Here is a 52,333-nt window from a genome sequence, read left to right on the forward strand (position 1 = left end):
TTTATTTTTAGCTCTTTATTTTTTTATGGCTAATAGTACCTTGACTATTCTAAAAAAAATGTGTAGCTGCTTTCATTTAAAAATCTATTTAAAACTTGAGAATCGAACTAATATACTTCTCATCGACAAAACAAGTGTTATTTTGCGTTACAATGTGACATTATTCTGAAATTTAATGCGTATAATAGATTATATAAAGGGGGAGATAAAATGGATGCTTATTCTATCTACTGGATAAAAGAAGAGGTTGCAGCACATTATTTCCACAAAAGTAATTTATTATATCATTTTTTTAAAGATTATAGAAACGATCTATCAAACGATATTTTACAAAAACAGTTTAATTATATTACACGTTCCTTTCCTAAATCACATTTAATTTCACATATAAAAAACTACTATAATAAGACTTTTATGTTACAATTTAATGGCTCACAACTAATCATTCATCAAAAAAAGACTTATATTTCTTTACATATGGATGAAAAACAATTAAAATTTCGTTGTAATTCTTTGCAGGATGCAGAAGAAATATTATTTCCTATGCTAAGAAGTTTCCATAGCAATTTGTTTATCACAGGTAGAAATGTGAATAACTTTGGATGGATTTCTCCTGTAATTACTAGTAATCATGGAAATGAGAGTGAACAAGTATTGTATTCCTTTCTTTGATTTACTATACTGTATAAGAGACAACACGAAGGAGGAAAGCTTGACATGAGCACTATTTGGTCGTATTAATTGCTATTGCAGCATTAATTGTTGGTGTTGCTCTTGGATTTTTCATTGCCAGAAAATATATGATGAGCTATTTAAAAAAGAATCCACCTATTAATGAGCAAATGCTTCGTACGTTAATGATGCAGATGGGGCAGAAACCATCACAGAAGAAAATTAATCAGATGATGCGTGCTATGAATAATCAGACAGGAAAATAAAGCACTAATTCTCTTATCCATGGTCCAAGCCCCTTGCTATGAATAGCAAGGGGTGTTTGCATTCCATGCATTTCGTTGAGAATAACCAAAAATTTTCGTTTATTTGTCAAAAACGATATACACCTTGATTTTTTTATCTGATAGACTGTAAATAAGGATCTTTAGGAGGTATACTATGGCAGAGATAAATATATTTTTAGCGTTTGGTGCAGGCTTTTTATCTTTTATATCACCATGCGTGCTGCCCTTATATCCTGCATTTCTATCTTACATAACAGGAATGAGTGTTAGCGAAATAAAAGAGGAGAATAAAAAGCTAAATAAAAAAGCTATTTTTCATACTATTTTCTTTTTAATTGGTTTTTCCAGTGTATTTATTATGATGGGCTTCCTAAGCTCATACGTTTCTGATTTTTTACTTACGTACAGGAACATCATTCGGCAAGTGGGAGCTATACTAATCATTTTCTTTGGGTTAGTAATTGTCGGGATATTAAATTTTAAATTCCTAATGAAAGATAAAAAAATTACGTTTAAAAATAGACCAGCTGGTTTTGCTGGATCGTTTTTAATTGGAATGGCGTTTTCTCTTGGGTGGACTCCCTGTACAGGGCCTATTTTAGCAATTGTGCTATCACTGGCTGCAACTAATCCAGATACAGGTATGATTATGATGATCAGTTACATTCTCGGCTTTTCAATACCTTTTTTACTACTTGCTTTCTTTATCGGCAAACTAAACTGGTTCAAAAAACATAGCATGAAACTTGTGAAAATTGGTGGATATGTCATGATTTTTATGGGGGTAGCTTTGTTCTTTAACTGGATGGATAAATTAACTTCATTTTTGGCGGGTTGGTTTGGATTCTATGGTTTTTAATGGATTTTATTATAGTCGTATATTAATATAGGAAGAAGAAATAGGATAAAGGAGCACGCTTACATGTATAAACCGAATGATCTTGTATTACGTACAACAACATCTTTAATCGCATTTATCTTACTCGGATTTGCTATTTATTTATTGTTGGCGGGGCATAACTCTCCAGGGGGAGGGTTTGTAGGCGGTTTGCTGACATCAGGAGCAATCCTTCTCATGTATATGGCTTACGGAATGGAAGTTGTGAAAAAAATTATTCCAATCAATTTCACATTATTGATTCCTATTGGACTGTCTTTTGCAGTCGGAACAGGTTTAGGCTCATTTATTTTTAATGTGCCATTTTTATCTCAAACATTTGGGTACTTTCACTTGCCTATTTTTGGAGAAATTGAATTGGCAACCGCTATGATCTTTGATATTGGTGTATATTTCACTGTGGTCGGAGTGATGATGACAATTATTTTAACCATTGCCAATGATCAGTAGAAGGGAGCAAAATAACAATGGGGCAAGTATTATTAGTAGATGATACTGCATTCATAAGAATGAGTTTAACTTCTATATTAACGGAGGCAGGTCACGAGGTAGTAGGAGAAGCTAATGATGGGCTAGAGGCAATTCAACAGTATAAGAAGCTGATGCCCGATCTTGTTATCATGGACATCACTATGCCGGTTATGAACGGCATAGAATCCTTGAAAGAAATAATTACATTTGACTCTGACGCCCAGATTATTATGTGTTCAGCAATGAATCAACAAAAAGTGGTAGTAGAAGCAATTGAATCCGGCGCAAAAGACTTTTTAGTTAAACCCTTTAATGAAAATTGCGTTCTAGAGACATTGAACAGAGTTCTACATATTAATCATAACAGTTTTAAAAGTAATTAAGCCTCAAGAGAGAGTGATTTGATGTTTTGGTTAGTGGCAAGTACAATAGTAGCAGCATTTATGGCTGTCACAATGATTTTTGTAAGACTAAAAGCCGCAAAGCAACCGGCTAGTGTTAAAAAAATTATACTGCCACCTATTTTTATGAGTACAGGTGCACTAATGTTTGTAGTTCCAGAGTTTCGAGTTACTTTTTCAGAGTTTGCAGAAGCAATCATAGTTGGTATTATCTGCTCCATATTCTTAATAAAAACATCTAACTTTGAAATTCGTAAAAACGCCATATACTTAGTCCCATCAAAAGCATTTGTTTTTATATTAGTTGGACTGTTGTTATTTCGTATCATATTTAAGCTAGCAATAGGAAGTACAATTTCTCTTGGGCAGACGAGTGGCATGTTTTATCTGCTAGCATTTGGGATGATTGTCACTTGGAGGCTGGCTATGTTAATAAAATTTATGAAATTAGAAAAGAAAATGAACGCTTCAGCAAAAAAGAGCGTCTAACCAATGGTTAGACGCTCTAATTTTTTTTATATCGCTTATCCCAATCTGCTGAATAATCGTTTTGAGATTGGCTAAAGAATTGTTCGTATGGTTTAACATCTATATTTTTCTGTTCTAATTTATTGCGTAAAAACTTATGGTCACGCTTTGGAGTGGCTAGTATATATCCTTGAATTAATACATCTTGATTAATCTTATTCATATTTTTAGTGAGCGCAACTTCTCCAATTTTACTAGCTATTTTGTGTCTGGCTACATCTCTAAATAATTCGGGCACGGGTGAAACTAATTCTTCAAGCAACTTTTTTTCATTCTCTTCCCACATATGTTTAGACTTATCCATGTAGTATTCTTCCCAATCCATGATTGATTTGCCATCTTCTTTAGGTAGTCGCTTAAGAAACTTACGAAACATAAAAAAGCCGCCAATTCCCATTAGACCAATCATTATAAATCCCCAAGCTATAATTAAGTAATCAAAAATCACAGACATAATTTCACCCTTATTCTAATTATTATACGTTATTTTCACAAAATTCAATTGATTACCACAAAAAGTAAATTTTATTTTTTTTAGTACTTATAGTATATTACTAATAATTGACAAGTTATAATTAGTAATGGTCTATTTATATTATAATAGTAAAAAGTTTAACAGACAAGAGACATACATAAGTGAAAGATATCATATAGTTAAGAGCGTATAGGGTTAAAATGTTTAGAAGTGACACTATTGAAGGGGGTATATAGATGAGACCAGATAATGACGAGGCTGTGAATCAAGAGGATAGTTACCTTCATAATGAAATTTTTCCTGAATTATCATCATTAACGCCAGCTATGTTGTCCTGGGTGGATAAAAATAGTTATGATATTATCCTGGTTCTTAATAAGGATGGTAGATTCATTTTCTTATCAGAATCAATAGAGAGAATATTAGGATTTTCTGTTGAAAAGATGGTAGGGGAAAAATGGTATGAAAAAACGTCAGCTGCAGATGCCTTATTTATTAAAAAAATTTTAATCATGCTGATCCTGCCCAGGTTTTCTCAATTAATGTCTTAAATGACAAGGGAATCTATATTATGTTTGAGTGTACGATAGAAAAATTAGTAGATAAAGACGAAGTTTATTTTATATCTACTCTCAAAGATGTAACAGATAAGAAAGAATCAGAAGAAATGATGATTAGATCCGAAAAAATGTCAATTGCAGGACAATTGGCTGCTGGAATTGCTCATGAAATTAGAAATCCACTTACCTCCTTAAAAGGATTTTTGCAATTGTTACAAGCAGGACTAACTAGTAAAGAAGAATATTATCAAATTATGCTTGAAGAAATCGAAAAAATGGAATCTATAACCTCTGAACTATTATTTATTTCTAAGCCTTTAACGGATAATAAAAAAACAGAAGCTATTAATGAAATGATTGAAGATGTAGTAATGCTTATGAAGCCTCAAGCAAAATTGAAGGATATACAATTAGGTTTCGAAAGTGAAGAAACTGCATTTATATATTGTGATCGATCACAAATTAAACAAGTTATATTGAACTTAGTTAAAAACGGAATTGAGGCGATGGACCAACCCGGAACAATTGTTATCAGATTGGAAGCAAATCACGAATCCGTAATTATTCGTGTCATTGATGAAGGTGGAGGTATACCATCTGATCTTATAAATAAAATCGGAGAGCCGTTTTTTACAACGAAACAGTCAGGTACTGGTCTTGGCTTGATGATTTCAAAGCAAATATTGGCACAGCATAATGCAATTTTGGATATCACACAAAACAAAGATAGAGGAAGTACGTTTCATATTATATTTCCGGTAAAGTAATTGCAATTTTATTTATAACTATTTATTTTATAAGTCCTGTTTTCGTATAAGTATTTGTTATCACTTTACATAAGATTTTAATATATATTGACAGAGTCTATACCATTGTTTTATTTTAATGTTTCCTATAAGATAGAAAAAGAAGGCTTTATCTATACTAGAATAAAAGAATTGTAGAAAAAGCTCAATGTTTGAAATGTAGTTAGGTTATACACGATATATAACTTGCTACAAAAGAAAGAAAGGGGTTTGCATTATGGGAGCGAATAATACGTTTCATGCAAAAAAACAGTTTGAGTTAAATGGGAAAACGTATAACTATTATCACTTAAAAGCATTAGAAGAAGCTGGATTAGGTAAAGTTTCACGCTTACCTTTTTCCATTCGTGTACTTTTAGAGTCACTTGTACGCCAACATGATGGGCATCAAATTAAAGATGAACATGTACAAAGGCTGTCTAAATGGGGTACAGACGAAGGAAAAGGTGTTGATGTACCTTTTAAACCTTCAAGGGTAATTCTGCAGGACTTTACAGGAGTTCCAGCTGTAGTTGATTTGGCATCCTTAAGAAAAGCAATGGTCGATATGGGTGGCGAACCTGACAAAATAAATCCGGAAGTACCTGTAGATTTGGTAATTGACCATTCCGTGCAAGTTGATCAATATGGTACACCAAATGCTTTGAAAGCGAACATGGACTTAGAATTTGAGAGAAACGCAGAGCGTTATGAATTCTTAAACTGGGCCCAAAAAGCATTTGAAAACTATCGTGCGGTTCCACCAGCAACAGGTATTGTGCACCAGGTTAACCTGGAGTATATTGCTAACGTGGTACACGGATTAGAAAATGAAAATGGAGAATATGATGCTTTCCCTGACACACTAGTAGGTACTGATTCCCACACAACTATGATTAATGGACTAGGTGTTCTTGGTTGGGGTGTTGGCGGTATCGAAGCAGAAGCAGGCATGCTTGGTCAGCCATCATATTTCCCAGCTCCGGAAGTTATTGGAGTTAAATTTACTGGGAGCTTCCCAAATGGTACGACAGCAACTGACTTAGCATTGAAGGTTACTCAAGTCCTACGTGAGAAAAATGTTGTTGGTAAGTTTGTTGAATACTTTGGACCTGGATTAAAAGATATGCCACTTGCTGACCGTGCTACTATTTCCAACATGGCACCAGAGTATGGAGCTACTTGTGGTTTCTTCCCGGTGGATGAAGAGTCGTTAAACTATTTACGCCTAACCGGTCGTGACAAAGAGCAAATTGATTTAGTAGAACAATATTGTAAGGCAAATGACTTGTGGTATTCTGCAGATCAGGAAGATCCGGAATATACGGAGTTAGTTGAGATTAATCTATCTGAATTGGAACCTAATCTCTCCGGTCCAAAACGTCCGCAAGATTTGATTGCTTTATCTGATATGAAGAAAGAGTTCAACAAAGCAATTACTGCTCCAGAAGGTAACCAAGGGTTTGGTATGGATAAATCTGAATTTGATAAAGAGGTAACTGTGGAACATCCAAACGAAGTACTTCCGTAATGAAAACAGGAGCTCTAGCAATTGCAGCTATCACTTCTTGTACAAACACTTCCAACCCGTACGTTATGCTTGGAGCTGGATTGCTAGCTAAAAAAGCAGTAGAAAAAGGCTTACAGGTACCAGACTATGTAAAAACATCTTTAGCACCTGGTTCAAAGGTTGTTACACGTTACCTTGAGGATTCTGGACTAATGCCTTTCCTTGACCAACTTGGCTTTAACTTAGTAGGGTATGGGTGTACTACGTGTATTGGTAACTCTGGACCATTACGTGAAGAAATTGAACAGGCAATTATGAAAAGTGATCTTACTGTTTCTTCTGTTTTATCTGGTAACCGAAACTTTGAAGGGCGTATCCATCCACTTGTGAAAGCTAATTACCTTGCATCTCCACCACTAGTAGTTGCATACGCTTTAGCTGGGACAGTGGATGTCGACCTTTCTAAAGAGCCACTTGGCAAAGATAAAGATGGAAATGCAGTTTATATGAATGATATCTGGCCAACAATGGAAGAGATCAAGGATCAAGTAGAAAAGGTTGTAACACCTGAAATATTCCGAAAAGAATATGAGAATGTTTTCCAATCTAATGAAAAATGGAATGAGATCAATACAACTGATGAGCCTTTATTTGAGTGGGATGCGGATTCTACTTACATTCAGAACCCACCATTCTTTGAAGGTCTTGGCAAAAATGCAGGTACGGTTCAACCATTGACCAACTTAAGAGCTATTGGGAAGTTTGGTGACTCTGTAACAACTGACCATATTTCACCTGCTGGAGCAATTGCCAAAGATATGCCTGCAGGAAAATATCTTCAAGATAAAGGAGTTTCTCCAAGAAACTTTAACTCCTATGGGTCACGCCGAGGTAACCATGAAGTTATGATGCGTGGTACGTTCGCTAATATTCGAATCCGTAACCTTCTAGCTCCAGGTACAGAGGGCGGATATACAACATATTGGCCAACAGAAGATGTTATGCAATATACGATGCTGCCATGAAGTATCAACAGGATGGAACAGGCTTGATTGTAATTGGTGGAAAAGATTATGGCATGGGATCATCTCGTGACTGGGCAGCAAAAGGTACTAACTTGTTAGGTATTAAAACTGTTATTGCTGAGAGCTTTGAACGTATTCATCGTTCCAACCTTGTAATGATGGGAGTTCTGCCTTTACAGTTTGCAAAAGGCGACAGTGCTGATAAGTTAGGCTTAACTGGAAAAGAGAGCTTTACAGTTGAAGTTAATGAAGATGTAAAACCACATGACCTAGTAAAAGTTACTGCTGTGAGTGAAGATGGTAAAACAACTACATTTGATGCAGTTGCTCGATTTGATAGTGACGTAGAGATCGATTATTACCGCCATGGTGGCATCTTACAAATGGTTTTACGTAACAAACTTGAAGTTTAATTTATAACGATAAATCCCTTCTACCATACCTTATGGAAGAAGGGATTTATTTAATTGCGTTCTAAATATATATTAGATTATTCATTGAATCGTAAGAGAGATAAATCTTCCAGCATTTCCAAAAGATCTTTTTTATAAAGAAAGCAATTAACATACTGTCTAATGAACTTTTTTAGAACAATTGGTTTTATACTTTACAAAAAACTTTAATCGGTCTACCATTTACATTATATAATGTGTAAGGAGCTTATAACATGTTAAAAAAATGGTTAGGAACAGCATTGCTTTTTGTCTTAATTGGTATTGTAGTCTTTAATATACTTCAGGAAAATAAAGACGGATCGACAGGTGATATAAAAGAATCAAAGGGCGGAATGATTGCACCTCCTGAGAGCGCAGGACTTGAACCTGGTCAAATGGCCCCAAATTTCGAACTAGAAACTTTGGGAGGAAAAAAGCTTAAATTATCCGACTTACGTGGTGAAAAGGTTATTTTGAATTTTTGGGCAACCTGGTGTCCACCTTGTCGTGAAGAAATGCCAGAAATGCAAAAATTCCACGAAGACTTTGGAGATAAGATTAACATTATTGCAGTTAATTTAACTGGATCCGAAACCAAGGAATCAGATGTTAAGGAATTTATTGATAAGTACAATTATACATATCCCATTTTACTTGATAAAAATTCTCAGGTAGGCGAAACATATAAAGCCTTTACAGTCCCTACTACTTATTTTATTGGTACAGATGGTAAAATTCAGAAAGAGAGAAAAGTAGGGCCAATGTCTTATGAATTTATGCAAGAAACATTAGAGTCTTTAGAGTAAGATGTTATATATTTTCTAAGAAGTGGCAATACTTTTATTTAAAAGGAGTGAATTGCCATTTCTTTGAAACGAAAAGTAACTTTTGAAGAACTTTTAGCCGAGAATCGACAACATATTCTAAAGGACAAGATGCTCATGGAACAATTGGAGCGTAAATGGGAACAAAGAATGCATAAAACCGTATACAAAAAGTAAGAAAGAGAAAACTCTTCCGTTAGAAAATGGAAGGGTTTTTTATGTATAAGCATTTTTCATAAACAAATAATAACTTTAGTTAAATCGAAAGGAGAATATACATTGTCTAAAGATTACAAACCAAAACCAGATGACCGAAGTGATAACGTGGAAAAATTACAAAGCATGGTGCAAGACACAATTGAAAATATAGAGGAAGCGCATGAGACAATGAAATTTAGCTCTGGAGAAGAGAAACAAAAAATTCAGGAAAAAAATAAGCGTCGTGAACAATCGATTAAAGGAATGAGAGCAGAGATTAAGGACGAATACAACTATAATAATGATTAATGTATAAAGAGGCTGTGACAAAAAATTTTTATACATTGAATATCCGAACCGATTCGTACTATTAAGGAATCGTGGTTCGGATTTCTTTTTTTCGGAGTGGACTTCCACACTATAGAGCAACAATTTTTTTATTTTATCTTTCCTTCTTTCCTAGTTAAGTAAAAAGCGATTTAATAGAAAATATGTTACGATAAGCAATGTATTAATATGAGGGGGATCAGAATGCTAAAAGTAAGAACACCTGTTGAGGTAAGATACCAGGAAACAGACCAAATGGGCGTCGTTTATCATGCAAACTATTTAGTTTGGTTTGAGATTGGCAGGACAAAATATATTGAAGAGCTAGGTTTTAAATATGCTGATATGGAGAAGTTTAATGTAGTCTCACCGGTAACGGATGCAAAAATAAAGTGTATTAAACCCATTCGGTACGGAGAGCAAGCCATGGTAGAAACATGGCTTGAAAAATATACAGGAATACGAACTGTGTATGGTTATAGAATTTACGATGGTGATGGAGTAGTTTCAGTAGAAGGAACTACAGAGCACGTAATAGTTAATAAAGAGAATTTCCGTCCATTATCTTTAAAAAAAACCTTTCCCGATTGGCATGAAGCATATCAAAAACAGTTAAAGGGAGAATAAAAATGGCTTTCGGTGTGAAAAAAAACGAATTATTAGCATGGAAAAGAGAAGTTTCTAATGGAAAAATAGCTATTTTAACTCACTATTGGATGGATAAGCGTTTTCCAGGCTGCTTCACCGTTACAAAGGTTGGTTGCCGGGACGTCGAAAAACTGATTTTATGGGGGAGAGAATACGGTTTACTACCTGAATGGATACATATGGATAAAAACTATCCACATTATGATTTATTTGGTGAAAAACAGAAAGAAGTTTTAACAAAAGAAGGGCAAAGGGAGCAATTAAGTAGATTTCACCTTTGATAGGTATTCTAGCATCAGGTAAAAGAGCTAAACAAGGAGTATATTCCATTTGTTTAGCTCTTTTAAATGAAGTTTATTTATTTTTCTTTTTTTCTGGTACAAGGTCTACGCCACCTGAGTGAAATGGATGACATTTACTAATCCTCTTTATTGTTAAAAAAAGTCCTTTCCATGTGCCAAATCGCTGAAAAGCTTCTAAGCTGTATGCTGAGCAGGAAGGATAAAAGCGACATGATGCTGGTGTGAAAGGGCTGATGGCTGACCGATAAAATTTTACTAATCCTATAAATAAAAATTTCATTTCATTTAACCTCACGATGGAAAAGTCATGTTGTTTTTATCATAAGTTATTGATGCGATGGCATCATGCATATGAATAGATTCTTCATTACGACACTGGACTTTAAATTTAGTTACCAGATCCATTTCGTATAGATCAGCAGCTACTAAACGAACCATATCCTCTACAAAGCGAGGATTCTCATATGCTTGTTCTGTAACCATTTTTTCATCTGGACGCTTAAGAACAGGGTGCAGTCTGGAACTGGCATTACTTTCAGCGGCCTCAAGCAACATTTGCTTCCAATCATCGACATTAACAGCCTCCAACTCGTCCAGTTCAACGTCAATGGAAACCTCTCCACGCTGGTTATGTGCACTATATTCACTTATCTCTTTAGAACATGGGCAAAGTGTAGTCACAAATACGGATAGAGATGCACCTAACGAAAATCCAGTATGTTGATCATAGGTCACCCGCATGGCCACATTAGCATGATTCATTCCTGCAAGCTCAGTTTGGGGGCCTTTTCGTTCATAAAACCAAGGAAACTCCATTTCTATGGTGGCATCGGATTGCTCCAGGCGTTCTGTCAGTTCTTTCACAAACTGCTTTAGTGTAGAGAATTCTGCTGTAAAACCCTTCTCATGGTAATAAGCCAGCTGTTCAGTAAAGCGGCTCATATTAGTTCCTTTACTCGTGTTTTTTAGGCTGGAAGTGAATTGAATTTCCCCTACACTAGTTTGTACATGTGGTTCAAGCTTACTGTATATTGTAACAGGATGCTTCACATTGGCTACACCAACAGCATCCAGATCAAATAAAAAGTCTTTTTTTGTGTTCTGTAAATCTGCCATTTCACTTTTTTCGACTGGTTTTGTTTTTAGGACAGGAGTCACAGAACCAAATAATTTATGGCGTTCTTTTTTGTTTGGTAATTTTCTTGACGGGAATGTCTTTGTGTTGCCCATAACATGGTCCCCTTTCTCTGTGTAGATAGTCAAAGTATACTGTACGTAAAGGTTTTATTCAATTTTTTAGTTTGAATGCTTTCATTACATCCAAGTGATTCTTGGTTCTGTTTTATCTTTAATTCGTTTAATGTTCGCTTTATGACGGTAAAATACAAAAATAGTTAAGATAGAGGTTACAATAATAAGACCAATATCTTTAAATAATGAGGAAACAATAATTGTAACAATTCCTGTTATCATAGATGATAAAGAGACATATTTTGATATATATAGTGTTATCAAAAAGGTTGCAATCATAATAGCAAACAGTAAAGGATTAATTCCTAAAATAATCCCTGCTGACGTAGCAACGGCCTTTCCACCTTTAAACCGTGCGAAAATAGGATAGGTATGTCCCAAAACTGCGAATAAGCCAATGATTAAGCGATACACATCTGCGTCTGCTAACAGTGGCAGCAATGTGGCAGCAGTCCCTTTTAGAATATCGGACAAGGTAACTATTATACCGGCTTTCATTCCCAACACACGGAATGTATTCGTAGCTCCTAGATTTCCACTTCCATGTTGGCGGATATCAATATTATATCCTAATTTTCCTACCACTAGTGCGGAAGGGATAGAACCTAAAAGATATGCAATAATTGCAAATAATATGTATTCCATTGTAATTCCCACTTTCTTGAGTATTGTCCAAGGGTATAGTATATATTTTAGCATGAAGATGGGTTAGAAAGTACTATAAATTCCACGAAAATATTTGAAAGGTTTTACATCAAAGAAAAAGGGTATGTGAATAAATAGAAAAAGTAACCCTAAAGAAGGGAAGAAGATTATGATTGAGTTTAAAAAAGTGAATAAAACTTATTCAGATGGAACAGAAGCAGTAAAAGATTTTTCATTACATATTGAAGAAGGAGAAATAGTAACTCTTATCGGGCCAAGTGGTTGTGGCAAAACAACTACGATGAAAATGGTCAATCGTTTAATTGAACCTACTTTAGGAGACATATACATAAATAATAAAAATATTAAAAAGTATAACATCCACGAGTTACGATGGAATATAGGTTACGTTCTGCAACAGATTGCTTTGTTTCCCCACATGACGATAGGAGAAAATATCTCTGTAGTGCCTGAGATGAAAAAATGGAAACGCAAGGATGTTGATAAGAGAGCTGAGGAACTTTTACAAATGGTTGGTTTAGATCCTTCCACTTTCAAAAAGCGAATGCCTCAGGAACTTTCCGGAGGGCAGCAACAACGGATAGGTGTTATTAGGGCACTTGCAGCGGACCCAGATATTATTTTAATGGACGAACCATTTAGTGCGCTTGATCCGATAAGCAGGGAACAGTTACAAGATGATATTCGCAATTTACAAAAGGAAATTAAAAAAACAATTCTGTTTGTCACTCATGATATTGATGAAGCGATGGCTTTAGGAGATAAAGTTTGTTTAATGAAGGGCGGAGAAATTGTTCAAGTAGACACTCCTCAGAACCTCATTCTTCATCCGGCTACTGACTTTGTAAAAGATTTTATTGGGGAGCGCAAATCTCCTTGGCAAACAGCTGTTGATGTAATAGCTGTTCCGGAAGATGATATCGTACTCTCTCAGGAACTATATAAAAAAGGAGAATATGATGCACAGAAAATTTATTTTGTTATAGAGGAAAATGGTACTTATTTAGGTACCCTTCAGTACGGAAAACTAATCGACGGGGAAACTTTGGACAATAACATTCCTTTATACAAGGCCACAGAAGCTCTTCAATCAAAAGAAAAGCTTCCCGTGCTAAATGGCAATAAGTTGGTTGGTGTATTAAGCTATAAGTTGATTGTCAATTATTTAAAAAGTAAAACCAAAGTAGAAAACGGAGTGATTCACTCATGAATGAATTCATTTCCGTATTTCAAAGTAGACAAGATATGCTTATAGAAACAATTTGGGAGCATTTGCAAATTTCTCTGCTATCATTGGTTATCGCCATAATTATTGCAGTCCCCCTTGGAATTATTCTGACAAGGTATAGAAAAGTTGCCGAGCCTATTATTGGTGTATCGGCTATTATGCAAACAATACCGAGTCTCGCTGTACTGGCATTTCTGATTCCTTTTTTCGGAATAGGTACCACACCTGCAATTATAGCATTGACAGCATATGGCTATTGCCTATTCTAAGGAACACGTATACTGGTATTAATGAAGTAGATGCGGCTTTAACTGAAGCTGCCACGGGAATGGGTATGAATTCATTCAAACGGCTTACGAAAGTTGAACTCCCTATAGCTATGCCTGTAATTATGGCCGGTATTAGAACGTCTATGGTTCTGATTGTTGGAACTACAACAATCGCTGCTTTAATCGGGGCAGGTGGCCTGGGAGAACTTATTTTGTTGGGTATTGACCGAGGAGCAGATGTTAACTTAATATTGTTAGGCGCCATTCCTGCTGCATTGCTTGCAATTGCGCTCGATTTCATTTTAAGAGGGTTTGAACATGTTTCAAAAAAAGCAGGCTTTAAAGCATTTATTGCCATGCTCATAATAGCAGTTATTGTTGTAACCACTCCTTTCTTTTTAGATAGTACTAAAAAAGCAGATATTGTAATTGGTGGTAAATTAGGCTCTGAACCTGCTATATTAATTAATATGTACAAGCATTTGATTGAGGAAGAATCTGACTTATCTGTGAAGCTTGAGCCTGGTCTTGGTAAAACCGCATTTGTTTTTACAGCTTTAAAGAACGGGAGTATAGATATTTATCCTGAATTTACCGGGACGGCTATTGTTACACATATGGAATCAGAGGCAAATAGTAATGATCCCAAAGAAGTGTATCAACAAGCAAAAGAAGGAATGGGCCAACAATATGATATGGCTTTTCTGCAACCAATGAAATTTAATAACACATATGCTGTAGCTACGACTAAAGAATTAGCAGATAAATACAATTTGAAAGAAATAGGAGACCTAAAGCAAATTGAAGACCAAATCACAGCCGGATTTACACTTGAGTTTAAAGATAGATACGACGGTTATGTCGGAATGCAAGACGTGTACAATCTGGATATTGCACAAGTGAAAACGATGGAGCCTGGTATTAGACAAGATGCGCTTGCAAACGGTAATGTGGATATTATCGATGCTTATGCCACAGATAGTTATATGATAGAATTAGACTTAGTAACTCTAAAAGATCCTAAGAATCTCTTTCCTCCATATCAAGGTGCTCCATTAATGAGAAATGAGACACTTGATAAATATCCTGAATTAAAAGAAATATTAAATCAACTTGCTGGTAAGATCAGTGATGAAGAGATGAGAGAGATGAATTACAAAGTAGATTATGACGATCAATCTCCTAGTAAGGTAGCTAAAGACTTCTTAATAAACAAAAATCTGCTTGATAATTAGAAGGAGGCATATTATGAGTTGGGAGAATCCTTCCAGGGAAACGATAAAAGAAATTCTGGAAACAGCAAAAACAATTGCAGTTGTTGGTTTGTCAGATAATCCGGGTAGAACATCCTACCAGATTTCTAAGATCATGCAAGAAGAAGGTTATCGAGTTATTCCAGTAAATCCTACTGTAGACGAAGTATTGGGGGAAAAGGCATATTCTTCTTTAACAGATATTCCTGAAAAAGTGGATATCATTAATGTTTTTAGAAGACCAGAATTTTTACCTGGTATTGCGAAAGAAGCAGCTAATATAGATTGTCGTGTATTTTGGGCACAGCAGGGAATTGTAAACGAGGAAGCATATGATTATTTGACAGAAAGAGATTTTACGGTAATCATGGATATGTGTATAAAAGTATTACATGCTGTATTAGTAGGAAAATAAAAGTTTTTGGGGTGACATTAATGTCATCCCTTTATTATTCTTCCAAAACTAACCAGTAGAACTTATGGAGAATATGTATTTTTGGCTTAAACTCATCCTGTTCTAATTTGTTCTATTCACTTTTATAGAAAGCGGAATTTAATTTTATAAGAGAATTCATTGCTTTTTCCTTCTATACAAGCCATTTTCATGTATAGTATACTTAATAGCATGCCTGTAATGAAGCTTAGTGATAATCAATCATATTTACAAACGCAAACATTTGTTCTATTATGTTATAAACAAGAAAATTATTATTGAAATGATGGACCCCTGCTTAAATAAAAAGGAGTAGATGATATCTTGGCAAAGAAACCAGTTAGTTATAATGATGAGTCTATCCAAGTACTTGAGGGTTTAGAAGCAGTTCGAAAAAGACCCGGTATGTATATTGGAAGCACGGACATGCGCGGATTGCATCATTTAGTATTCGAGATCGTGGACAATGCGGTCGATGAGGCATTGGCAGGATATGGCAATGTTATAAAAGTTACTGTACATAAGGATAATAGTATCTCAGTAGAAGATAATGGCCGTGGAATTCCAACAGGTATGCATAGCACAGGAAAACCGACAACAGAGGTTATATTTACCATTTTGCATGCTGGTGGAAAGTTTGGACAAGGTGGTTACAAGACCAGTGGTGGGCTACATGGAGTTGGCGCTTCTGTAGTAAATGCATTATCCGAATGGTTAGAGGTAACTATTCATAGGGATGGTAATACTTATTTTCAGCGATTTGAAAATGGAGGAAAGCCAGTAAGTTCCTTAGAAAAAAAAGGAAGTACAAGAAAGAAAGGTACTACAATTCATTTTAAACCTGATCCAGCAATATTTTCTGCCACTGTGTATGACTTCGAAACCTTATCAGAGCGACTGCGTGAGGCTGCATTTTTACTTAAAGGCCTTCATATTGAATTAAATGATTTACGACATGAAATGCATGTATCATACGAATTCCCTGATGGATTAGAGTCCTTTGTAAATTACTTGAATGAAGAAAAAGATGATTTACATCCCGTTGTCTCTTTCGAGGGTGAAGCCCAAGGGATAGAAGTTGATTTTGCATTTCAGTTTAATGACGGATATGCAGAAAGTATGCTCTCTTTTGTGAATCATGTACGTACAAGAGATGGCGGAACTCATGAATCAGGTGCTCGTACAGCAATAACAAGGACATTTAACGATTACGCCAGGAGAGCAAATTTACTAAAAGAAAAAGAAAAAAACCTGGAAGGAACAGATATAAGGGAGGGGCTTACTGCTATTGTCTCTGTCCGTGTTCCCGAAGAAAGCCTGCAATTTGAAGGCCAAACAAAAGGAAAACTGGGGACGACCGAAGCACGCTCAGCAGTAGATGGAGTAGTGTCCGAAAAGCTATCCTATTTCCTGGAGGAAAATCCCGAGATAGCAGGACTTTTAATTAAAAAATCCATAAAAGCTAAAGAGGCACGTGAAGCGGCAAGAAAGGCACGTGAAGAAGCTAGAACCGGAAAAAAGAAGCGCAGAAAAGATACCATGCTAAGTGGAAAACTAACCCCTGCACAATCAAAAAACCCTAAGAAAAATGAACTTTACTTAGTTGAGGGTGATTCTGCTGGTGGTTCCGCAAAACAAGGGAGAGACAGGAAGTTTCAGGCTGTGTTACCTTTACGGGGAAAAGTTATCAATACAGAAAAGGCTAAGCTGCAGGATGTATTTAAAAATGAAGAGATTTCAACTATCATTCACACGATCGGCGCAGGTGTCGGTGGTGATTTTGATTTGGAAGATGCACAATATGATAAAATTATTATTATGACAGACGCAGATACGGATGGAGCACATATTCAAGTACTGTTATTAACATTCTTTTATCGATATATGCGTCCATTAGTTGAGAATGGTAAAATATATATTGCCTTGCCTCCGCTTTATAAAATCTCCAAGGGAAAAGGAAAGAAAGAACAAATTAAATATGCTTGGGAAGAAGAAGAAATGAAAAAAGCGCTTAAAGAATTTAAAAGCGGATATGTTATTCAACGATATAAAGGTCTTGGTGAGATGAATGCAGATCAATTGTGGGAAACGACAATGAACCCTGAAACACGTACGTTAATCCGTGTAACATTAGAAGACCTAGCTAGGGCCGAACGAAGGGTAACTACATTGATGGGCGATAAAGTAGAGCCGAGAAGAAAATGGATCGAAGGTAATGTTGCTTTTGGTTTGGAAGACGACGCAAATATTTTGGATAATGATAAAATTCATACAGAAATATAATACGTATAATAGTAAGGGGGGGTTGGTTTGTCACAACCAGAAACATTTTTAGACCTTCCACTAGAAGAAGTTATTGGTGACAGATTTGGAAGGTATAGTAAATATATAATTCAAGATCGTGCGCTGCCAGATGCTCGTGATGGGCTAAAACCGGTGCAACGCCGTATTTTGTATGCAATGCATGAAGAAAGAAATACACACGATAAAAATTTTCGTAAGTCTGCAAAAACAGTTGGAACAGTAATAGGTAATTACCATCCACATGGAGACTCCTCCGTGTATGAGGCAATGGTTCGTCTTAGTCAAGACTGGAAGATGAGGAATCTCTTAATTGAAATGCACGGAAATAACGGTAGTATTGACGGTGATCCGCCTGCAGCTATGCGTTATACGGAGGCCAGACTTTCAAGTATCGCTTCCGAACTTTTACGGGACATTGATAAAGAAACTGTTGATTTCATTCCAAACTTTGATGATACGGATGCAGAACCAGTAGTTCTCCCTGCTAAATTTCCTAATTTGCTTGTCAATGGTTCCACAGGTATTTCAGCAGGCTATGCAACAGATATTCCTCCACATAATCTTGGTGAGGTTATAGATGCTGTCATTATGAAGATCGATAAACCTGAAGCAACAGTAGACCAATTAATGAAAGTTATCAGTGGACCAGACTTTCCTACTGGTGGAATTATTCAAGGTGTTGAAGGCATCAAAAAAGCTTATGAAACAGGTAGAGGTAAGATAATAGTTCGAGGCAAAACAAAAGTTGAGGATGTTCGTGGAAATCGACAGCAAATCATTATAGATGAAATTCCATTTGAAGTGAACAAAGCAAATATGGTTAAGAAAATTGATGAATTGCGTATTGACCGAAAAGTGGAAGGGATTGCTGAAGTACGTGACGAAACGGACCGTACTGGTTTACGCATTGTGATTGAGTTGAAAAAAGATGCAAACAGTGCAGGTATACTGAATTATCTATTTAAAAATACAGATCTTCAGGTTACATACCATTTTAATATGGTAGCCATTCAGGACAAAACACCGAAGCTATTATCATTACCTAACATTTTGGATGCGTATATACTTCATCAGAAAGAAGTAGTCACAAGGCAAATTAACTTTGACTTGAGGAAAGCTAAAGACCGTGCCCACATTGTAGAAGGCTTAATTAAAGCTATTTCTATATTAGATGAATTGATTGCTACTATTCGCTCATCAAAGGATAAACAAGATGCAAAGAAACAAATTATAGCGAAATATGACTTTACAGAAGCGCAGGCTGAAGCTATAGTTATGCTTCAATTATATCGCTTAACGAATACAGATATAACCTCACTTGAGAAAGAAGCAGACGAGCTTAGAAAAAAGATAGCTGAATACGAATCCATGCTACAAAGTGAGAATAAACTATTTCAATCAATTAAGAAGGATCTAAGACAGCTAAAGAAACAGTATTCAGATAGAAGACGTACTGTAATAGAAGAGCAGATCGAGGAACTAAAAATAAATATTGAGGTCATGGTAGCAAGTGAGGACGTGCTAGTGTCAACTACCAGAGACGGCTATATTAAAAGGACAAGTCTTCGTTCATATGCTGCTTCCAATGGGGAAGATTTTGCCATGAAAGATGAAGATCATCTCGTAGGTTTGATAGAAATGAACACAACAGATAAAATCCTGCTCTTTACAAATAAAGGTAAATATCTTTCTATACCAGTTCATGAACTTCCAGACATTAGATGGAAAGATATAGGCCAACATGTTTCAAATATCGCTTCTATTGATCAAGATGAACGTATTATTCAGTGTCTTCCGGTGAGAGACTTTGAAAAGGATAATTATCTTGTTTTCTTTACTAGAAATGGAATGGTAAAACGTAGTGAATTACAACTGTATGATGCTCAAAGATATTCAAAAGCGTTAATTGCTCTAAACGTAAGAAAGAATGATGAAGTAGTGCAGGTTTGCAGAACGAATGGTCATGCAGATATATTTGTAGCATCCGATAAGGGCTATGGGCTTTGGTATCATGAGGAGGAAATATCTGTAGTCGGTCAGCGGGCTGCAGGAGTAAAAGCAATACAACTAAGAGACAATGAAAAAGTAATAAGTGGGCAGGTTTTTGATGATTTATCTGAACCATCGCTTGTATTAATAACTCAACGAGGGGCTTGCAAGCGAATGAATTTGAAAGATTTTGAGAAAACAAGTCGTGCTAAACGAGGCCTCGTAATGCTACGCGAATTAAAAAACAAACCACATTCCCTTGTAGGCCTATTAGTTGTAGATGATAATGACTCATTATGTTTCCAAACGGAAAACGGAGAAAAACATACTGTTTTTCCATTGGAGCTACCGTTAAGTGATCGATATAGTAATGGATCATTTGTTATAGATACTGACCAGCATGGAGAAGTAAAGGAAGTATGGAAAAAAGCTAACTATTACAAACCATTTGAAGAATTAAATAATTAAAGATTGTTGCTACCTACAACCATAAAACCGAACTGATTCGAATTCTAATTTAAATAGATTCGAACAAGTTCGGTTTTTATTTAAAGTAAGACTATTTTTGATTATAATATATTGGGGTTATTTAATGATTCGGAAAATTTATAAACTGCGAACTAACTTGATTAGGATTTTAAATTAGCTTTTTGTGCAGGAAAGCTCGCTGAAATAATGAATCTGGTTACACCACCGCTACGGAAAATACTGGGCTTAATTTTACTTTTTCAGCAATTATGGCTTTAGCATTAAGTGGAAAAAGCTTGCTTAACATCTTCAAGTACAAGTGAAAAGCCTACTCGGCATTTAAAATTTTAAAGCAGATATAAATTGATTGGAGTGAAAGGGGGCGATCTAAGAACGCCACGTCCTGGGACTGCGTTTCCTCGTCCCACCGAAAACATTTGTGGCAACGATTGCATGACCAACGTCCTGTTGGCCCGTGACTCCTACCGGAATAGCATGAGTTGAAGACCCTGGACGTAGCGTAGCGGAGGAAGCGGCTGAAGCCATGCCGGTGGAAAGCGTCCCCCTGCAGCGGAAATCAATGGGTCCTTCCGCTTCCTTAAAATAAGATATACTTTAGTTCGTAGTTTCCTCCTACTATGAATGTAAGAGATAACGTTTGTACCTTAACATTTGCAAAAGAACTTAAAAAACTATTGCATTATCAAGTTAGGTTCTTTGTTAGTGAACCCAAGTCCGGCTCCTCAGCCTAATCTAATGATTTGTATACGAAAGAGACTGTCTCCTAAGCTTTAAATTAAAAGGATAGCAAAGCAATTAACTTTTCTTGTTATAAAACTTTATGTATTCAGAAAAATATGGTAAACTTTTTATAATGCGTAAAAGGAGGGATTAGAACGGAATTACGTCAAAAAATTATCCAGTCTGCTTTACTTTTATTCGAAAAACAAGGCTACCATGGTGTCACCGTAAATCAAATTGTGGAAGATGTTGGCACATCAAAAGGTGGATTTTATCATCATTTTAAAACAAAAGATGAACTACTATATGTTATTCACGACACATTCATATCTTATGCTTTGGAGAAGGCAGCAAAAGCGAATGACATGCATGAATCACCAACCAAGAAGCTCCAAGCCATTATCCATGACTTTGTAAAAGTATTTGACATTTACAAACCACATATCTCTGTTTTTTATCAGGAAAATATTTATCTGAATGAAAAATATGAAGTATTAATAAAAAAGAAAAGAGATCAATTTAAAAACATTATTATGAAAGCGCTTTACGAAGGTAAGGAACAAGGAGAATTCAGATCAGATCTTCAGGTTGATATTACTGGAATGGCAATATTAGGAATGGTCAATTGGACATATAAATGGTATCACCAAGGTGGATTTAGAACCATTGATGACATAAGTAATATATTTGTTGATTTAATTCTACATGCCGTATTGGAATCTGAAACTATTACAAGTGGCAAATACAAGGAATTGTTAATGAAATAATCCGCATGAGTAAGCTAAATTTTTAACCAAAACAGACCAACTAGTCGGTCTAATAGGAGGCTTGACATGAATTTTGAGTTAACAAAAGAACAGGCAATGATTAAAAAGATGGTTCGTGACTTTGCTGAAGAAGTTATTCGTCCAAGAGCAATTGAGATTGATACGAAAGCAGAATTTCCAAAAGATATATTTGATCAATTAGGCGAGCTTGGGTTAATGGGAATACCTTTTCCGGGGGAATATGGTGGATCTGGTGGGGATACGTTATCGTATGCGCTTGCTGTAGAAGAAATAGGCAGGGTATGCGGAAGCACCGGTTTAAGCTATGCGGCTGCAGTATCGCTTGGTGCCAGTCCAATTTATTACTTTGGCACAGAAGAGCAAAAAAAAGAGTTTTTAACCCCTTTAGCAGAGGGCAAAGCGCTAGGAGCTTTTGGATTAACAGAGCCGAATGCCGGTTCAGATGCAGGGGGAACGAAGACTACTGCAGTGGAGGATGGAGATGACTATGTAATCAATGGCGAGAAATGTTTTATTACTAATGCCAGCTTTGCAAAGACTGTGATTGTTACAGCTGTAACAGGAAAAAACGAAAAAGGTAAAAATATTATATCGGCGATTATCGTTCCTACAGATTGTGAAGGGATAAAGATTACAAGTAATTACGATAAAATGGGCGTAAGGGGTTCAGACACAGCAGAAATTGTCTTAACAAATGTACGTGTGCCTAAAAAGAATTTATTAGGGGATCCTGAAAAAGGTTTTAAGCAATTTCTTCATACACTTGATGGAGGACGTATTTCTATTGCAGCTTTAGGCCTTGGTATCGCTCAAGGATCATTGGATAAAGCATTGACCTATGCAAAGGAACGTAAGCAATTCGGAAAACCAGTTTCCAGCTTTCAAGCTATACAATTTAAACTTGCAGATATGTCAATGGAGGTTGAACTGGCAAGGAATATGGTACATAAAGCAGCATGGCTGAAGGATAATCATAAACCCTTTAGCAAAGAGGCAGCATATGCAAAACTTTATGCTACAGAAACAGCCTTCAGATCAGCGAATCAAGCGATACAAATACATGGAGGCTATGGCTACATGAGAGAATATGAGGTTGAAAGGTATTTGCGGGATGCCAAACTATTGGAAATCGGGGAAGGTACTTCAGAAGTTCAAAGATTAGTTATTGCTAGACAGCTAGGGTGTTAGAATAACTATGGAAGGAGTAAATTCATGTCTCTAAGAAAAATAACCGTTGGTGAATTATTAGAAGAACAAGTGAATTTGTATCCAGACCAGGAAGCAGTGATCTATCCAGAACTAAATATGAGAAAAACATATAGTGAATTTAATGAGATGGTTGATAAAGCTGCAAAAGGATTGATGGCTCTCGGTATCAAAAAGGGTGAACATGTTGCTATATGGTCTGATAATAAACCTGAATGGCTTACTTCCCAATTTGCAACAGGTAAAATGGGTGCTGTACTTGTAACCGTTAACACAAACTATCAAGCAAAAGAGCTGGAATATCTCTTAAAACAATCTGATGCTACGACTTTAATTATGGCAGAGAGTTACAAGGGAACATCTTATATTGACATCTTAAAGAAGGTTTGCCCTGAATTCTCTACAGCAGAAAAAGGAAATTTACATTCCAAAAAGCTTCCGCGGCTAAAAAATATCATTATTATTGGTGAGACTACTTTTTCATTCGCTTATAACTGGGATGAAGTTTTACGGAATGCAGATAAAATTACCGACGAAGAACTCAACCTTAGACAATCTTCTTTGAATCATGACGAAGTAATCAATATGCAATATACATCTGGCACCACAGGATTTCCAAAAGGCGTAATGCTGAAACATTATAATATCGTTAATAATGGTAACCAGATTGCAGATTGTATGAAGCTAACAAATATAGACAGATTATGTATTCCCGTCCCATTTTTTCACTGCTTTGGCTGTGTACTTGGGGTACTGGCTGCAGTGTCGAAGGGTGCAACCATGGTAATTCTCGAGCAATTTGATGCTGAAAAGGTACTCCAAGCTGTAGATAATGAAAAATGTACTGCCCTTCATGGTGTACCGACAATGTTTATTGCAGAATTGAATCATCCAAGTTTCAACACTTACGATCTAACTCATTTACGTACAGGTATCATGGCTGGCTCAACTTGTCCAATGGAAGTGATGACAAAGGTTATGAATGAAATGGGTGCAAAAGAAATTACGATTGCTTATGGGCAAACGGAGTCATCACCGGTAATAACCCAAACCAGAGCAGATGATCCCATTGAGCTGAAGGTAGGCTCAGTAGGTAAACCACATCCTAATGTCGAGGTTAGAGTTGTTATACCTGGAACGAAGCAAGAGCAGGAAACGGGCGTACCAGGTGAATTGTTGACAAGAGGCTATCATGTTATGAAAGGTTATTATAATAATCTTTCTGCAACAAAAGAAGCAATTGATGATGAAGGGTGGCTTCATACGGGGGATCTCGCCGTATTGTATGATAATGGTTATTTGGAGATCACAGGGCGCATGAAGGATATGATTATTCGGGGAGGAGAAAATGTTTATCCCCGTGAGATCGAAGAATTTCTGTATCAGCATCCAGCTATTCTTGATGTTCAGGTAACCGGTATTCCTGATGAGAAATATGGGGAAGAAATAGTGGCCTGGGTCATTCTAAAGAAAGGCATAACTACCACCGTTCAAGATATTAAGTCATTTTGCAAAGGAAATATCTCTCATCATAAAATACCGAAGTATATTCAATTTGTGAATGAATATCCAATGACTGCTAGTGGGAAGATCCAAAAATTTAAATTAAAAGAACTAGCTGTTAAACAATTTCAGTAATAGGAGAGAGAGCGTATGATTAAAAAAGTTTTAATAGCAAATCGTGGTGAAATAGCTGCACGTATCATTCGTAGTTGTAAGAAATTAGATATTTTAACAGTAGCTGTATACTCTGAAGCTGATCAAAAAGCTCCATATGTCTCCATGGCTGATGAGAGCTATTTAATTGGACCCCCTAGGGTAAATGAGAGTTACTTAAATACGGAAAGAATATTTTCTATTGCCAAAGAAGCAAAAGTGGATGCAATACATCCAGGCTACGGCTTTTTAAGTGAAAATGGAGACTTTGCGGAAGCTTGTAATAAGGAAGGAATAATATTTATTGGTCCTTCTAGTCAAATTATAAAGCAAATGGGAGACAAAATTGCTGCACGTAAAGAAATGCAGAAGGCTGGTGTTCCGGTTGTCCCTGGCACCAGTGAGGCCGTGCCATCTGTTGAAGAAGCACTGGAAGTTGCAGGGCAAATTGGTTATCCGATTATGCTTAAGGCAACAGCCGGAGGTGGTGGGATTGGAATGCAGGTTGTGCGTTCTGATAAAGAGTTAACAAAAGCATTTGAAAGTAATTCCAAGCGAGCACTAACTTTCTTTGGTAACGGGGCAATGTTTATGGAAAAGAAAATCGAGAATGCCAGGCACATAGAAATTCAGGTTTTAGCAGATCATCATGGAAACGTTGTCCACCTTTTTGAGAGAGATTGTTCCATTCAACGAAGGAACCAAAAAGTGATTGAGGAAGCCCCTTCTACATTTATCTCTGAGAGAACGAGGGAAGAAATGGGAAGTGCTGCAGTAAAGGCAGCAAAAACATTAGGCTATACAAATGCGGGTACAATAGAATTTCTTGTGGATCAAAATGAAAATTTTTACTTTTTGGAGATGAACACCAGAATTCAAGTGGAACACCCGATAACGGAGGAAATTACAGGGACAGATATTGTGGAAGCACAGTTTGCCATTGCGAATAATGAAAGACTTAACATAGAACAACATGAGTTAGAAATAGATGGACACGCTATAGAGGTGCGTATCTATGCAGAAGACCCTGTTTCATTTTTTCCATCACCTGGCCATATATCAAAACTGGAGTTACCAAAAGGAGAATCAGTGCGAAACGAAATCGCAGTAACAAGCGAGTACGATGTAACTCCATTTTATGATCCAATGATTGGAAAGTTAATAGTAAAAGGGAATACTAGAGATGATGCTATTGATTTATTAAAACAAGCTTTGCTTGACTATAAAGTGGAAGGAATTAAGACAAATATACCAATGCTACTTAACATCGTAGATAGTGAACCTTTCAAAAAAGGCAAAACCACAACAGCGTTTGTTGAGGAACACTATTTACCATCATTGACCAAAAACTAAGGAGGAATTAATTATGGAATTAACTGCAAATATGGCTGGTAACGTATGGAAAATTGTTGTAGCGGAAGGGGATAAAGTAGAAGAGGATCAAGACGTTGTTATTCTTGAATCTATGAAGATGGAAATTCCTATAGCTACTGAAGAGGCAGGTACCATAAAAGAGCTGAAAGTTGCGGAAGGTGACTTTGTAAATGAAGGGGACGTACTGGCAATTATAGAATAATCTCTATGATTCTCTCTTCATATATAGATTCTGATAAGGAGGCAGTTATGAAGGAACTCATTTCATTAGAGGTGGTTGATCAACATATCGCCGTATTAACCCTTAACCGACCTCAAGCAGCAAACGCATTATCGAAAGATTTACTTGACCAGTTAAATCATGTTATAGACAAATTAAATAACAACCCGGATATTTACTGTACCATTATAACAGGTGCTGGTGAAAAAGCTTTTTGCGCTGGTGCTGATTTAAAGGAACGTAAGGGGATGACAGATTCGGAGGTTATTGAAGCTGTCAGTTATATAGGCTCAACGATCCAATCTGTTGAAAAAATGAAAAATCCAGTGATTGCAGCCATAAATGGTGTTGCATTTGGGGGTGGTCTGGAGCTTGCATTAGCATGTGACCTTCGGATATCAGCTTCTCATGCAAAGATGGGACTTACAGAAACATCGCTGGCAATCATACCAGGAGCTGGTGGTACCCAGCGATTACCTCGTCTAATTGGAGTCGGCCAGGCAAAGCGGTTAATCTATACTGCCAAGCCTGTAACCGGTGATGAAGCGCTTTCTATCGGGTTGGTAGAACAGCTTTCAGATAAAGAAAAATTATTGGAGGATGCATTGGAGATCGCTAAAAAAATTGCCCGAAATGGACCTGTTGCCCTGCGCCAGGCTAAAACAGCGATTAATCATGGAATGCAAACCGACATAAATACAGGGCTACTCATCGAGCATCTTGCTTATAAGGAAACAATTCCGACTAGAGATAGGTTAGAAGGGTTAGAAGCCTTTCAACAAAAGAGGAAACCATTGTATAAAGGGGTATAATTCAGGAGGTATTGTATGTCGTATATAGAAGTATTACAAAATAAAATCGAAAATATAGAGAAAGGCGGTCATGAAAAGTATCATCAGAAGAACGAAGAAAAAGGTAAATTATTTGTTCGAAAAAGATTAGAATTGTTATTTGACGAAGGCTTAAATGTTGAAGATGCTTTCTTCGCTAATTGTATGGATGGATCTTTACCAGCGGATGGAGTTGTAACCGGTATTGGGAAAATTCATGGTCAGGATGTCTGTGTTATGGCAAATGATTCTACAATAAAAGCCGGCTCCTGGGGGAAACGAACAGTAGAGAAAATCATCCGCATTCAAGAAACAGCCGAAAAAATGGAAATACCAATGCTTTACTTGGTGGACTCAGCCGGTGCGAGAATCACAGATCAAATAGAGATGTTCCCAGGCAGACGTGGAGCAGGGAAAATTTTCCACAACCAAATCAAATTATCTGGACGTATTCCACAAGTTTGTTTGTTGTTCGGTCCATCTGCTGCTGGCGGAGCTTACATTCCTGCATTTAGTGATATAGTTATTATGGTGGATGGTAATGCATCTATGTATTTGGGATCCCCACGAATGGCCGAGAAAGTAATCGGTGAAAAAGTTAGTTTGGAAGAAATGGGCGGAGCAAAAATGCATTGTTCTGTTTCTGGCGTTGGTGATGTATTAGTTAAAACGGAAGAAGATGCGATTGCATATGCAAAAAACTATTTAAGTTATTTTCCAAAGAATTTTAGACACAAGCCAGCCCAAATCGAACCTAAAAAAGAGCAAACGATAGAAAAGTCCATTAAAGATATCATTCCTGAGAATCAAAATGCCCCGTTTAATATGCATGATCTTATTAAAAAAATAATTGATGAGGGAAGCTTTTGTGAGATTAAGAAGAAATTCGCACCTGAATTAATCACTGGTTTAGCTAGAGTAGATGGGAAATCTGTAGGCATTATTGCAAACCAGCCACGGATGAAGGGCGGAGTTCTTTTCCCTGATTCGGCCGATAAATCTGCTAAATTTGTACAGTTATGTGACGCCTTTAATATCCCTCTACTCTTTCTCGTCGATGTACCTGGATTTATGATTGGAACAAAGGTGGAAAGAGCTGGATAATTCGACATGGAGCTAAAATGCTCGCAACTATGAGTGAGGCTACAGTACCCAAAATATCGGTAATTGTAAGAAAAGCTTATGGCGCTGGATTGTACGCAATGGCCGGACCAGCGTTTGAGCCAGATTGTTGTATTGCTCTACCGACCGCACAAATTGCAGTTATGGGGCCTGAAGCAGCTGTCAACGCAGTATATGCTAATAAAATTGCCGAACTGCCTGAAGATGAAAGACCAGCCTTTATTAAAGAGAAACAGGATGAATACAAAGAAAACATCGATATTTACAGGCTTGCATCTGAGATGGTTGTTGATGCAGTGATTGATCCGAATCGTTTAAGAGAGGAATTAATCCAACGTTTTTCTATTTATGATGCAAAAAATGTTAGCTTTACGGATCGAAAGCATGGTGTATATCCTGTTTAAAAATAAGATTTATTGAAATAATAAATTGCAAAAAAATAGCTGAAATTAAATAATCCAGCTTAGGCAGGTAACCGATCGTAGAAGTAATGCATAGAATAACTATTAAAGGAAACGTAACCGGAGAGTTATTTCTTCGTTCGTGAAAAGTCTTTTCGCATATTATAATAAATTATATTCTTTGACCAATCTAGCCGAACTAGTTCGAAATATTTCTATACAAATTTCGAATAATGTTCGGTTTTTACTGTGTGCGAACGTTTGTTTGGTCATGCATTATTTTAGTAGACCGTAATTATATTATGTAAACTGAAAGGCAGTTTTATTCAATTTTTGCTTAAATAATGATACGCTGAACTATAAGCAATAAAAGGAAAGTGGGGAATGATTATGGATAGTCGTACATTTCGTGATGTTATGGGAAAGTTTGCAACTGGGATTACAGTGGTGGCAACCGATTTTGAGAATGATATTAAGGCAATGACTGTTAATGCTTTCATGTCTGTCTCTTTAGATCCTAAACTAATTGCTATATCAATTGATGAAAAGGCAAGTATGTATACAATTTTACAAGAAACAGAACAGTTTGGTTTAAGTATACTATCAGAGGAACAAAAAGAATTATCCATGATATTTGCAAAGCAGATGGAGAAAGATAGAGAAATCAAATTTTCTCAACAAAATGGTGTACCGGTCATTAAAGATTCCATTGCAACGTTGTCTTGCCAAATAAAAGAAAAAGCTCTCGCGGGGGATCACATGATTTTTATTGCGGAGGTTACAGAAATAGATAAGAAAGATGGAAATCCAATTCTCTTTTATGGAGGACAGTATCGCAATCTTGATAATGATGCTTAAACTTCTTCTCCCTAAACCAGCTGTATTTTGGCTGGTTTTTTTAATACTTCAATTTACCTGCAGTTGCATATAATTTTGTTTAAGGCGATTAATTCGAGTAGCAGGAACTTAAACTATCTTCTCTGTAAGGGACTTTTCTTTCTGATATAAAAACCAAAATACGATCCAGTAGCCGTCCAAAGAACTATATGTACTTATTGGCTTTTCATAAACAAGGTAGCAAAACTGCTATTTATTCCGTATAATAGACGCTAGATGATACAGAGGAAGGGACATGAATGTTGTGTTTTTAAAAGAAAAAATAGATAGAGAGATAAAGCTTCATCATTTGGCAGCTCTATATAGATTAATGATAAATAATGAAGATGAACTTAATGCTAAAAAAATCTTAGATTTATATGAAAAACAACAAAAAGAAGAGATCATGATTAGTTTTGCTGGACATTTTTCTGCTGGAAAATCCTCTATGATTAACGCACTTCTTGATGACGATATACTACCTAAGAGTCCAATTCCAACAAGTGCTAACATCGTAAGAATAACATCAGGAGGCGGTTATGCGAGGGTTTATTTTCGTCATGAGCAACCGATACAGTATACAGAACCTTATGACATTGATCGTATCAAAGCTTACTCCAAGGATAAGAAAGCTATTAAACAGATTGATATTAGTACGTCTAAAAAAACCATTCCCCCGGGCTGTTATATAATCGATACACCAGGTATAGATGCTGCTGATGATGCGGATCGGATTATGACAGAGGGTTCTTTACATTTGGTTGATATTGTTTTCTATGTAATGGATTATAATCATGTGCAATCTGAAGTCAATTTGGAATTCTTAAAAGGACTCCAGGATAAGTCTATACCTTATTACGTTATCGTTAATCAGATCGACAAACACGATGAGCAAGAGTTAACATTTAAAGCTTTTCAACAAAGTATTGAACAAACATTTAAGCAATGGGGTGTTACACCAGAGAAAATCTTCTTTTCCTCTTTAACAGATTCAAATGCAGAACATAATCAATTTGAGGCTATAAAGAATAAACTATTTGCTTTTTTAAATGGAAAACGTAGAGATATTTATACTATTGGACCTTCAGTTAAGCAGATAATGGCAGGACATAAACGGTTTCTTGAAGAAAAATATGAAGAAATGGAAATCGAAATATCTGATGGCGAGGCTAACTCGGCACCAGACACTAACCATATAGAAGAACTCAATTACCAGCTTTCTGCCCTTTTGAAGGAACCCGCGGAGGTAGAAGAGCAGTTTATTGAAGAATTGAATCAAACATTAAAGAATGCTTATTTGATGCCAGCAGATCTTAGGGATATTGCAGAGGCGTTTTTGCATTCCAGGCAACCAGATTTTAAAGTCGGTTTTCTAAGTAGTAAACGAAAAACAGATGAAGCTAGAAAGAATAGAATGGAAAACTTTCTAACTGCCCTTCAGAAGAACACGGAAACAGCGATTGAATGGAAATTACGTGATAAATTCACCAATTTATTGAAGGTAAACAAGCTTTCCAACACTTCATTACAGCAAATGGTTCAAAAGCTAGGGATCTCTTTAACTGAAGATAGTATAATTGGAAAACTAAAACCTGGGGCAAAGGTAAATGGTGAATATGTGTTGAACTACACCAATGAAGTAGCAAACGAAATAAAAAGCAGATACAAGAAGAGAAGCACTCCATCTTATTGGGAGAATAAAAGAGCGGCAGGTATCTGCAAATGAACAAAAAATAGCGGAAATTGAAAAGAAGCTAAATGAGCTTAAAAAAGCACATTTACAACATTTAAGAGTAGAAAACCTGCGAAATAATTTGTATGAAAAGTTGGACCAATTAGAGAAACAACTTATGTTAAATGAGGTGGAAGAAGCAACGTGGGAGCAAATTAAGAAAGCTGTTGAAGATTCCAACGTTACAATTAAAATGGCAGAGGAGAATTCCCTCGGCTTTGAGTCAACTGGAGAGAATGACAAGGTTGGAGTTGTACCCACAGAGTTAAACAAACAACATAAAGCAATGACAACAGAAAAAATTATAGATAATGTGGAGAAGGTAATTCAAACAATTAAGGATTCTCCTGGTTTTCAAGGTATAGTAGAAGATTTACAACGAAAGAAGGAAAAGCTGGAAGATCAGTCTTACACGATAGCTTTATTTGGAGCCTTTAGTGCAGGGAAGTCTTCATTTGCTAATGCCCTTCTAGGCGAGGGAGTCTTACCTGTTTCACCTAATCCAACAACAGCTACGGTAAATCGGATAAATCCGGTTTGTGAAAAATATCCGCATGGATCTGTAGTCATTACAGTTAAGAATGAAGAAACGTTAAAAAATGATGTAAAACTGATCACCAAAAATGTGTCCTCTAAAGAAGGGGATTTTCAGGAATTACTGGAGTGGATTAAACAGGATAATATCCAACACCATGAAAAACTCGGTAATTTATATCAATCCTATTTGCGCGCTATGTTAGCGGGATATGAAGATATTAAAGAATATATTGGATCCACTTTAACAGTTCCAATCAATGAGTTTGCCACCTATGTGGCGGATGAAGCAAAAGCTAGCTTTATAGAGTCGATTGATCTTTATTATGATTGCTCTTTGACACAACAAGGGATCACACTTGTAGATACTCCTGGTGCAGATTCGGTAAACGCTCGGCATACGAATGTAGCTTTTGATTATATCAAATATGCCGATGCAATTTTATACGTAACTTATTATAATCACGCATTGGCTAGAGCGGATAAAGACTTCTTAACACAACTAGGGAGAGTTAAAGACACTTTTCAATTAGATAAGATGTTCTTCATTGTAAATGCAGCAGACCTTGCAGAAAACCAAACAGAAATCAATATGGTAACGAACTATGTTAAAGAACAATTAGTTCAACTTGGAATTAGAATTCCAAGACTTTATCCTGTGTCCAGTAAATTGGCTTTAAGGGAAAAACAAAATAAATCCCAACTCAATGAAGACATGCAATTCTTTGAGAATGAATTTTATCAGTTTATTCATCAAGACTTATCAGCATTAACAGCTCAATCAGCTATCTGGGATATGAAACGGGCTTATACGAATATGGCGCATTACAAAGAGTCTGTTAATATGGATCAACAATCAAAAGAATCATTTAGATTGCAATTGCAAGATAAACAGAAAACAGTTACGAAAATAATAGACAAAACAGATACAACTATTCAGGAAGATCAACTTATCCAAAAAATTGAAAAACAACTCCATTACGTATTGGAAAGGACTTCGATTCAATTCCATGATCTATTCAAGGAAACATTTAACCCAACGACAATTACTGAATCTGGTAAGGATGCCAAAGTCCAGCTATGGAAAAGTTTAGAGCAGTTAATTGGTTATGTTGGCCATGAATTACTTCAAGAATTGCGGGCGGTTTCTTTGCGTGTGGAAGCGATGGAAAATAATTTGGCTAAAGAAATGTATGATGATTTAATAAAAACCAGTAATTCAATAGATGATACATTAACCTTTCCTAAATACGAAGCTGCAGATTTAGCTACTCCGGTATTTTCTATTGCTTTCGAGTCAGTTGATTTGCAGCAATTTGATAAAGCTTTATCAATGTTCAAAAACACGAAGACATTCTTTGCACAGAATGAAAAAGAAAAGATGAAAGATAAAATTTATGAACAATTAGAGCCACTGATCAGTAGTTATTTAAGCGAGAATAAGTCATTGATGACCCGGGATTATTTAAGCCAATGGAAGGAATTAGTTACTATAATAAAGCGTGAGATGAAGGAACAGCTTCAGCAGCATACAAATAGTTACTTGGAAATGATGTCTTCTCATGTAAATATCGAAGTCATCAATCAAAAACTATCAACTTTAACTGTAATCTTAACCAATCATGATATAAGGATGGATGAAAATGAACAAAAATAATATATTATTAGTTGATGGGATGGCTCTTCTGTTCCGCGGTTTTTTTGCGACTGCATTTAGGGGGAACTTTATGATGACAAGTAAAGGCATTCCTACAAATGGAGTATATCAGTTCTTGAGATATTTTCTGGATGCGGTCCAAACATTTGAACCAACACATGTTATTTGTTGTTGGGATATGGGAAGCAAAACCTTTAGAAGTGAACTTTACAATGAATATAAAGCAAACAGGGGAGAACCACCTGTAGAATTAATTCCTCAATTTGAGCTTGTAAAAGAAGTAACAGAGGCATTTAACATGCCTAATATCGGTATCACTAATTATGAAGCAGATGATTGCATTGGTACTTTGGCAAAAGCTTATTCAGAAGAAAATCAGGTAATAATTCTTACAGGAGACCAAGATATTCTTCAACTTGTTGATGAGGGAATAAGTGTTGCTATTATGAGGAAAGGCCAGGGTAATTATGAAATTTTTGACGTGAATAATTTTTACGATAAAAAGGGCATCCATCCTAATCAAATTGTTGACCTTAAGGGTTTAATGGGCGATTCCTCTGATAATTACCCTGGAGTGAAAGGAATTGGCGAAAAGACTGCCTTAAAATTAATTAAAGAACATGGTACTATTGATGCAATATTGGCTAATATAGAACAATTGCCTAAAGGTATACGAGCTAAAATAAGTGATAACCTGGATATGCTCCATCTATCTAGAGAACTGGCAGAAATCAAATGCGATGTGCCAGTTCGTTGTGAAATAGAAGATGCACTTTGGAAATATGATAGGAATATAATTGAAAAGAAATTCAGTGAATTAGAATTTAAAAATCTGGCAAAATTAATATGAGATACGTTAATCTGACATATCTCTTTATATTAGTTTAAGATTATATTTTGTAGTTTAATGAAACCTCTTGTGAACTTAGTTCATAAGAGGTTTTTTATATACCCCTATTAAAAGGTTAAATTTCACAACGATTCCCTTTGTATTAACAGTAACTTCAATCAGAACACCAGGTATGTACATATACCCCTATGTGTATGCAGATATAATTGAGGGGTATCCTTGAGTGGGTGAGGGGTATCGAAGTCCGGGCTGAAAATGAAGGAAATTTATTCGGTTGAATGACTGTACAGATCTAAAGTTTTCATATTTTCGTTTAGGCAGGTTGGTTTTAGGTTATTAAATTAACAGGAAGATTTTAGACTTAGGGAGGCTATTAAAGTGAGTACAAAATTACAAAAAGAAGTAGTATCTTACTGGCGTGAAACAGGAAAAGCTAAAAGCTATGAAAAATTACAAGAAAATATAAAGGTTGATATTGCAATCGTCGGTGGAGGGATTGCTGGTACACTTACGGCCTATAATTTGGCAAAGGAAGGGAAAAAAGTAGCTCTATTGGAAGCTCGCGACTTATTTAGTGGAACGACGGGTTATACAACGGCTAAACTTACAGCACAACACAATTTAATTTATGATGAATTAATTAATCGATATGGTCAGGAAGCAGCTAAATTGTATTATCAAGCAAATATGGAAGGGATTGCTACAATAAAAGAATTAGCAAAGGAAAATAATATCGATTGTGAGTTGGAAGAAAAGGATGCTTTTGTATTTACAGAAAAAGCAAAGCATCGTGATGCAATACAAAAAGAAGCAAAGGCTTATGAAAAGTTAGGTATAGAGGGCGAGTTTATTGAGAGTCTCCCATTAAACTTAGATATAGAAGTTGCTATTATGATGCGAAATCAAGCTCAATTTCATCCGGTTAAATTTTTACAGTCAATGGTTGAACTTATCAAGCAATATGAAGGGGAAGTATTTGAAAACACACGGGTGATGGATATAAAAGAAGAAAAAAAAGGAGTTATTTGTAAAACAGATTCAAGTTATACTGTAACTGCGAAAGAAGTTGTTGTTGCAACACATTTCCCTGTATACGAAACAGATGAGAAATTTTATTCAAATAACTTATCTACGGAAAGTTCATACGCACTAGCTATAAAATCTAATCAAGAATTTCCGGATGGGATGTATATTAACACTGATCTACCTAAGAGAACAATGAGAGGGATATTCAACGAGAAAGAAAATTATATCCTTGTAGGAGGAGAAAGCCACCCAACTGGAGATGGTAAATCATCTGAAGAACGCTACAATGAATTAGTAAGATTCGCAGAAAAACATTTTGGTGACATAGAAGTTGTGAATCATTGGTCTTCTCATGATTACATTTCCTCCGATCGGATTCCTTTTGTAGGTAAATTACATGAAGATTTAACCCATATGTATACCTTGACTGGGTTTTCAAAGTGGGGATTAGCAGCATCAGTAACCGGCGCAAAGGTTATAGCTGATTTGATTCTAGATAGAGAAAATCCTTATCAAGAGTTATTCTCCCCTCAAAGGAATATGGCAGCCATTAAGGAAGAAGGAGCAGAGGAAAAGAATCCAATTGATCAATATAAGGATGCTAGCCAAGCAAAGACCTATGAGGAACTTGGAAAAGGGGAAGGTTCCATCGTAGAAATGGATGGGAAAAATGTTGGAGCATATAGAGATAATGAAGGGAAAATTCATTTGCTTGATACATCTTGTACCCACTTAGGTTGTGACGTAGCTTGGAACGATGGCGATCATACATGGGACTGTCCTTGTCATGGATCTAGATTTTCTGCTACAGGAGAAGTTGTAGAAGGTCCCGCTGTGGAAGATTTGAAAAAAATTAATAAATAAGAAAAGCGCAAGCGTCTTGCGTAATTATTAAAAGGAACCTGGGGTAATCAGGTTTCTTTTAATATACAATACTATTTATTGTTCTCATTCTTAGTATGACGGCGGATATTACGGTTGTTATTATAAGTGTTTTCTAAATTATACTTATCAAAGAACTCGTTTGCGAACTCTACATTATCTATATTATGATTGTTAGCATTGTTATTTCCTCTATGGTTTCGCTGATTCTTTCCCATTGTAAGTTCTCCTTTATAAACATTTTTATTAATAAAAATATAGTTTGCATTCATTTACAAATATTTTAAACGCTTAGATTAAAAACATACATTTTTTAATTTTTTTGTTATATTACGTACCCTAAACGTAAGCAATAAAAATTGAACTCCAGAAAACAAGATGATAAAATTAAGTTTAGTAAATAACTCGGATTTATTAGTGGAAGTTTAAAGGGAAAAGAAGGTGGTTATCATGAAGGTCGTAGACAATATATCTGAACTTATTGGAGAAACACCGCTCGTAAAATTAAATAAAATTATACCTGAAGATGCAGCAGAGGTTTATGTGAAATTAGAAATGTTTAATCCTAGCAAGAGCGTAAAAGACAGGGCTGCCTATAACATGATAAAAGTAGCTGAGGAAAAAGGGTTACTTAAACCAGGTGCGACAATTATTGAGCCAACAAGTGGAAATACAGGTATTGGTCTTGCTATGAATGCAGCAGCAAAAGGATATAATGCCATAATGATCATGCCCGATAATAGTACAGAAGAGAGAAGGAATATCTTACGTGCATATGGAGCAGAAGTAGTGCTTACTCCAAGCAAAGAAAAGATGCCGGGAGCGATTAAAAAGGCGTTGGAATTACAAAAGGCAATTCCAGGCAGCTTTATCCCGCAACAATTTGAAAATACAGCAAACCCGGATATCCATCGAACGACTACTGCAGTTGAAATATATGAACAAACCGAAGGAAACTTGGATGCATTTGTTTGTACAGCTGGTACGGGAGGCACAGTAACAGGTACTGGGGAAGCTTTAAAAGAGAAGTTACCGGACTTGCACATTGCTGTGGTTGAGCCAAAGGGATCACCTGTTCTGTCTGGTGGTAAACCTGGCAGTCATAAGTTAGTTGGAACAAGTCCTGGTTTTATTCCGGAAATATTAAACACATCAGTATACGATGAAATTATTCAAATTAGTGATGAAGAAGCCATTACCATGTTTAGAAAAGTAGTACAAACCGAAGGGATTTTTGTAGGGCCATCAGCGGCGGCTGCTATATATGCTGCAATTAATATTGCCAAAAAATTAGGCAAAGGAAAACGCGTTGTTTGTATAGCTCCAGATACCGGAGAACGATATTTAAGCATGGATTTGTTTAGTTAGAAGTATTAAATAAAACCCAATCTTACCGTTAGATTGGGTTTTATTATTGGCAGGATAAGATTTTTACGCTCACCAAGTAAGAAGCGGAAGAGAACTTAAGCTTAATTTAAAAATGATAGTAATACTTTAAATGTTAATAAGCTAATGACTAGTACAATTGCATTTAGTAAATGATTTCTTGAAATTTTTTCGCTTTCTGTTCTGGAAGCTATTATATTGGCTAGTAATATAGTACTGCAAGAAAATAATAATATCAACATCACAGGCTTAATAATAATAGCTAAAAAAGGGATCATCATATTATTTGAGTCCAAATAAAAATAGGTTGAAATTAAAATTACGCTTATGGCTGCTAAAATAAGAGTTAGCCACCTTGCAGTGGAATATTTCATATATTTTCACCTTCTTTACGATAATTTACTATTAGTACGAATCATAAATGAAAGTGTTTCAAAATGTTGGAGAAGGTGGAAGTTTTTATAGCGTATTCTCGGGGGAGTTAGAGACATTGTTCAAGAAGGGAAGGAATCAAGAAATAATTATTACTTCTTCTAGTTTACATAATATATATTATCGGAAGTTAGTGCAAAACTTATAAATGTTGTCTCATAATAAAAGTATACTTAAGATAGTGAGATGAAACTAAAATTTACTATCTTAAGTATTATATTATTTACTAGTTTATTGTTGATCGTTGTTATTAGCTATGGTCTTCAATTTTCTTTAACGGTTTTTTTGCTGGACCTTCAATGACATCTCCTGTATATGAAAATCTCGAACCATGACAAGGACAATCCCAAGTGCGGTCTCCTGAGTTCCATTCAACCTCACAGCCTAAATGTGTACAAGTTGTATCAACCATATGGAGCTCATTTTCTTTATCTTTATATACACCTGTACGATTTCCTTTTATTCTTGCTACCATAGCATTATCCGGCTCTAACTTGCTTACATCCGACTTTGTATATTCCAATTTGCCTTTTACTAAATGTTTTGCAACGTCTGTATTCATTTTAATGAATTTTCTCACAGATGGATCAGCTTGAAATCTTGACGGTGAAAACAATTCACTATACACGTTTTCTTTGTTCAATATTTGATCGCATATAATTTTCCCTGAGATGGTACCATTAGTCATTCCCCATTTTCTGAAACCGGTTGCTATAAAGACTGCATCTTCATTTTTGGTTATCCTTCCTATATATGGAACTTTATCCAAAGTGGTTAAGTCTTGAGCTGACCATCTGTAAAGATAATCTTTAACAGTAAAATGATTTTCAGCAAAGTTGTACAGAGCTTTGTAGTGTTCCATTGTAGGGATCCCCTGCCCTGTTTTGTGATTTTCTCCACCTATCAACCATAATTTCTTGCCATTATGTTCAGTCGCACGAATTGATCTTGTTGGGGATTCTGCATTGATATACATTCCACCAGGAAAATTATGATCTGCTTTTATAGCAATCAAATACGATCTTTCGGGGTACATTCTGCTAAAATAGAAACTCTCCTTATCATAAAATGGGAAATGCGATGCTGCTATCACATATCTGCATGTTACCCGATTGCCATCACGCATAACAATAGAAGGATGTTTATTATATTCAATGTCTACAGCAGTTGTGTTTTCGTAAAATTTAACCCCATTTTTGACACATTCTTTTACTAAAGCTTTTAAATATTTGATAGGATGGAATTGTGCCTGCTCTTTCATAATCAGAGCAGCTTTGACTGGAAGATCTAAAGGAATACTATTTGTAAGTTCTCCGGAAATGCTTAGTTGGTCATACGCTTTCTTTTCTAGTTCCAATTGTTTTATAAAATTATCCTCATTTGTATATATATAGGCATCTTCTTTTTGGAAATCACAATTTATGCCTAATTCTTTAACTGTCGTTTCAATGAATTGCTTGGCCTCTTCAGCAGCTTGATAATATAGAGTAGCCTTCTCTACACCAAAATGATTAATTAATTCATCATAAACTAGCCCATGTTGAGCTGTGATTTTTGCTGTAGTATGGCCTGTAGTTCCATTAACTAATACACCAGCATCTACTAAAGTTACCTGCAACCCCTGTCTAGAGAGTAAGTAAGCAGAAGTTATTCCTGTGATCCCCCCTCCCACGATGCCGACGTCTGTTTTTACGGATTCATTTAATTTATCAAAAGAGGGAATTTTACTATTTTCTCTCCAATAAGGTTCTGGGAATTGAGGAATCGATGAATTTTCCATTATGTAACATCTCCTTCGTATATTATTACCTTTAATTTCTCCCTGTAAATTACAAATATACGTATTCCTTCTTGGTTAAAATGATTTTAGTCAAAGAAAAAGTTCGGGAAATCAACTCCCGAACTAAAAATACTATACTTATTTATTTTTTTTATATTGTGCTCGCGACCTGTATTGTTGAGGTGAACGGACCGGATATGCTACAGGAATTGTATAAAAGTGGATTAATCGCGTAAATGGTATAGAAGCAAATAATCCGAAGGCCAATAAAGTATGAACCTTAAACAATACAGGTATCTCGCTCATTAACTGATAACTCGGATTAAGGGTAAACAAACTTCGAAACCATGGACCAATCGTTGAACGATAATCAAATTCTTCAGGTGTTACGTTCTGAAATAGTGTCATATATAACCCAATACCTGAGATAATTAATAAAGCAATTACTGAATAAAAGTCAGCAAAGGTTGCATGTATACGAACAGGATCTATTACAATCTTACGAATAAGCAGGATAATAAGCCCAACAACTACCATTATTCCTGCTAACGCTCCACCATAAACAGCCCCTATATGGTAAAGATGGTTTGTAACACCTATAGCATTGTAAAAGCTTAAAGGCAATACAATCCCCATAATATGCCCAATGAATGCAAAGATGATCCCGTAGTGAAATAAGGGAGAACCTAAGCGTAACCATTTTTTTTTCAAAAAATTCGGTTGATGGAGCAGCCCATGTTAGCTGACGAAAAGCAAACCGATATAATGTTCCGAATACCATTATAACCAAACAGATATACGGAAAAACGACCCACCAAAAAATGTCGCTCATTTTAATCCTCCTATCATTTATACATTATGGGATAAGGTAATTCTTCAAGGTCAGCCTCTTCACGCTCAAATTCCAATTTCTTAATATCTTCTCTTGTCGGTTGTGGAAAAACAAAATCCATTAAGACACTGAAAATACCGTAATATGGATTATTCTCTGGTAAATGCTCTTTTATTCTTTGTAAAGCAACCGAAAGTCTCTTGACTAGCCGAGCACTATTTTCTGTTTCTGGAGAAACGGCTAAAAACTCTAATAGCATAGGTATATAATCAGCCAATTCGTTATCTGTCCGATCATAACCCGCTACATTAATCAACTTCTGTAATTTAATTAATGCTGCACCTCTTTTCGGACTATCCCCAAGTTCATGTGCAGAGAGATACAAGCCAAATTTTGCCTTTAGATCAAAAATGGACACATATAGTTGTTGTAATTCTTCTGGTTTAAAATCGAAAAGCGGGTTTATTGCTACTTGCAATCTATTGCGAGCAGCTACTGATGGAATTTCTTCAGACATACATGCATTTATATCTTCCTTAGCTTCAAAAAGATCCGCATCAGGATAAGATAATACCCTTGAAGCTATGATTAGTATAGCTCTCTCTTGTGGTCCCATATTATCATCTCCTTCTCTGCATGTTTGTTACAATCCCTTCAGGTGGTGCCAGATCTTCTAAACTGCATATTCCTTGCTTAGCATATAAATCATCATCCATTTCTCTTCTGCCAGTGGGAATAACAAACCTTTCATTATATTTTGCTACTCCTAGTAATCTCGCCATATCTTCAATTTCTTCCGGTGTCGTGTTAGCTTCCTTTAATAATTCACTTTGTCTAAATTCATCAATTCCACCAACTGTTTTCCCTCGCATATGCACACGCATGGCGGTTAACTTCAGAAGCACATTACGAATTACTTCTGTATCGTCAGCTGCTAGAATAGAGGCTAAGTATTGAATAGGTATACGCATTTGATCGACAGCTGGAATATAGCCATCTGTACTAAGCTCTTCTTCATTGGTGATGTGATTCATAATTGGGCTTAGTGGTGGTACATACCAGACCATCGGCAAAGTTCGATATTCCGGATGTAGTGGCAATGCTATTTTCCATTTCATCGCCATTTTATAAACAGGTGAATTTTGGGCACCTTCTATCCATTCATTATTTATTCCCGCTTTTTTTGCTTCTTTTATAACCTCCGGATCAAAAGGATCCAGAAATACAGATAATTGAGATTCGTACAAGTCTTTTGGATCTTCTACAGACGCGGCTGCTTTTACTTTATCTGCATCATAGAGCACTACTCCTATATAGCGAATTCTACCGACACATGTTTCAGAACAAATCGTTGGCAGACCTGCTTCTGTTCGTGGGTAGCAAAAATTACACTTTTCGGCCTTATGTGTATTCCAGTTATAATAAACCTTATGATAAGGGCAACCACTCATACAAAAACGCCACCCTCTACAAGCCTCCTGGTCTACAAGAACTACACCATCTTCGTCTCGTTTATAAAGTGCGCCAGATGGACAGGAAGCAACACATGATGGATTAAGGCAATGTTCACATATTCTCGGCAAATACATCATAAATGTTTTTTCATACTCCATAGAGATATGTTCTTGTAGCTTCTCAACGGTCGGATCCATGGAAGTTGTCTCACTACCACCAGCAAGGTCATCATCCCAGTTAGGTCCCCACTCCGGTTTATCGATATATTTACCGGTTATCTGGGATTGAGGCCTTCCTACAGGCAAATTTTCACGCTTCGGACTATGAATTAAATTATCATAATCATATGTCCAAGGCTCATAATAATTATCCATTGATGCCATGTCCGGATTATAAAAAATATTCATCAGTTTGGAAATGGGACCTCCAGCTTTAAGCTGTAATTTGCCATTTTTTAATACCCAGCCTCCCTTGTAGTGGCCCGTATCCTCCCATCTTTTTGGGTAACCAGGCCCCGGTCTGGTTTCGACATTATTAAACCACATATATTCAGTTCCAGGACGGTTTGTCCACGTGTTTTTACATGTTACTGAACAAGTGTGACATCCGATACATTTGTCCAAGTGCATCACCATAGCGACCTGTGCCTTAATTCTCAAGCCAATCAACCTCCTTTAATGCTCTTATGACTGCAACTGTATCTCTTTGGTGACCAGTAGGACCATAATAATTAAATCCATAACTTAACTGAGAGTATCCACCAATCATATGTGTCGGTTTCAAAGTAATTCTTGTTACACTGTTGTGCGTGCCACCACGTTGCTTATTAATAGATGTTGCTGGAACACCTAAAGTTCTATCTTGCGCGTGATACATATAAACCATGCCTTTTGGAATTCGGTATGTTAATACAACTCTTGCAGCAATTGCTCCATTTCGGTTATATACCTCAACGAAATCATTATCTTTTAGGTCGATCGATGCCCCATCTTCTTCATTCATCCATATTGTTTGCCATCCTCTGAACAGTGTCGACATATTTGTTGTGTCGGTAAACATCGTATGAATACCCCATTTTTGGTGTGGTGTCAGATATCTGACTGTAAGAGATTTACCGCTTTCCTCAACACCTTTTTCTTTCTTTAGGAAAGGATCATAACTTAATGGAGGCAGATATAGTGGTAACCCTTCTCCAAAGTCAAGCATCATTTCATGATCCATATAAAAACTTTGTCGGCCTGTCAATGTTCTCCATGGTATATTGTATTCAGTATTGACTGTAAATGGAGAATATCGCCGATGGTCTTTTTCCAAGCCGCTCCATACAGGAGTTGAAATAGCGGTTCTAGGTTGAATTGTTAAGTCATCTAACGTGTAGTCCTCTTCCTCCCTTGCTTTTGCAATTTCCTCCAATTTCTGACCGGTTTTTGCCTCCAGTGATTTCCAACCTGCAACAGCTCGTTTTCCATTCGTAGCACCTGACATTAAAAGAATGGCGTTGATTGCTTGTTTATCTGTATACAGATCAGGCTTACCTTTTCCAATGCCTTCTCTGGAAGATGCTCCTAATCTTGCGCTTAGTTCGTCATGTACGGGTTCACCAGGTATAGTTACTCCCTTGCCACCATACCCTTTCTTAACCAGGTCTCCAATCGTAGTCATCTTTTGGTATACATTAGGATAATCTCTTGGCACTATCTTAAAGGATGGCATCGTTTTACCAGGGATGGGCTCAACTTCACCTTTGCGCCAATCTTTAATCTTTCCTAATGATTGAGCAATTTCACCTTCCGTATCGTGTGCAAGAGGTGACATTACCAGATCTTCTGTAGCAGGCAAATGTTTTTCTGCTAACTCAGAAAATACCCTGCTTATTTCCCGAAACGTATTCCAATCACTTTTAGCTTCCCATGGTGGTGAAACAGCTGCATTAAAGGGGTGTACAAATGGGTGCATATCTGTACTGCTAATATCATACTTCTCATACCAAGTCGCAGCAGGCAAAACGATATCTGAAAATAATCCAGAACTAGTCATCCGAAAATCAACACTAACGAGAAGGTCTGCTTTTCCGGTTGGGCCTTCACCTTCCGCTTTCACAGTTTCCGGCTTCCAGGAATTTTCTGGTTCTGCCATTACTTGATTATCCCCACCAACTAAATGTTTAACAAAAAACTCGTGTCCCTTACCACTATCACCTAACAAGTTTGATCTCCAGTTGAAAAATACCCGCGGAAAATTTCTAGGATCGTCTGGGTTCTCAATTGCCCATTCTATATGTTCATTCTTAATCTGCTTAACTACATCTTCTATAATTTCTTGCTCCGTTTTAGCTCCTCTCTCTCTACTTTCTTTAACTAAATTTATGGAGTTCTGAGAGAATTGAGGGAAAGAAGGCAGCCATCCAAGTCTAACTGCAAGTGCATTTAGATCGGCCGGATGCGTTTGATCGTACTTGCTAGCCCAATCCGTTTTCACTTCTTGATCTGGCTTGGTCTCATAACGGAATTGGTCTGTTACAAAGTAAAAGTAAGAAGTGCCATTCTGTAGGCGTGGTGGTTTTTGCCAGTCATTCGCAAAAGCAACTTGTTGCCAGCCTTCCTGTGGCCGAACTTTTTCCTGACCAACATAATGAGCCCAACCACCTCCATTTACACCTTGAGAGCCAGTTAATAATACAAGATTAAGGATTGCTCGGTATATATGATCACTATGATACCAATGGTTTGTACCGCCTCCCATTGCAATCATGGATTTTCCCTTTGTACGTTCCGCATTATCCGCAAATTCTCTTGCCACTTGGGTAACATGGTTTTTACTTACTCCTGTGATACTCTCCTGCCATGCCGGTGTATATGGCTTAGGGTCATTGTAATCTTTTGGATAATCGCCCGCTAATCCACGGTCGACTCCCGTATGTGCCATCATTAAATCATAAACAGTAGCTACTTTTAATGTTTTTCCATTAATATCTTTAATGTTTTTAACCGGTACTCCACGAGTCAATGTATTCCCACTTTTTTCTGCAAAATAGGGGAATTCTACCATTGCTATTTCATCGGAATGATCAATGAAGCTTAATCTTGGATCAATTGAACTTCCATCCTCTTTATTTAATTCTAAGTTCCATTGATTGCTTCCATCCCAACGAAAGCCCATGCTGCCATTTGGTGTTTCAAGCAAATTTGTAAGCTCATTCCAAACCAGCGTCTTCCATTCACCTAACGAAAGGTCTTTTTGTATATCTGAAGAACGGAGAAAACGATCAGAACGCATCTTACCATCCTCATTTTCTTCAATCGTTACTAAAAACGGCAAATCCGTAAACTTTTTTGCATATGATGTAAAATAAGGAGTTTCCTTTTCTACATAAAATTCCTTTAAAATAACATGTGTCATTGCCATTGCTAAAGCAGCATCCGTTCCTGCACGGGCCGGAAGCCAAATGTCTGCAAATTTTTCGTATTCCGCATAGTCCGGACTCACGCCAACCACTTTTGTCCCATTATATCTTGCCTCTACCATGAAATGAGCGTCAGGCGTACGTGTTTGAGGAAGGTTTGTCCCCCAAATTATAAAATATTTGGAATTGTACCAGTCAGCGCTTTCAGGTACATCCGTTTGCTCTCCCCATACTTGAGGAGATGCTGGTGGTAAATCTGCGTACCAGTCATAAAAACTTAATATTGTACCTCCGATTAGAGATAAGAATCTTGTGCCAGCAGCATAACTAATCATTGACATAGCAGGAATAGGGCTAAAACCGGCAATACGATCTGGTCCATACTTTTTAATTGTATGTATGGAAGCGCTCGCAATAATTTCACACATGTCTTCCCATGTCGCACGGACGAAGCCACCTTTTCCTCTTGCTTTCACATATTTTTCACGTTTTTGAGGATCGCTGACAATTGTTTCCCAAGCTTGGACCGCATCGCTTGCCTTGCTGCGCTCTTGCTTCCAAAGCTCATATAAATCACTACGAATATAAGGATACTTTACGCGAATAGGGCTGTAAGAATACCATGAGAAACTTGCTCCTCTTGGACAGCCCCTTGGTTCATATTCTGGAAAATCATCCCCCGTACTAGGGTAATCTGTTTGTTGAGTTTCAGAAGTTATGATTCCATCTTTCACATATATTTTCCAACTACATGAGCCAGTACAATTTACTCCATGTGTAGAGCGAACAATCTTGTCATGTTGCCAACGCCGCCGATAAATATCTTCTGAGTCTCTCGGCCTCTTGCTCTCTTCTGTCCAATTATCGTTAATCTTTTCACCAGGTTTAATATGCTTTAACGCTTCGAATAGTTTATTCTTACTTCTCAATTTTACTACCCCCTTCTAACTGGCCTTTTATTGGATCAAATCGATCACCAAGTATTTTAAAACTATCTTGCCCTTCCTCTAGTTCTTCCAGGAATACAGATAAACTAGAGACATTAGATGCAACTAGTATTAATCTTTCTAAGCTATCATACGACTTAATCTCATAAATACGTTCTGTCACTTGAGGCGGCACTTCTTCAAAGCGCATTTTTAGTATTGCAATTAAATCTTCCCGATCTTGGACAATATTGGCTTCATCTTCAAACATGAACATCTATCTCCACCCCTTTACATTTTCATCATTTTGTAGTAATCAGCTATCATTGTTTCCTTGCACTTTTCACCAAATTCCATAATAAATGGTTTTATATTGTCTTCTTTATTTTGAATTTGCTTTAAAGAAAGAGTTATTTTTTCTTGGTGACTGTAGTCCTCTCCAAAAGCGAAAGAGAGCTGATAACCGTCATGTTGATTCATTACAAATACTTGAATGTCATATGAGTGGATATTATGTTGCTCTTCAAGATATTCAATAATATATTGATAGAGTTCGGGCAGTAGGATGCGTAAGGGCTGCTGAGTGGATCTTTCCATATTTTTAAGCCTCCTTTTTTAATGTTCAGGGAGCACTTCCATTTCTTTTTGATTGTGTAGTTCATCTATAATAATTAGAGATTGAAAAAGTTGTACAATGTTATCAGAAATAGTTTTCTCTTTATTAAATTTCTCTTTTATATCCTTAATTATGATACGTAACAAATTATGATCTCTCGTTAATGCAGTAATTTCACTTTGTAGATCAGGATTATCTTTTACAATTTCCTTATATAAACCGGCTTCCTCTTCTTCTGCGTGTCGAAGCGTACGAGTTTCCCATTGTTCTACAAGAATATAACCAACTTCCAATGCTTTTTTATGTTGTTCTTTAATTACTAGCTGATCAAGCAGATTTGTTAATTCAATTGCTTCATTTAATGCTGCTTCATGTATGGCCGAATGGCTGTCTATTTTCCTCAATGCAGGTCCTGACATTTTTTAATCACTCCCTTAACTTTAATATTATTTCTAGTTTTTAACATAAAGATACTATGATTTTCCATTTATACTACGTATTTTCAGCATATCACTAATGAAAATTCAGAACAAATAATTATAGTAAATATTCTAAATAGTGTGATCATCATCACACTATTTTATATTTATAGTAGTTTAAATAGACCCTGTTTAGGTTATTAGTTATAAAGAGAATGAATTGAGGTGACTTTTTATGAGATTAATGCTATTAGTAAGTGGAAAGGTTCAAGGAGTCGGGTTTCGTAATGCAGCTAAGCAATATGCTGATATAAATGACATTACCGGTTGGGTGCAAAATCAGGATGACGGCACCGTTAAATTGGAGGTACAGGGAAAAGAACAAGTTGTAAATAAATTTATTGAGAAAATGAATGAAAGAAGGTTTCAATAGTTTTATTCGCGTAAATGATGTACAAATTATTCACCAAGATGAAGAAGTAAGCTATAACAACTTTAAGATAAAATAAAGTTTCTGTGAATTAAAAGAGCAATAAAAAGATCACTGTCCTCGGACAGTGATCTTTTTATTGCTCTTCGAAGAATTTTCGATTCAAAGCAATATATTCAGTTTCCTCTTCCGGTACTTCATCCTCCATATAGATGGCCTCGACCGGACAGACAGCCTCACACGCTCCACAATCAATACAAATATCCGGATCAATGTAAAACATATCTTTACCTTCTTCTATACAATCAACAGGGCAAACTTCTACGCACTCCCCTGCTTTTTCATCTTTGCACGGTGATGTAATTATAAATGCCAATTTATTTTTCCTCCTTAAGCTGCTTCTGAAAATGAGTGGGATGAATGATCTTATTTATATCACCATTATTATAACGTAATTATCTTAAAAAATAAAAGATATAGAGGTTAAATAACAATCTCTCCTTATTGTATACATGTTTTAACGTTATCTTCATATGAATTAGTATTCGAGGTTAAGGAGAGATTGCCATGGAGATTAAGGTACGTAATGGAGATACATACTGGTATTATAGCCAGTTATTTGGAATTCCACTGATCTTGATTGAAAATTCAAATCCATTAATTAGCGCAGAAAAGCTTACGGTTGGTCAAATAGTACAAATACCAGGGTACAGAAAGACATCATATACAGTACAAGCTGATGATTCGTTTTGGACGATATCGCTTACGAATAATATTTCTATAGATAGTTTATTGCTTTTGAATCCAAGTGTAGACTCCCAAAACCTGCAAATTGGAGATATTGTATCTTTACCCAAAAAGGTAAGTGAACTAATTATTAAAGACGTAAATAACTACACATACGAGAGAATGGTTGCTGACCTAAATGAACTATCTAATATTTACCCGTTTGTTAAGAAGCAATCGATCGGAAATTCAGTGATGGGTAAAGAGCTAATTGAACTCCAGATAGGAAATGGAACAAAGCAAGTTCATTTAAATGGAGCTTTTCATGCAAATGAATGGATTACTGTTCCTGTACTAATGCGTTTTATTAATGAATATGTTCTTTCCTTAATAACACATGAACCAATCCGAGGTATGTTTACACTTCCACTATATATGGAAACTAATTTATCCATTGTACCAATGGTTAACCCTGATGGCGTTAATCTTGTATTACAAGGTGCAACCACAGCCGGGGAGTTTAAGGAAGAAGTATTAGAAATCAATAATCAACAGAAAGATTTCAGTAACTGGAAAGCAAATATTAGAGGGGTAGATTTAAACAAACAATATCCTGCCCTATGGGAAACAGAAGCAGAAAGAAAACCTACAACGCCTCAACCACGAGACTTTCCAGGGTATGAGCCATTAACTGAACCTGAGTCGATTGCTATGGCAGAACTTGCTGATAATCGTAACTTTTCGATCGTAAATGCTTTTCATACACAAGGGGAAGAAATTTATTGGGGATTTCAAGGTATGGAGCCACCAATTTCAGAGCAAATTGTAGAGGAATACTCGCGCGTGAGCGGGTATGCACCAATTAGATACATTGATAGCTACGCTGGGTACAAAGATTGGTTTATTCAGGAGTTTAGACGGCCCGGGTATACGATAGAATTAGGTAGAGGAGTAAATCCTTTGCCAATTGGTCAATTCCCGGAAATTTATCAAAGAAGCTTAGGAATTATGCTCGCAAGTCTATATGTGTAAACAATGGTTTACTAACAAAAAGCAACAGGATATTCCTGTTGCTTTTTGTTAGCTTATTTCTTTAAAATACTCTTTTAAGAACCCACCAATGCGGTTGCTGTTATCAATAATAAAATAAAATTCATCTGTTTCATTCTTTACATCGTACTTCTTTCCAGGTGTAAGCTTATCATGCACAATAAATTTCTTGGCATCTACATGAACACATTCTATTTGCTTGATGGTTTCTTTGTTTTCCCAATTTAAATGAATCATTTATATTTCCTCCGTGTTTACATAATAATATTATAATCAATTAGATGAATGAAATAAATAATGGAATTGTCCGTAACCTTCTTCATCCATCTTCTGTTTTGGTATAAAACGCATGGCTGCAGAGTTCATGCAATAACGTAACCCTCCAGCTTCTTTGGGCCCATCATTGAAGACATGACCCAAATGAGAGTCAGCATTTTTGCTTCTGACTTCTGTACGAATCATTCCATGCGACTTATCTGTGTTCTCTTTAATATGGTAATGATCAACTGGTTTGGTAAAGCTCGGCCACCCGCAACCTGCGTCAAATTTATCCTTAGAAGAGAATAACACGTCACCAGAAACTATGTCTACGTATATCCCCTCTTCTTCATTATCCCAATATTCATTTTGGAAGGGTCTTTCTGTTCCATTTTCCTGTGTAACTTGATATTGAGTAGGAGTCAATTTTTTCTTTAGTTCACTCTTTTCTATTTTCGGTTGCCAGTTTGATTTGATAAAATCTTCTCTTCCAGACCCTTTCTTATATAGACGGTAATGGAAGGACTGCTTCTTGTAATAATCCTGATGCTTCTCTTCCGCTTCGTAAAAAGGCGTAGCAGGTAATATCTTTGTAGCAATTGGTTGATTGAACTTTCCGCTGTTATTCAATTTCTGTTTGGAAGCTTCCGCTATTTGTCGCTGCTGTTCATTATGATAAAAAATCACTGTCTGATAGGACTCTCCCCTGTCATTAAATTGACCTCCAGCATCTGTCGGGTCAATTTGCTGCCAAAATGTTTCAACAAGCTGCTCAAAGGACATAATAGCAGGGTCAAAAGTTATTTGTACTGCTTCCACGTGGCCAGTTTTATTTGAACAAACCTGCTCATACGTTGGGTTTTCTATATCTCCCCCGGTATAACCCGACACTACTTTGATGATACCCGGTCTTCTATCAAACGGTTCTACCATACACCAGAAACATCCACCTGCAAATGTAGCCAATTCTATATTTTCCTTCATTTTATCTGCCTCCATTCCTTTATCTATACTATCTCTATTTTTTCGTTTATTAGAAGAAAAATCAAGTTTCAACTGTTAGATATATAATTTTGGTTGAGAAAGACCCCGGGTATCTTTTTTTGAAACTATCCGTTCATCCGATTCGACTTGGATACTCTCGAGCAAAATTTTATCTTCCTCTGCTCCTTCATTTTCTGTTGTTTCTTCTATATTTTCCATATCTTTAAATGCCTTCATCATTCGATACATTGCAGGCAGGTTTTTTACCATCGGTCCATACTCCTGGACAAGTGGTGCTGTTGTTTGCACCATCTTTAATATGTTCTGCACATTGTCTAGTTTGCTTGTTATTCCTCCGCTTGTTGCCAAAGTTGAAGCGGTGTTAGCTGTATTATTTAAAGCACCAATTCCCCCTTTTGGTCTTATAAACCTGCTAATAAGAGATTGCAGCCCTTTCTGCCTTTCTGGATAGTTCATTGCCTGGGAAGGCATAAGAAAATTTGCTGATCTTTCTAAATTACGATAGGGGTATAAGCCCATTCTATGTTGATTTGGGTTAAACATAACAGATCCTCCCTATACAAAGCATAGTCTAGGTTATTGTACGCTGTGGATTTTAAATTGTGTAGGCATCTTACGGTTGTCTATATAAATAAGTCCCTCACATAAAAGGAAATAACGAGAAATATTTCCCGGGCAACCGCATGAACCTACAAATTACAGACAAAATGGGGATTTTTTTAGCGAATTAGAGAATATTTTGTAGAGACCTTGCATTGATTACCTAAAAAAACAGCTTTCTTTATTGACCTATATTATCAGTTAATTGATCAAACGTTTGTTTGAAAATATATAGCAACGTTTTTTCATTGATAAAAGAACCTATGTTCGCTTATAATAATAAAGAGGTGGTAATAATGGTTCAAGATAGAGGGAATATAAAATGGTCATCTATGATGCTGCCAGAGCATGCAGAATTGCTTAAAATCATGTGGGCAGAAGATAAGAAAATAACAAGACCCTTATTAGATGAACAAGAAAAGGAAAGGCTAAATGAAGTGATCGTTCTGGCCCTTAAAAATCAAAAAATCATCACGGTTAGCGCATACCATAATAATATGATTATCAATTATAGTGGAGTGATTAAAAAAATAGATGAGATTAATAATAAAATCCTACTTCAAAATGGAGAGAATTATTCCATTCCAATAATGGATATTGTTGATGCACGGTAAGAGTTTAAAACACAGAGGTTGTGCTGTTTGTTGGAATGATCATAGAAATAATACATGGTGGGCATTGCTGTTTATGCATAAGCTCATAGTAAATCAAAGTTTTGGTTCTACTGCAAATGTTGGGGTACAAACGTATTTTGTTCATTCATAATTGGAGGAAAATGCGACGTAAATTTATTGATGAACAACTCAGTGAAATATTTGAGGAGAAGTGCCCCATTGATTTTCGTTGCATGCGGACGCTTTCACACCTCCGGGTACAAGCGCGACATCTGCTCGTAATCTCGCAGTGTCTTCTTT

General features: G+C 36.3%; 49 protein-coding genes and 4 pseudogenes. 35 read left to right on the forward strand and 18 right to left on the reverse strand.

Going from position 1 to position 52,333, the window contains the following annotated elements; all coding sequences use genetic code 11:
• The first annotated feature begins 210 nt into the window (after positions 1-210).
• The 6 genes from sirA (at position 211) to JCM12304_RS14780 (ending at position 3,218) form a co-directional block, all read left to right on the forward strand.
• Positions 211-672, forward strand: a complete 462-nt coding sequence (gene sirA / locus JCM12304_RS14755; RefSeq protein WP_019378486.1) for a sporulation inhibitor of replication protein SirA — start codon at positions 211-213, stop codon at positions 670-672.
• Between the two features lie 56 nt (positions 673-728).
• Complete coding sequence (locus JCM12304_RS14760; RefSeq protein WP_060681225.1) at positions 729-938, forward strand: YneF family protein; 210 nt, start codon at positions 729-731, stop codon at positions 936-938.
• Between the two features lie 175 nt (positions 939-1,113).
• A complete protein-coding gene (locus JCM12304_RS14765; protein WP_060681227.1) occupies positions 1,114-1,818 on the forward strand; it encodes a cytochrome c biogenesis CcdA family protein in 705 nt (234 codons plus the stop codon).
• A 63-nt stretch (positions 1,819-1,881) separates the two neighbouring features.
• On the forward strand, positions 1,882-2,307 hold the full coding sequence (locus JCM12304_RS14770) for a Na(+)/H(+) antiporter subunit B (RefSeq protein ID WP_060681229.1): 426 nt from the start codon (positions 1,882-1,884) through the stop codon (positions 2,305-2,307).
• Positions 2,308-2,324: 17 nt separating this feature from the next.
• On the forward strand, positions 2,325-2,711 hold the full coding sequence (locus JCM12304_RS14775) for a response regulator (RefSeq protein WP_019378482.1): 387 nt from the start codon (positions 2,325-2,327) through the stop codon (positions 2,709-2,711).
• Between the two features lie 21 nt (positions 2,712-2,732).
• Positions 2,733-3,218, forward strand: coding sequence for a CcdC family protein (locus JCM12304_RS14780; protein ID WP_019378481.1), 486 nt, complete (start codon positions 2,733-2,735; stop codon positions 3,216-3,218).
• 16 nt (positions 3,219-3,234) lie between these two features.
• Here the strand turns inward: JCM12304_RS14780 and JCM12304_RS14785 are convergent, their stop codons facing one another.
• The gene (locus JCM12304_RS14785; protein ID WP_019378480.1) at positions 3,235-3,711 is read right to left on the reverse strand and encodes a DUF2621 family protein; all 477 of its coding nucleotides are present in this window, start codon (positions 3,709-3,711) and stop codon (positions 3,235-3,237) included.
• Positions 3,712-3,968: 257 nt separating this feature from the next.
• Between JCM12304_RS14785 and JCM12304_RS20155 the strand changes: the two genes are divergently transcribed.
• The 8 genes and pseudogenes from JCM12304_RS20155 (at position 3,969) to JCM12304_RS14815 (ending at position 10,324) form a co-directional block, all read left to right on the forward strand.
• Complete coding sequence (locus JCM12304_RS20155; RefSeq protein WP_256200843.1) at positions 3,969-4,283, forward strand: PAS domain S-box protein; 315 nt, start codon at positions 3,969-3,971, stop codon at positions 4,281-4,283.
• A gap of 20 nt (positions 4,284-4,303) precedes the next feature.
• Positions 4,304-5,059, forward strand: coding sequence for an ATP-binding protein (locus JCM12304_RS14790; protein ID WP_223280633.1), 756 nt, complete (start codon positions 4,304-4,306; stop codon positions 5,057-5,059).
• A 256-nt stretch (positions 5,060-5,315) separates the two neighbouring features.
• Positions 5,316-8,025 (forward strand): annotated as a pseudogene (acnA, locus tag JCM12304_RS14795) (aconitate hydratase AcnA).
• Positions 8,026-8,279: 254 nt separating this feature from the next.
• The gene (locus JCM12304_RS14800) at positions 8,280-8,852 is read left to right on the forward strand and encodes a peroxiredoxin family protein (RefSeq protein WP_060681231.1); all 573 of its coding nucleotides are present in this window, start codon (positions 8,280-8,282) and stop codon (positions 8,850-8,852) included.
• Between the two features lie 63 nt (positions 8,853-8,915).
• On the forward strand, positions 8,916-9,047 hold the full coding sequence (locus JCM12304_RS19160) for an FbpB family small basic protein (protein WP_019378476.1): 132 nt from the start codon (positions 8,916-8,918) through the stop codon (positions 9,045-9,047).
• A gap of 102 nt (positions 9,048-9,149) precedes the next feature.
• Complete coding sequence (gene tlp, locus JCM12304_RS14805) at positions 9,150-9,377, forward strand: small acid-soluble spore protein Tlp (protein WP_060681233.1); 228 nt, start codon at positions 9,150-9,152, stop codon at positions 9,375-9,377.
• A gap of 222 nt (positions 9,378-9,599) precedes the next feature.
• A complete protein-coding gene (locus tag JCM12304_RS14810) occupies positions 9,600-10,022 on the forward strand; it encodes an acyl-CoA thioesterase (protein ID WP_060681235.1) in 423 nt (140 codons plus the stop codon).
• Positions 10,023-10,024: 2 nt separating this feature from the next.
• A complete protein-coding gene (locus tag JCM12304_RS14815) occupies positions 10,025-10,324 on the forward strand; it encodes a hypothetical protein (protein WP_060681238.1) in 300 nt (99 codons plus the stop codon).
• A 73-nt stretch (positions 10,325-10,397) separates the two neighbouring features.
• Here JCM12304_RS14815 and yidD read toward each other — a convergent pair whose 3' ends face one another.
• The 3 genes from yidD to plsY all read right to left on the reverse strand — a co-directional run bounded on the left by yidD (position 10,398) and on the right by plsY (position 12,241).
• Entirely contained in the window at positions 10,398-10,625 is a 228-nt protein-coding gene (yidD, locus tag JCM12304_RS14820) for a membrane protein insertion efficiency factor YidD (protein WP_019378472.1), read from the reverse strand.
• Between the two features lie 11 nt (positions 10,626-10,636).
• Positions 10,637-11,575, reverse strand: coding sequence for a GTP cyclohydrolase FolE2 (gene folE2 / locus JCM12304_RS14825; protein ID WP_019378471.1), 939 nt, complete (start codon positions 11,573-11,575; stop codon positions 10,637-10,639).
• Positions 11,576-11,659: 84 nt separating this feature from the next.
• Entirely contained in the window at positions 11,660-12,241 is a 582-nt protein-coding gene (plsY, locus tag JCM12304_RS14830; protein ID WP_060681240.1) for a glycerol-3-phosphate 1-O-acyltransferase PlsY, read from the reverse strand.
• Positions 12,242-12,410: 169 nt separating this feature from the next.
• Between plsY and JCM12304_RS14835 the strand changes: the two genes are divergently transcribed.
• The 5 genes and pseudogenes from JCM12304_RS14835 (at position 12,411) to parC (ending at position 20,206) form a co-directional block, all read left to right on the forward strand.
• Complete coding sequence (locus JCM12304_RS14835; protein WP_060681242.1) at positions 12,411-13,472, forward strand: ABC transporter ATP-binding protein; 1,062 nt, start codon at positions 12,411-12,413, stop codon at positions 13,470-13,472.
• A pseudogene (locus JCM12304_RS14840) lies at positions 13,469-14,994 on the forward strand (ABC transporter permease/substrate-binding protein). Before JCM12304_RS14835 ends, JCM12304_RS14840 begins: the two are co-directional and overlap by 4 nt.
• 13 nt (positions 14,995-15,007) lie before the next feature.
• Positions 15,008-15,427 (forward strand): CoA-binding protein, encoded by a 420-nt coding sequence (locus JCM12304_RS14845; RefSeq protein ID WP_019378467.1) that lies wholly within the window; start codon positions 15,008-15,010, stop codon positions 15,425-15,427.
• 342 nt (positions 15,428-15,769) lie between these two features.
• Entirely contained in the window at positions 15,770-17,728 is a 1,959-nt protein-coding gene (parE, locus tag JCM12304_RS14850; protein ID WP_060681244.1) for a DNA topoisomerase IV subunit B, read from the forward strand.
• A gap of 27 nt (positions 17,729-17,755) precedes the next feature.
• A complete protein-coding gene (parC, locus tag JCM12304_RS14855; RefSeq protein WP_060681246.1) occupies positions 17,756-20,206 on the forward strand; it encodes a DNA topoisomerase IV subunit A in 2,451 nt (816 codons plus the stop codon).
• A 387-nt stretch (positions 20,207-20,593) separates the two neighbouring features.
• Here the strand turns inward: parC and JCM12304_RS19765 are convergent, their stop codons facing one another.
• On the reverse strand, positions 20,594-20,752 hold the full coding sequence (locus tag JCM12304_RS19765) for a hypothetical protein (RefSeq protein ID WP_218185790.1): 159 nt from the start codon (positions 20,750-20,752) through the stop codon (positions 20,594-20,596).
• A 371-nt stretch (positions 20,753-21,123) separates the two neighbouring features.
• Here JCM12304_RS19765 and JCM12304_RS14860 point away from each other — a divergent pair, with 371 nt between their 5' ends.
• The 13 genes and pseudogenes from JCM12304_RS14860 to cysK all read left to right on the forward strand — a co-directional run bounded on the left by JCM12304_RS14860 (position 21,124) and on the right by cysK (position 37,469).
• A complete protein-coding gene (locus JCM12304_RS14860) occupies positions 21,124-21,714 on the forward strand; it encodes a TetR/AcrR family transcriptional regulator (RefSeq protein ID WP_501981723.1) in 591 nt (196 codons plus the stop codon).
• Positions 21,715-21,780: 66 nt separating this feature from the next.
• Entirely contained in the window at positions 21,781-22,923 is a 1,143-nt protein-coding gene (locus tag JCM12304_RS14865; RefSeq protein WP_060681250.1) for an acyl-CoA dehydrogenase family protein, read from the forward strand.
• A 24-nt stretch (positions 22,924-22,947) separates the two neighbouring features.
• Positions 22,948-24,579: an AMP-binding protein gene (locus JCM12304_RS14870; protein WP_060681251.1), complete on the forward strand. Its 1,632-nt coding sequence runs from the start codon at positions 22,948-22,950 to the stop codon at positions 24,577-24,579.
• A 15-nt stretch (positions 24,580-24,594) separates the two neighbouring features.
• The gene (locus JCM12304_RS14875) at positions 24,595-25,950 is read left to right on the forward strand and encodes an acetyl-CoA carboxylase biotin carboxylase subunit (RefSeq protein WP_060681253.1); all 1,356 of its coding nucleotides are present in this window, start codon (positions 24,595-24,597) and stop codon (positions 25,948-25,950) included.
• A gap of 13 nt (positions 25,951-25,963) precedes the next feature.
• The gene (locus JCM12304_RS14880) at positions 25,964-26,173 is read left to right on the forward strand and encodes an acetyl-CoA carboxylase biotin carboxyl carrier protein subunit (protein ID WP_172675299.1); all 210 of its coding nucleotides are present in this window, start codon (positions 25,964-25,966) and stop codon (positions 26,171-26,173) included.
• A gap of 47 nt (positions 26,174-26,220) precedes the next feature.
• Entirely contained in the window at positions 26,221-27,003 is a 783-nt protein-coding gene (locus tag JCM12304_RS14885) for an enoyl-CoA hydratase (protein ID WP_060681257.1), read from the forward strand.
• Positions 27,004-27,018: 15 nt separating this feature from the next.
• Positions 27,019-28,547, forward strand: a pseudogene (locus JCM12304_RS14890) (acyl-CoA carboxylase subunit beta).
• A gap of 387 nt (positions 28,548-28,934) precedes the next feature.
• Positions 28,935-29,402 (forward strand): flavin reductase family protein, encoded by a 468-nt coding sequence (locus tag JCM12304_RS14895; RefSeq protein WP_060681289.1) that lies wholly within the window; start codon positions 28,935-28,937, stop codon positions 29,400-29,402.
• Between the two features lie 274 nt (positions 29,403-29,676).
• Positions 29,677-31,146, forward strand: a complete 1,470-nt coding sequence (locus JCM12304_RS14900) for a dynamin family protein (RefSeq protein ID WP_060681259.1) — start codon at positions 29,677-29,679, stop codon at positions 31,144-31,146.
• An 88-nt stretch (positions 31,147-31,234) separates the two neighbouring features.
• Positions 31,235-33,343, forward strand: coding sequence for a dynamin family protein (locus JCM12304_RS14905; protein WP_218185791.1), 2,109 nt, complete (start codon positions 31,235-31,237; stop codon positions 33,341-33,343).
• Positions 33,330-34,193 carry a 5'-3' exonuclease gene (locus tag JCM12304_RS14910; protein WP_077358161.1) on the forward strand — a complete coding sequence of 288 codons (864 nt, stop codon included), beginning with the start codon at positions 33,330-33,332 and terminating at the stop codon, positions 34,191-34,193. The genes JCM12304_RS14905 and JCM12304_RS14910 overlap by 14 nt, the downstream gene beginning before the upstream one ends.
• Before the next feature lie 378 nt (positions 34,194-34,571).
• Entirely contained in the window at positions 34,572-36,083 is a 1,512-nt protein-coding gene (locus JCM12304_RS14915) for an FAD-dependent oxidoreductase (protein WP_082388056.1), read from the forward strand.
• Between the two features lie 468 nt (positions 36,084-36,551).
• Entirely contained in the window at positions 36,552-37,469 is a 918-nt protein-coding gene (gene cysK / locus JCM12304_RS14920) for a cysteine synthase A (protein ID WP_060681267.1), read from the forward strand.
• 700 nt (positions 37,470-38,169) lie between these two features.
• Here cysK and JCM12304_RS14930 read toward each other — a convergent pair.
• The 9 genes and pseudogenes from JCM12304_RS14930 to JCM12304_RS14965 form a co-directional block, all read right to left on the reverse strand.
• Positions 38,170-39,699 (reverse strand): FAD-dependent oxidoreductase, encoded by a 1,530-nt coding sequence (locus JCM12304_RS14930; protein ID WP_060681269.1) that lies wholly within the window; start codon positions 39,697-39,699, stop codon positions 38,170-38,172.
• Between the two features lie 138 nt (positions 39,700-39,837).
• Entirely contained in the window at positions 39,838-40,410 is a 573-nt protein-coding gene (narI, locus tag JCM12304_RS14935) for a respiratory nitrate reductase subunit gamma (RefSeq protein ID WP_256200844.1), read from the reverse strand.
• Between the two features lie 40 nt (positions 40,411-40,450).
• Positions 40,451-40,531: pseudogene (locus tag JCM12304_RS20425) on the reverse strand (respiratory nitrate reductase subunit gamma); the annotation flags it as partial.
• A 13-nt stretch (positions 40,532-40,544) separates the two neighbouring features.
• Positions 40,545-41,147: a nitrate reductase molybdenum cofactor assembly chaperone gene (narJ, locus tag JCM12304_RS14940; protein ID WP_019378448.1), complete on the reverse strand. Its 603-nt coding sequence runs from the start codon at positions 41,145-41,147 to the stop codon at positions 40,545-40,547.
• A gap of 4 nt (positions 41,148-41,151) precedes the next feature.
• The gene (narH, locus tag JCM12304_RS14945; protein ID WP_060681271.1) at positions 41,152-42,645 is read right to left on the reverse strand and encodes a nitrate reductase subunit beta; all 1,494 of its coding nucleotides are present in this window, start codon (positions 42,643-42,645) and stop codon (positions 41,152-41,154) included.
• Entirely contained in the window at positions 42,635-46,318 is a 3,684-nt protein-coding gene (locus JCM12304_RS14950) for a nitrate reductase subunit alpha (protein ID WP_060681273.1), read from the reverse strand. The genes narH and JCM12304_RS14950 overlap by 11 nt, the downstream gene beginning before the upstream one ends.
• Positions 46,308-46,592: a hypothetical protein gene (locus tag JCM12304_RS14955; protein ID WP_060681275.1), complete on the reverse strand. Its 285-nt coding sequence runs from the start codon at positions 46,590-46,592 to the stop codon at positions 46,308-46,310. Before JCM12304_RS14955 ends, JCM12304_RS14950 begins: the two co-directional genes overlap by 11 nt.
• A 14-nt stretch (positions 46,593-46,606) precedes the next feature.
• On the reverse strand, positions 46,607-46,912 hold the full coding sequence (locus JCM12304_RS14960) for a hypothetical protein (protein WP_060681277.1): 306 nt from the start codon (positions 46,910-46,912) through the stop codon (positions 46,607-46,609).
• Between the two features lie 18 nt (positions 46,913-46,930).
• Positions 46,931-47,350 carry a hemerythrin domain-containing protein gene (locus JCM12304_RS14965; RefSeq protein ID WP_060681280.1) on the reverse strand — a complete coding sequence of 140 codons (420 nt, stop codon included), beginning with the start codon at positions 47,348-47,350 and terminating at the stop codon, positions 46,931-46,933.
• Between the two features lie 235 nt (positions 47,351-47,585).
• On the opposite strand from JCM12304_RS14965, the gene JCM12304_RS14970 reads away from it, so the two are divergent.
• A complete protein-coding gene (locus tag JCM12304_RS14970) occupies positions 47,586-47,783 on the forward strand; it encodes an acylphosphatase (RefSeq protein ID WP_060681282.1) in 198 nt (65 codons plus the stop codon).
• Between the two features lie 133 nt (positions 47,784-47,916).
• On the opposite strand, the gene JCM12304_RS14975 is transcribed toward JCM12304_RS14970, so the two are convergent.
• Positions 47,917-48,156: a ferredoxin family protein gene (locus tag JCM12304_RS14975; protein ID WP_019378441.1), complete on the reverse strand. Its 240-nt coding sequence runs from the start codon at positions 48,154-48,156 to the stop codon at positions 47,917-47,919.
• Positions 48,157-48,347: 191 nt separating this feature from the next.
• Here JCM12304_RS14975 and JCM12304_RS14980 point away from each other — a divergent pair, with 191 nt between their 5' ends.
• Positions 48,348-49,538, forward strand: a complete 1,191-nt coding sequence (locus JCM12304_RS14980; protein ID WP_060681284.1) for a M14 family metallopeptidase — start codon at positions 48,348-48,350, stop codon at positions 49,536-49,538.
• A gap of 48 nt (positions 49,539-49,586) precedes the next feature.
• Here the strand turns inward: JCM12304_RS14980 and JCM12304_RS14985 are convergent, their stop codons facing one another.
• The 3 genes from JCM12304_RS14985 to vrrA all read right to left on the reverse strand — a co-directional run bounded on the left by JCM12304_RS14985 (position 49,587) and on the right by vrrA (position 51,362).
• Positions 49,587-49,793 carry a DUF6501 family protein gene (locus tag JCM12304_RS14985; protein ID WP_019378439.1) on the reverse strand — a complete coding sequence of 69 codons (207 nt, stop codon included), beginning with the start codon at positions 49,791-49,793 and terminating at the stop codon, positions 49,587-49,589.
• 36 nt (positions 49,794-49,829) lie between these two features.
• Positions 49,830-50,798 carry a peptide-methionine (R)-S-oxide reductase MsrB gene (gene msrB, locus JCM12304_RS14990; protein WP_060681286.1) on the reverse strand — a complete coding sequence of 323 codons (969 nt, stop codon included), beginning with the start codon at positions 50,796-50,798 and terminating at the stop codon, positions 49,830-49,832.
• A gap of 75 nt (positions 50,799-50,873) precedes the next feature.
• Positions 50,874-51,362 (reverse strand): VrrA/YqfQ family protein, encoded by a 489-nt coding sequence (vrrA, locus tag JCM12304_RS14995; protein WP_019378437.1) that lies wholly within the window; start codon positions 51,360-51,362, stop codon positions 50,874-50,876.
• 353 nt (positions 51,363-51,715) lie between these two features.
• On the opposite strand from vrrA, the gene JCM12304_RS15000 reads away from it, so the two are divergent.
• Entirely contained in the window at positions 51,716-52,033 is a 318-nt protein-coding gene (locus JCM12304_RS15000) for a YolD-like family protein (RefSeq protein WP_060681288.1), read from the forward strand.
• Positions 52,034-52,333 lie beyond the last annotated feature (300 nt).

The organism is Virgibacillus halodenitrificans JCM 12304, assembly GCF_001310895.1.
Taxonomy (GTDB): Bacteria; Bacillota; Bacilli; order Bacillales; family Amphibacillaceae; genus Virgibacillus_Q; species Virgibacillus_Q halodenitrificans.

Coding starts and splice junctions, on each gene's coding strand:
- sirA (WP_019378486.1), top strand. CDS start 211: ATGGATGCTTATTCTATCTACTGGATAAAAGAAGAGGTTGCAGCACAT.
- JCM12304_RS14765 (WP_060681227.1), top strand. CDS start 1,114: ATGGCAGAGATAAATATATTTTTAGCGTTTGGTGCAGGCTTTTTATCT.
- JCM12304_RS14770 (WP_060681229.1), top strand. CDS start 1,882: ATGTATAAACCGAATGATCTTGTATTACGTACAACAACATCTTTAATC.
- JCM12304_RS14775 (WP_019378482.1), top strand. CDS start 2,325: ATGGGGCAAGTATTATTAGTAGATGATACTGCATTCATAAGAATGAGT.
- JCM12304_RS14780 (WP_019378481.1), top strand. CDS start 2,733: ATGTTTTGGTTAGTGGCAAGTACAATAGTAGCAGCATTTATGGCTGTC.
- JCM12304_RS14785 (WP_019378480.1), bottom strand. CDS start 3,711: ATGTCTGTGATTTTTGATTACTTAATTATAGCTTGGGGATTTATAATG.
- JCM12304_RS20155 (WP_256200843.1), top strand. CDS start 3,969: ATGAGACCAGATAATGACGAGGCTGTGAATCAAGAGGATAGTTACCTT.
- JCM12304_RS14790 (WP_223280633.1), top strand. CDS start 4,304: ATGTTTGAGTGTACGATAGAAAAATTAGTAGATAAAGACGAAGTTTAT.
- JCM12304_RS14800 (WP_060681231.1), top strand. CDS start 8,280: ATGTTAAAAAAATGGTTAGGAACAGCATTGCTTTTTGTCTTAATTGGT.
- JCM12304_RS14810 (WP_060681235.1), top strand. CDS start 9,600: ATGCTAAAAGTAAGAACACCTGTTGAGGTAAGATACCAGGAAACAGAC.
- JCM12304_RS14815 (WP_060681238.1), top strand. CDS start 10,025: ATGGCTTTCGGTGTGAAAAAAAACGAATTATTAGCATGGAAAAGAGAA.
- yidD (WP_019378472.1), bottom strand. CDS start 10,625: ATGAAATTTTTATTTATAGGATTAGTAAAATTTTATCGGTCAGCCATC.
- folE2 (WP_019378471.1), bottom strand. CDS start 11,575: ATGGGCAACACAAAGACATTCCCGTCAAGAAAATTACCAAACAAAAAA.
- plsY (WP_060681240.1), bottom strand. CDS start 12,241: ATGGAATACATATTATTTGCAATTATTGCATATCTTTTAGGTTCTATC.
- JCM12304_RS14835 (WP_060681242.1), top strand. CDS start 12,411: ATGATTGAGTTTAAAAAAGTGAATAAAACTTATTCAGATGGAACAGAA.
- JCM12304_RS14845 (WP_019378467.1), top strand. CDS start 15,008: ATGAGTTGGGAGAATCCTTCCAGGGAAACGATAAAAGAAATTCTGGAA.
- JCM12304_RS19765 (WP_218185790.1), bottom strand. CDS start 20,752: ATGGCTTCAGCCGCTTCCTCCGCTACGCTACGTCCAGGGTCTTCAACT.
- JCM12304_RS14865 (WP_060681250.1), top strand. CDS start 21,781: ATGAATTTTGAGTTAACAAAAGAACAGGCAATGATTAAAAAGATGGTT.
- JCM12304_RS14870 (WP_060681251.1), top strand. CDS start 22,948: ATGTCTCTAAGAAAAATAACCGTTGGTGAATTATTAGAAGAACAAGTG.
- JCM12304_RS14875 (WP_060681253.1), top strand. CDS start 24,595: ATGATTAAAAAAGTTTTAATAGCAAATCGTGGTGAAATAGCTGCACGT.
- JCM12304_RS14880 (WP_172675299.1), top strand. CDS start 25,964: ATGGAATTAACTGCAAATATGGCTGGTAACGTATGGAAAATTGTTGTA.
- JCM12304_RS14885 (WP_060681257.1), top strand. CDS start 26,221: ATGAAGGAACTCATTTCATTAGAGGTGGTTGATCAACATATCGCCGTA.
- JCM12304_RS14895 (WP_060681289.1), top strand. CDS start 28,935: ATGGATAGTCGTACATTTCGTGATGTTATGGGAAAGTTTGCAACTGGG.
- JCM12304_RS14900 (WP_060681259.1), top strand. CDS start 29,677: ATGAATGTTGTGTTTTTAAAAGAAAAAATAGATAGAGAGATAAAGCTT.
- JCM12304_RS14910 (WP_077358161.1), top strand. CDS start 33,330: ATGAACAAAAATAATATATTATTAGTTGATGGGATGGCTCTTCTGTTC.
- cysK (WP_060681267.1), top strand. CDS start 36,552: ATGAAGGTCGTAGACAATATATCTGAACTTATTGGAGAAACACCGCTC.
- JCM12304_RS14930 (WP_060681269.1), bottom strand. CDS start 39,699: ATGGAAAATTCATCGATTCCTCAATTCCCAGAACCTTATTGGAGAGAA.
- narJ (WP_019378448.1), bottom strand. CDS start 41,147: ATGGGACCACAAGAGAGAGCTATACTAATCATAGCTTCAAGGGTATTA.
- JCM12304_RS14955 (WP_060681275.1), bottom strand. CDS start 46,592: ATGTTCATGTTTGAAGATGAAGCCAATATTGTCCAAGATCGGGAAGAT.
- JCM12304_RS14960 (WP_060681277.1), bottom strand. CDS start 46,912: ATGGAAAGATCCACTCAGCAGCCCTTACGCATCCTACTGCCCGAACTC.
- JCM12304_RS14965 (WP_060681280.1), bottom strand. CDS start 47,350: ATGTCAGGACCTGCATTGAGGAAAATAGACAGCCATTCGGCCATACAT.
- JCM12304_RS14970 (WP_060681282.1), top strand. CDS start 47,586: ATGAGATTAATGCTATTAGTAAGTGGAAAGGTTCAAGGAGTCGGGTTT.
- JCM12304_RS14980 (WP_060681284.1), top strand. CDS start 48,348: ATGGAGATTAAGGTACGTAATGGAGATACATACTGGTATTATAGCCAG.
- JCM12304_RS14985 (WP_019378439.1), bottom strand. CDS start 49,793: ATGATTCATTTAAATTGGGAAAACAAAGAAACCATCAAGCAAATAGAA.
- msrB (WP_060681286.1), bottom strand. CDS start 50,798: ATGAAGGAAAATATAGAATTGGCTACATTTGCAGGTGGATGTTTCTGG.
- vrrA (WP_019378437.1), bottom strand. CDS start 51,362: ATGTTTAACCCAAATCAACATAGAATGGGCTTATACCCCTATCGTAAT.
- JCM12304_RS15000 (WP_060681288.1), top strand. CDS start 51,716: ATGGTTCAAGATAGAGGGAATATAAAATGGTCATCTATGATGCTGCCA.